The following is a 55,162-nucleotide window of genomic DNA, read 5'->3' as shown; positions in this document are numbered from 1 at the left end:
CGCGTACACGCGCCACGTCGGCGGCGGTCACGGTGGTTTGCGGATTGCCGTAGTGGGTCAGCACGTAGTTGCTGACATCGGCGATTTCCTGGTCGGTGAGGCGGTCGGTATAGAACGCGTCGGGACCGAAGCCCGGCATGTCGATGGCGACGCCGTCGACCTTGCGGTGCACGCCATGGACGATGGTCGCGATCAGGTTGTCGGCACGGCTGGTGGCGGTGTTGTGGAACAGTGACGGGTACTCGCGGTTGCCCTGGCCGTTGGCCTGGTGGCAGTTGGCGCAGGTGCCGCTGAAGATGTGCCAGCCCGGGTTGTCCTGCGGCTTGCCGCCGCGCAGGGTCAGCTCGTCGCTGGAGGCCTGGCCGAAGGTGTGGCGTGCCTGGCGTTCGCCGCTGGCGACCGGAGTGGTCTGCAGCAGGTAGGCGGCGATGGCCTTGAGGTCGTCATCACCCAGGTACTGCAGGCTGTGCTCGACCGCCTCCGCCATCGGTCCGGCGGCCTGGGCCTTGCCCTCGACGTGGCCAGTGCGCAGGTAGGCGACGATTTCGTCGCTCGACCAGGCGCCGATGCCGCTGGTCTTGTCCGAGGTGATGTTCGGTGCGTACCAGGCGCCCAGCGAGCCGCCGGACAGCGCCTTGTCGTTGTTGGCGGCCATCAGCACGTTGCGCGGGGTGTGGCAGGTGTCGCAGTGGGCCAGCGCATTGACCAGGTAGTCGCCGCGGTTGACCTGGGCCGACTTGGCCGGGTCCGGGGTGAAGCGCTTGTCGCTGTGGAACAGCGCGTTCCAGCCGATCATCGAGGCGCGGATGTTGAACGGGAAGTCCAGCTGGGTCTTGGGGCTCGGGGCGTCCACCGGTTTCACTTCATGCATGAAGTACTGGTAGAGCTCGGCGATGTCGCTGTCGGTCATCTTCGCGTAGGAGGTGTACGGCATGGCCGGGTACAGGTGGGTACCGTTCGGCGTCACGCCGTCGCGCACGGCACGGGCGAAGTCCGCCTCGCTGTAGTTGCCGATCCCGGCAGTTTTGGACGGGGTGATGTTGGTCGAGTAGATGACGCCCATCGGCGAGTTCAGCGGGTAGCCGCCGGCGAACGGCTTGCCCCCGGCACTGGTGTGGCAGGCCACGCAGTCGCTGGCCACCGCCAGGCGCTTGCCGGCCGATGCGTTGGCGTCGAGCGCCTCGGCATGGGCCCCCAGGCTGATGGTCATCAGGGCCAGCCACCCGGCCAGGGTATTCCTCATGGGTCTTGCCTTCTGCACGCCAGGCAACAGCCGACCCATCCTTTGCGGATGCATGTGTAACTCCTCACGGTTTGACTTGCGCGCGTGACGCCCGATCCGTGTCATTTTCATAACCGGATAAGAGTCGTCGTACGACATCGTATGTTTGCGGTTAATATTTCACATGCTGTAACATTTAACAACGATTATGGCAAAAAGCCATTACGTGTTTGTTGCAGCTAAAGGCTCTGGAACGTATGTTTCAGAAAGTAGGTGGCCCGTCGACATCGTGCGCGCGATGAGGGGGCGAGAAGGAAGTGATCCCATCAAGCTTGAGGGAAAAAGAGGTATTCGGCTTGTGCGTTTGTGCTGTGGTACGACGTCATTGGTTGAAGAACCTTGCCATGCGCCAGCTCAGGCCGTGTTGTCGTCAGGCGGGCTCGAGCAGCGATGGAATCCCCACACGGGCCCGTCACCTGGCAGTACGCCGGGGCAGGGAAATGCACACATGAAAAGGGCTGCTCGACCAGCGCCCACAAGGATTCACCGATGAACTGGCTCAACGATGCAAAACTCTCGACCAAACTGATCAGCTCCTTCTTCCTTTGCGCGCTGATCACGCTCGCCGTGGGCATGCTCGGCATCAGTGGCGTGTCCGCGCTGTCGGCGCGGCTGCAGGCGGTGTTCAGCAACAACCTCGTCTCGGTCGCCAACACTTCGCAGACCAAGACCAAGGCGGTCGGCCAGACGCGCGACATGTACCGGTTGTATGTCGCGACCGCCGGCAATGCGCCGCAGAGCGTCAAGGATGAGTTCCTGGCGTCGATGAAAGCCAACCAGCTGGCCAGCGAGCAGGCGTTCGCCGCGTACCGCAAGGGCCCGCTCGCCGAGGACGAGCGCATCGCCGGCGACCAGATGGCGCGCGACTGGCCGGTGTACCAGGCCCTGGTGCAGCGCTATGTGGCGATGATGGCGGCGGGTGACCTGGAGAACGGCCGCGTCCTGCTGCTGGGTGACCTGCAGAAGGCCTACCGCAAGGTGATGGACCAGTTGACCATCATGATCGACTCCAACGATCGCCAAATCAGCGAGGATGCCAAGGCGGCTACGGCGCAGGAGGCCTCGGCCAGGACGCTGTTGTACAGCGGCATCGCCATCGCCTTCATCGCGGCCGTGCTGCTGGGCTTCTTCATCAGCCGCCTGATCAGCCGGCCAATTTCCACCGCGGTTGACTGTGCACAACGTATCGCCGAGGGCGACCTGACCCAGCGCATCACCAGCCATGGTCGTGACGAGGCCGGCCAGTTGCTCAAGGCCCTGGGCGACATGCAGGACAGTCTGAAGAACACCATCCAGCAGATCGCCAGCGCCGCCGACCAGCTGGCCTCCGCGGCCGAGGAACTGACGGCGGTGACCGATGACGGCAGCCGGGCGCTGACTCGCCAGAACGACGAGATCCAGCAGGCGGCCACCGCCGTGACGCAAATGACATCGGCGGTCGAGGAAGTGGCGCGCAATGCCGTTTCGACGTCGCAGGCCTCGCAGTCGACCAGCGTGCAGGCCAGCAGCGGTCGCGACCAGGCGCGCAGCGCCGTGCAGGCGATCAACAATGCGACCCTGGAAATCAATTCGTCCACCGGCCTGGTCAAGGATCTTGCCGTGCAGGTTCGCGATATCGGCCAGGTGCTGGATGTGATCCGCGGCATCGCCGAGCAGACCAACCTGCTGGCGCTCAACGCGGCCATCGAGGCGGCCCGCGCCGGCGAGCAGGGGCGCGGCTTTGCCGTGGTCGCCGATGAGGTACGGGCCCTGGCGGCACGGACCCAGGCGTCGACCGGCGAGATCGAGACGATGATTCATTCGGTGCAGGACCGTGCCGACAACGCGGTCGACGCGATGGGCAAGAGCCAGGCGCTGGTGACCGAAACCCAGGACCTGGCCCGGGCTGCCGGCGAGGCGCTGGAGCAGATCGCCGAAGGTATCTCGCAGATCAACGACCGCAACCTGGTGATCGCCACCGCGTCCGAGGAGCAGGCCCATGTGGCCCGCGAGGTGGATCGCAACCTGGTGAACATCCAGGATCTGTCCACCCAGACCGCTGCCGGGGCCAACCAGACCAACGCGTCGAGCCAGGAACTGTCGAACCTGGCGCTGTCCTTCAACTCGCTGGTCAGCCGCTTCCGGCTCTGATTCGGCCGGGCCGTTCGGCCCGGCTCATGACCTGGCGCCCTGGCGGCGCCGGGTGTGTCACTCCTGGGCGGGGGCCAGTCGCGCCTCCAGCTCGGCGACCTTCGCCTCCAGGCTCTCCAGGCGCGCACGGGTGCGGGCCAGGACCACCATCTGGCTGTCGAATTCTTCCCGGCTGACCAGGTCCAGCTTGCTGAATCCGCTCTGCAGCAGGGCCTTGAACTGGCTTTCGATTTCGTTGCGCGGCAATGGGCTTTCGCCATTGAACAGGCGGGAGGCTTGGCCGCTCAGGGCGTCGAGGAAGTCTTTGGGCGCGAGCATGGTGTGGATTTCCGGATACAGGGTCGGTCCAGTGTACCACGCGGTGTCTATAGTGATTTTAAGGGTCGGCGGTGCACGCTTTTTGCGCAACCCGCCGGGCGCTCGCGCACCGTTGTTGTGCGTGCTGGTGGGGCGCCGCGCCGCTTTTCCCTTGTGAAGCTAGCCAAGAGCTTGAAATTCATGGGTTTTGCAGAGCTGGCAAGGTTTCTGCTTAGTCGCTCATGACCCATGCACTGATGCAGTCGCTGTGACCAGGCAGTGCGGCGGGCTCGGCCGATCGGCAACGGTTGGCTGGCGTCGACAGGCAGATCAGGGCTGACGACGCGTTACAAAGCCAGGCACTGCGCTTAGACTTGAGTCGGGTTTGTTTTCCTGGGGCAAGTCCACCAATTCGGGAGAGAGTTTCATGAAGCTAGTCACTGCCATCATCAAGCCGTTCAAGTTGGACGATGTGCGCGAGTCGTTGTCCGAGATCGGCGTGCAGGGCATTACCGTCACTGAGGTCAAGGGCTTCGGTCGGCAGAAGGGTCACACCGAGCTGTATCGCGGCGCGGAATACGTGGTCGACTTCCTGCCCAAGGTGAAGATCGACGTCGCCATCGACGACAAGGATCTGGACCGGGTTATCGAGGCGATAACCAAGGCCGCCAACACCGGCAAGATCGGTGACGGCAAGATCTTCGTGGTCAATCTGGAACAGGCTATTCGCATCCGTACCGGCGAAACCGATACCGACGCCATCTAAGCCGCCCAAACCCCAACGCCCCAGGAGAAAACAATATGACTCTGCGTAAATTCGCAGGGCTAGGAGCCCTGTTGTCCCTAATAATGCCAGCCCTGGCCATGGCGGCAGACCCTGCCCCCGCGCCGGTGCTCAATTCCGGTGACACCAGCTGGATGCTGACCTCCACGGCCCTCGTGCTGTTCATGACCATTCCGGGCCTGGCGCTGTTCTACGGCGGCATGGTGCGTTCGAAGAACATTCTTTCGGTGATGATGCAGTGCTTCGCCATCACTGGCCTGATCACCATCCTGTGGTTCATCTACGGCTACAGTATGGCGTTCGATACCACCGGGATGGAAGCCGGTGTCGTCAACCTCAACTCCTTCGTCGGCGGCCTGGGCAAGGCCTTCCTGGCCGGTATCACTCCGGCGAGCATCACCGGCCCTGCGGCGCTGTTCCCCGAGGCGGTGTTCGTCACCTTCCAGATGACCTTCGCGATCATCACCCCGGCGCTGATCGTCGGTGCCTTCGCCGAGCGCATGAAATTCTCCGCGATGCTGATCTTCATGGGTGTCTGGTTCACTCTGGTCTATGCGCCGATCGCGCACATGGTCTGGGGCGGTGCGGGTTCGCTGCTGGGCGACTGGGGCGTGCTGGACTTCGCAGGTGGCACCGTGGTGCACATCAACGCCGGTATCGCCGGTCTCGTGGCCTGCCTGGTGCTGGGCAAGCGCAAGGGCTACCCAACCACGCCAATGGCGCCGCATAACCTGGGCTACACCCTGATCGGTGCTGCCATGCTGTGGATCGGCTGGTTCGGCTTCAACGCCGGTTCCGCCGCTGCCGCCAACGGCACCGCCGGCATGGCGATGCTGGTGACCCAGATTGCCACCGCCGCCGCCGCACTGGGCTGGATGTTTGCCGAGTGGCTGACCCACGGCAAGCCAAGCGCACTGGGTATCGCCTCGGGCGTGGTGGCCGGCCTGGTCGCCATTACCCCGGCGGCCGGTACCGTCGGCCCGATGGGGGCACTGGTGATCGGCCTGGCCGCTGGCGTGGTGTGCTTCTTCTGCGCCACCTCGCTCAAGCGCAAGCTGGGCTACGACGACTCCCTGGACGCCTTCGGCGTGCACGGTATCGGCGGTATCCTCGGCGCGATCCTGACCGGCGTGTTCGCCGCACCGTCGATGGGCGGCTTCAACGCCGCGACCACCGATGTGGCTGCCCAGGTCTGGGTACAGTGCAAGGGTGTCGGCTTCACCATCATCTACACCGCGATCGTCACCTACGTCATCCTGAAGGTCCTGGATGTGGTGATGGGCCTGCGGGTCACCGACGAGGAAGAATCGGTCGGCCTCGACCTGGCACAACACAACGAGCGTGGCTATAACCTCTAAGTGCCTTGAAAAAAATTGCCCGGCTTGCCGGGCATTTTTTTGTCCGGATTTTGTCAGGGGAAAGAGGGCTGAAAGGATTTATCCAGAGGCATTACAGACAAAATGTTGGAGCCTGTTCCCATGGGGCGATGGCTTACAGCATGGCAGGCGTATTAGGCGCTTTGCTTTTTTCCTGAGCGCGCTAGAATGCGCGCCGATGGGCGGAGAACTGTATGTGGCAACAGACACTGATTACCTTGCGGGCCAGGCCCCGGGGTTTTCATTTGGTGACCCAGGAGTTGCTCGACGGCTTGCCTGAACTGAAGGCATGTCGAGTCGGTCTGTTGCATTTGTGGCTGCAGCATACCTCGGCCTCGTTGACCATCAACGAGAATGCCGATCCGGCGGTACGTCGTGACTTCGAGCGTTTTTTCAATCGACTGGTCCCGCAAGGCGACCTCGACTATGAACACAACGACGAAGGCGCGGACGACTTGCCGGCGCACTTCAAGGCCAGTTTGCTAGGCTGTCAGCTGACTTTGCCGGTAACGGCGGGGCGGCTGGCGCTGGGTAGCTGGCAGGGCGTCTATCTTGGCGAGCACCGCGATCATGGCGGTGCCCGTAAAGTCCTTGCCACCCTCCAGGGTGATGGGGCATAAGCCGCTGGTCTCCAGCGGATGTTGATTTTTTTCCGGCAGCCTTCGACAGTCGGCATAGCTGGGCTATAACTAATCTGCTTTTCGCAAGTCATGAGGTAGAACATGAGCGACGACGATCTGGAAAATGATGACCTCGAAGTAGGCGACGAAGACGAGAACGAAGAAGGCCTGGAAGCGTCTGCAGAAGACGTGGACGTAGCCGACGACGATGGCGGCGATGCACCCGCTCCGACCTCCAAGGGCAAGGCCAAGGCGGCGGTATCGGTCGATGAGCTGCCAAGCGTCGAGACCAAGAACAAGGAGCGCGATGCTCTGGCGCGTGCCATGGAAGAATTCCTGGCTCGCGGCGGCAAGGTGCAGGAAGTGGAGGCCAACGTGGTCGCCGATCCGCCCAAGAAGCCGGATAACAAGTACGGCAGCCGCCCTATCTGAGTGGCGCTACCCGCTTGTCGAAAAAGCCCGCCGTCGCTGCGGGCTTTTTCATGCCTGCAGAATGGCTGGATCTGCAGCAGAAGTAGAGGCTAGAGCAGAAGCTGAGGCTAGGGTAGAAGCTGAATCTAGGGTAGAAGCTGAGGCTAGAGCAGAGGCTGAAGCTAGAGCAGAGGCTGAAGCCAGGGTAGAAGCTGAGGCTAGAGCAGAGGCTGAAGCTAGATCAGAAGCTGAAGCTAGATCAGAAGCTGAAGCTAGATCAGAAGCTGAAGCTAGATCAGAAGCTGAAGCTAGATCAGAAGCAGAAGCTAGGGCAGAAACTGTGGCGAGGGGGCTTGCCCCCGCTCGGCTGCAGAGCAGCCGCAGAACCTGAGTAGGCGATGTACCTGAAAGCTCAAGTCAGCCGGGCTTGGGGCCGCTCTGCGACCCAGCGGGGGCAAGCCCCCTCGCCACAAGAGGTGTGGTGCTGTCTGGCTAGGCGTTCCAGGCGGCGAGCAGGCTCGGCAGCTCGGTGAGGCTGCGAATTTCGGCATCCGGGCGGCGTTCGGCTTCCCAGGTCTTGCCTGCCGGGTTGTACCAGACCGCCCGCAGGCCGGCCTGCTGCGCACCGGCGATGTCGTCGCCAGGATGATCGCCAATATGCACCGCGGCGCTGGCCGCAATGTTGCCGCCACGTGCCAGGGCTTCGTGGAACAGGCGCGAGTCCGGCTTGGCGATGCCGATGTCCTCGGCGCAGAGGGCAAAGCGGAAGTAATCGGCCAGGCCCAGGCGACGCACGTCGGCGTTGCCGTTGGTGACCACGCCGAGGGCGAAGCTGCGGCCCAGGGCTTCCAGGGTCGGCTCGACCTCAGGGAACACGTCGATCTGGTGGCGGGCGTGAATGAACACCTCGAACGCCTCGTCGGCCAGCACGCTGGCCTGGGCCTGCGGATAACCGGCTTCCACCAGGGCATGGAACAGCACCCGCCGGCGCAGGGCGCTGATGCGGTGCTTGAGCGTCGGCTCGCTGAGCAGCACGCGCTCGCGGATCGCCCACAGGTGTTCGATCGGAATGCCGCCCAGGTCCGGCGCATGGCTGGCCAGCCACTCGCGCAGCACGTTTTCCGCACTGTGGATCACGGGAGCGGTGTCCCACAGGGTGTCGTCGAGGTCGAAGGTGACCAGCTCAATCGTCATTGCGAGGAATCCTTGCTGCGTTTGGCCCGCGGGTGGGCGCTGTCATAGACGGTGGCCAGGTGCTGGAAGTCCAGGTGGGTGTAGATCTGCGTGGTCTTGATGTCCGAGTGGCCGAGCAGTTCCTGCACGCCGCGCAGGTCCTGGGAGGACTCCAGCAAGTGGCTGGCAAACGAGTGGCGGAGCATGTGCGGGTGCAGGTTCTGCCCAAGCTCGCGCTCGCCGGCAGCCTTGACCCGCAGCTGGATGGCCCGAGGGCCGAGGCGCCGGCCCTGCTGGCTGACGAACACCGCATCGTCCGCCGGGTTGCTCAGGGCCCGTAGCGGCAGCCAGGCCTGCAGGGCTTCCCGGGCCTTGCGGCCGACCGGCAGGACGCGGGTCTTGCTGCCCTTGCCGTGGACCTGCACCAGGCCGTCGGCCAGGTCCAGCTGGTCGAGGTTGAGCCCGGTCAGCTCCGAAAGGCGCAGCCCCGAGGAATAGAACAGTTCGAGAATGGCCTGGTCGCGGTGGGCGAGGAAGTCGTCCTCCACGGCGCCGTCGAGCAACTGCTGGGCACGGTCGGTATCGAGGGTCTTGGGGAGTCGGCGCTCGCTCTTGGGTGGCGCCAGGCCGGTGGCCGGGTCGTGATCGCAGAGGCCTTCGCGATTGAGATACTGGTACAGCCCGCGCACGGCCGACAGCAGGCGTGCCAGGCTGCGCGAGGATTGCCCTTGCTGGTGCAGGCGGGCGACGAGTCGGCGCAGCCGCTGGATATCCAGCCTGGCCCAACTGCCGACCTGTTCCTTCTCGCAGAAGGCCAGGACCTTGTTCAGGTCGCGGCGATAGGCTTCGAGGGTGTGCGGCGACACCTGACGCTCACTGCGCAGGTGCTCGCAGTAGGCGTCCAGCTGTCGTTCCATGGCTAGCGTACCGAGCGCAGGGAGTGGGTGAAGCGCGGGACGACGCGACCCAGAACTTCGGCGATATAGCCGAGGAACAGGGTGCCGACCGAACTCTTGTAGTGCTGCGGGTCGCGGCTGGCGATGGCGAGCACGCCATGCAGACCCAGGTGACTGATGGCGACGACGGCGGTGGAGCCGATCTGCTTGCGCTGCTCTTCGCCGAACAGGAAGTCCAGCTCATGCTCGCGCAGGCTGCCGCTGACGCTCTTGCCTTCCGAAAGCAGTCCGCCGATCGCCTGCTGGGCCTCGGCGCCGCTGACCCAGCGGCCGACCGGCATGGCGTTGTCGCCGAACAGGATCAGGCTGACGAAGGGCACCTGGAAGTCCTGGCGCAGGCTGTCCTCGACCGCCATCACCAGGTCGTCGAGGCTGGCCGCATCCATCAGCGCGAGGATCAGCCGGCGGGTCTTGTCGAACAGCCGGTCGTTGTCGCGGGCGACGTCCATCAGCTGCGACAGCCGATGGCGCATCTCGATGTTGCGTTCGCGCAGGATCTTCATCTGCCGCTCGACCAGCGACACCGTGTCGCCACGCTGATGCGGGATGCGCAGCGCCGGCAGCAGTTCCTCATGGTCGACGAAGAAGTCCGGATGAGCCTCCAGGTAGGCGGCGACGGCGGCCGCCTCAAGGCTCTGCTCTGGCAGTTCGTGGGGCTGTTCGGCTGGAACCTTGGGCTGGTCGGTCATGACGTTCGCTCGCTTATAGACGCACTTGTCCTTCATACACCCGCACGGCGGGCCCAGTCATCATCACCGGCTGGCCGACGCCGGCCCACTCGATGGACAGGCGCCCACCGGGCAGGTCGATGGTCACCGGCGAATCCATCCAGCCCTGGCTGATGGCCGCTACCGCCGCGGCGCAGGCGCCGGTCCCGCAGGCCTGGGTTTCCCCGGCGCCACGTTCCCAGACGCGCAGTTGCGCACGGTGACGGTCGATCACCTGGAGGAAGCCGACGTTGACCCGTGCCGGGAAGCGCGGATGGTGTTCGATCTTCGGGCCCAGTTCGTGGACAGGCGCCGCATTGATATCGTTGACGCGCAGCACCGCATGGGGGTTGCCCATCGACACGGCGGCCAGTTCGACCTGTTGGCCGTCGACTTCCAGCGGGTAGCTCAGGGCCTGGGCCGGGGCCTGGAACGGAATGTCCGCCGGCACCAGGCGCGGGGCGCCCATGTCGACGCTGATCTGGCCATCCTGGCGGACGTCCAGCTCGATGATGCCGCTCTTGGTCTCGACGCGGATCCTGCGCTTGGCGGTCAGGCGCTTGTCCAGCACGAAACGGGCGAAGCAGCGCGCGCCGTTGCCGCACTGTTCCACTTCCGAACCGTCGGAGTTGAAGATCCGGTAGCGGAAGTCCACTTCGGGATTGCTCGGCGCCTCGACGATCAGCAACTGGTCGAAACCGATGCCGGTGTGGCGGTCGCCCCACTGTTTGGCGTGCTTGGGCTGAATGTGCGCGTGCTGGCTGACCAGGTCGAGGACCATGAAGTCGTTGCCCAGGCCGTGCATCTTGGTAAAACGCAGCAGCATGGGTTTACTCCGGCAGCAGGCTTTCGCCGGCGTACAGTTCGGCCAGCGTTTCGCGGCGACGGATCTCGATCACCTGCTCACCGTCCACCAGCACCTCGGCGGCGCGGCCGCGCGTGTTGTAGTTGGAGCTCATGACGAAACCATAGGCGCCAGCCGAGTGCACGGCCAGCAGGTCGCCTTCTTCCAGCGCCAACGGACGGTCCTTGGCCAGGAAGTCGCCGGTCTCGCAGATCGGGCCGACCACGTCGTAGGTGCGTGGCTGTGCATCCCGCGGACGCACGGCGGTGACGTTCATCCAGGCCTGGTACAGCGATGGCCGGATCAGGTCGTTCATCGCCGCGTCGACGATGGCGAAATCCTTGTGCTCGGTGTGCTTGAGGTACTCGACCCGGGTCAGCAGCACGCCGGCGTTGGCGACGATGAAGCGGCCCGGCTCGAACATCAGCGCCAGGTCGCGGCCGGCGGTACGTTCACGCACGGCCTTGATGTAGTCGGCCACCCGTGGCGGCTCTTCGTCGCGATAACGCACGCCCACGCCACCGCCGAGGTCGATGTGCTGCAGGTAGATGCCGCATTCGCCAAGGCGGTCGATCAGCGCCAGCAGGCGGTCGAGGGCGTCGAGGAACGGATCCAGGCTGGTCAGCTGCGAGCCGATGTGGCAGTCGACGCCGAGCACTTCCAGATTCGGCGACTGCGCGGCGCGCACGTAGGCTTCTTCGGCGTCGGCAATGGCGATGCCGAACTTGTTTTCCTTGAGGCCGGTGGAGATGTACGGGTGGGTGCCGGCATCCACGTCCGGGTTGACCCGCAGCGAGACCGGCGCGCGTACGCCCATCTCGGCAGCGACCTGCTGCAGGCGCTCGAGCTCTTCGGACGATTCGACGTTGAAGCAGTGCACGCCGACTTCCAGGGCGCGGCGCATGTCATCACGGGTCTTGCCGACGCCGGAGAACACGATACGGTCGGCCCGGCCGCCAGCGGCCAGCACGCGTTCCAGCTCACCACGCGAAACGATGTCGAAACCGGCGCCCAGGCGGGCCAGTAGGTTCAGCACGCCGAGGTTGGAGTTGGCCTTGACCGCGAAGCAGACCAGGTGCGGCACGCCTTCGAGGGCATCGGCATAGGCGCGGTACTGCGCCTCGATGTGCGCGCGGGAGTAGACGTAGGTGGGCGTGCCAAAGCGCTCGGCAATGGCGGACAAAGCCGCACCTTCCGCGAACAGCTCGCCGTCGCGGTAGTTGAAAGCGTCCATGATGAGCCCTTACTCGTAGGTGTCGTGCTTATGCGCCTTGCTTTGCGAAGACTTGGCCTGGTCGTTGGGGTTCTGGTTGTCATCGGGGAGGTACAACGGACCTTTTTGACCACAGGCAGAGACCAGGCAAGCGATCGCGAGGAGCGCAGCAAGGGAAGAGATCAGGCGCTTCATGGCGAAATCCTTTGTAAAAGCATTGATTGCGCCCGAGTATACCGGCCACCCGGCGGCTTGCCTATGCAAGCCGCCAGCCGGGCGGTGGCGGACCGATGATTGATGTCTCGTCGCCCCGCACTGGTTATGCTTTGCAAACATCCGGCGACGCGCTTATCTTCGCCCGCCTGGAGTGACACGCATTTTTCGAGGTTCGCGCAATGAGTTTGACTGAAGCCCGCTTTCACGACCTGGTCGATAGTCTCCAGCAAAATCTGGAGGATGTGTTCGACGAGAGTGACCTGGACCTGGACCTGGAAAACTCCGCCGGAGTGTTGACCGTCAAGTTCGAAGGCGGCAGCCAGCTGATCTTCAGCCGCCAGGAACCCCTGCGCCAGCTGTGGGTAGCGGCACGTTCGGGTGGCTACCACTTCGACTATGACGAAGAGAGCAGCCAGTGGGTCTGCGACAAGAGCGAGGAACTGCTCAGCGAGATCGTCGCCCGGGCCACCTGGGAACAGGCCGGCGTCAAGCTGGACTTCGACGAGATCTGATGGTGACGCAGCCAGCCGCTCCTGCACGGCCGCCCAAGCCGCTTTACAGCAACATCAGCCCGGCGGTGCCTTCGCCCTGCGTGAGCCTTTGCCGGCTCGATGAGCAGAAAATTTGTATCGGATGTTTTCGGCATGTCGAGGACATCCGCGAATGGCGCTCGGCGGACGATGAGCGCCGGCGGGTGATCTGCGCGCAGGCCCGCACGCGCAAGGCCCAGGCCTGAAGGGCACTTGATTGCCCTGTGGCATGGGGTGGGAGCCGGCTTGCGGGCGATTGCGATCTGACCTTCAGCCTCTTCGTAGTCTGATACACCGCCATCGCCAGCCAGCCGGCTCCTGCGCAGGCATCGCTCGGTGGCTTGTGTATTTACGCTGCTGTGGTAGTGTCCGGATACGCCCTGCACCGAAGTAGGGCATGAGAACCCCGCCTTTCGTGGCGGGGTTTTGCTTTTATCGCGCAGAAAAAAGGAGTCTGCCTGGATCATGAGCACCGCACCTTCCATCATTCTTACCCGCCTGGACGTGCAGCGCCTGGAACGCCTGATCGACAGCCTGGACGACTCGCTGCCGGGCGTCATCGCGTTGCAGGCCGAACTGGATCGCGCTGAAAACGTCGTGGGCCACGAAGAGGTGCCGGCCGGTGTCGTGACCATGAATTCCCGGGTGCATTGCCGCGAGGAAGGCAGCGGCAAGGACTACCGCCTGACCCTGGTCTATCCGCAGGACGCCAATGCCGACGAGGGGCGGATCTCGATTCTCGCGCCGGTCGGCAGTGCCTTGCTCGGCCTGCAGGTCGGCCAGCACATCAACTGGCCGGCACCGGGTGGCAAGACCCTGAAGCTGGCGCTGCTCGAGGTCGAGTACCAGCCGGAAGCCGCTGGCGACTACCACCTCTGAGCGGCTTCAGACCAGGTCCAGCGCGAGGTTCAGCGAGTTCTCCAGCTCGGCCTTGTAGCGCAGGTGCAGGTTGGTCGAGCCGACGCCCTCGCCGACCAGGCCGCTGAGGTCGAGGTCGGTGATATAGCAGCGGTAGCGCTCCACTTCGCGCCGCTGGCCGACGATTTCCTGGGCAACCGCGAGGTACAGCTGGTTGCCATGCTCCAGCTCGGAAAACTCCCGCTGATTGCAGTACAGGGTGACCTGGACCTCGTCCTGGCCGGTCTTGCCGACGATTGCCTGGACGTCGTAGAACGGCTTGTTGACCGGCGTCTGCGGTGCCGGGCGGACTTCGACCCGTCGGGCCCGGCCCGGTGCCGAGGGCAGCAGCTGGTAGTACAGGACTTCCAGTGCCCGGGTTGGCGCCGCCGAGTCCATCGGCATCAGGGCCTCGCGGCGGTAGAGGATCGACTGCAGGAAACGCTGCAGCGGCACCAGCAGGCTCTGCTCGTCGTGGAACGGCAGGCGCTGCAGCCACAGGGCGTTGAATTCATCCAGCACGTACAGCTCGGCCTGGTCCTCGTTGATCCGGTAGAACACCTGCACGCAGTCGGGCTGGCCCATCGGCAGCACCAGTGCCAGGTCGTGTTCCTCCATCGCGCGCAGGTCCAGGTGCAGCGGGCTGTACGCCGACAGGTCGGTGCCCAGGTAGTCGAGCAGCATCGAAATGCTGTCCAGGGCGATGTGCCGGACCTGGCCGGGTACCAGTTCCAGCACGTGGTAGTGCTGCTGGACCTGGACCAGGTAACGATGGTTGAGGTTGCCGAGCAGCAGCTCCTGGGCGGTGTTGAGCACTTCCTCGACGCGCTGGGCGATGAACTGTGCACGGTTGTGGCAGAAGCAGCGTACCTGCAGCCGGGGCATGTCGCGGCCCAGCGGCAGGTTGTTGAGGTAGTCGCGCAGGCAGTCGAGCAGCGCATGCGGCCCGTCGTAGCGGTTGAGCAGTACCTCGTTCCAGCTGTTGAGGGTGACCTGGTCGAGGGTCAGCACCAGGTTTTCCCGGACTCCGGCATAACTCAGCGAGTCGGTGCGTTCGGTGGTCATCAGGATGTTCAGGTCGCGGTGGTGCTTGAGCGGGTCGACCCCGACGTTGACCAGCAGCAGTACCTCGCTCGGGATACTGGGGCGCAGCAACTGTTCTTCGTCGACGCTGCTCAGGGGCAGGGCGATCACCTGCTGCAGGCTGCCGAGCAGGTTGAACAGCTCGAACTCGGTCAGGTCGCTGCTGCCCGGGTGCAGGGCCAGGCGGGTGCTGCTGTCGATCACGCCGTTGCGATGGCACCAGGTGAGCAGTTCGAGCAGTTCGCGGCTGCGCTTGATCGGCGCGAAGTGCTCCCACTCCTGGGCGCCCAGGCTGCCGTTGTAGAGGCCCCAGTGGGTGTGTCCCGGTTCCTTGCGGTTGGGTGACTGGACCAGGGTGAGGGTGTCCTCGGCCATGTCCGGCGCGATCCCGGGGTTGATGAACTCGATCTTGCCGGCCTTGCGCTCGAAGGCTGCGTAGAGCCGGCGGCCGAGCACGTTGAGATCACGCTTGTTGATCAGGCTGACGGCCTGCTCGGTGCGGGCGAACTGGGTCAGGAAGCGGTAGCTGTAGTTCAGTTCGTTGACCAGTGCGCGGCGTTCGGCGCTGACCTGGCGAACCTTCCACTGGCTGCGGCTGTCGAGTAGCGTCAATTGCCGGCGGTCCCAGCCCCATTCGCCGGCCAGGCGGACCAGCAGCAGGCGCTGCCAGCTGCTGTTGCGGGTGTTGCCACCGGTGAGCTTGCGGTTGACCTTGAGGTACAGGCTGCGCCGCACCAGTTCCAGGCGCTCCGGCTCGTTGCGGGCCTTGAGGTATTCCTCGATCCGCCGGTAGACCACGACATAGGGGTCCAGCTCGTCCAGGTCCAGTCGGTTGGCGAACACCGCCTGCTTGAAGCGCAGGCTCAGGCATTCGACCTGTGGGTGCTCGCTGGCGTAGACCTCGGTCAGCAGCAGCTTGAGCACCGATTTGTAGGGTGACTCGATGCCCTTGAACAACTGCCAGAGCCCGGCCCCGATGAATTCTCCTGGCGGGATGTGCGCCAGGTGGCCGAGGTCCAGGCATTCGTCCGAGCGGATGAACCGCTTGGACAGCAGGGTATGGGTGTACTGGTCGTAGCGCGCTTCCTCGTACACCGGCACCAGCCACCACAGCGGCGTACGGCCGGCGAGCCAGATGGCGGTGCGGTAGAACTCGTCCAGCAGCAGGTAGTGCTGGGTGGTACCGCAGTCTTCCGAACTCAGTTGCGCGTCGCGTTCGCCGCGCACGAAACGGGCCGGATCAATCAGGAAGAAATGCGCCTCGGCGCCCTGGCTGGCCGCCCAGGCTTCGAGCAGCTGGCATTTCTTGCGCAGTTCGGCCAGTTCACCCTGGCTCAGGTCGCTGGCGTGGCAGACCCAGAAGTCCATGTCGCTCTGGTCGGCCTGGGCCAGGGTGCCCAGGCTGCCCATCAGGAACAGGCCGTGGATCGGGCGTGGCAGGCTGGCCGGGCGAGTCTTGTAGGAGAAGGAGCGGGTCAGGCGCTGGGCTTCGGCCAGGGCCGAGTCGTTCGGCTCGTAGCCCGACAGTCCAGCCGGCGTGCTGCCCGAGACGTAGCCGGGCAACAGCGGGTGATTGACGTGGAAGAACAGCGGCAGCACGTTCAGCACGACCTGCTGGCGTGGCGACAAGCCTTCCATCGCGCGCTCCAGTCGACCCTGATTGAGTTTCAGGAAGCGCAAGCGCAGCTGGTTGAGCACCTGGCGGTCAATGCCCTCGTCCAGGTTAGGGCGTATTTCGTGGGTGCGCGTCATCAGCTTGCGGCGCTCGACAGTAGGAAATATCTGAATGATGTGCAGTTTACAGGCTAAGCGGGCGCTGCTTTAAGCTGAATTTGTCGATGGATGCCAGATTGTCTAAACCCTGGCGACAAAGGCCCGCGCAGTCCGTGCGACAGTGGGACCGCGTGGGCGCTGTATGGGGTCAGGCGGCTTCCTTGACGCTCAGGATCGTCAGCAGGCCCTGGGCGTGCTCGGCGGCATCGCGACCCAGGCTGGTCAGGTAACCACCATCGACTTGAGTGATCAGTTCCTTCTCGAACAGGCGTTTGGCGGCGGCAATGGCCGAAGGGGCGGCAGTCTGATGGATTTTCAGGCCCTCCTGGGAACTCCCCAGGTTGAACAGTGCAAGGATTTCCAGTTCGGCAACCAACTCAGGGGTATACGACATAAGGACTCCAGACTTTCAGGAATTATTATCGGGCGACGCACCACTAAGGTGATCCCACTTGCCCGGGCTGTCCAGTGCCGAGGCGTTTTCAGTGTAGACGCGGTGGGGGTGGGTTGCCTTGCCGGGCCTGTTCGCGGGCAAGCCACGCTCCTACAGGCCCGTGTCGAGCGCAGGATTTGTGCTCGGTCCCACCCTGCAGGAGCGAGGCTTGCCCGCCAATGGCCGTCGAAAATCCCTGGGGCTCAGTCCTTCTCGGGTGGCAATTCTGGCAAGGCGCGCAGGGCCGTTTCGTACCACTCGCTGTTGAAGGGGCGGTCGTCGTCGAGCATCGCGTCGATTTCCACGGCCAGCACGTGCGCCATCAGGTTGAGGATCTCGTCACGCTCGTAGCCGACCAGAGTCAGCTTGTTGAAGGTCGCCTTCGCCGCTGGCGGGTTGCCGCTTTCGATCTGGTTCTCGATGGCCTGGGTCAGGGTGGTTTCGGCGAACGCTTCGTCGTCGTTGTCGATATCGCTTGGCTCGCTCATGGCAGGCTCCTGTGGGAAAGATCGTCAGTTTACCCGGATTGGGTCGCAGGGTGCTGCTGGTCAATTTTTGTCCAGTGCACTATAACTGCCTGCGCCAACCCCGCACGGCCTGGAGGCTCTGTGATGCTCAAGCTTTATGGATTTTCGGTCAGCAACTACTACAACATGGTCAAGCTGGCCCTGCTCGAAAAAGGACTGCCTTTCGAGGAGGTCGCCTTCTACCCCGGACAGACCCCGGAAACACTGGTGATCAGCCCGCGTGGGAAGGTGCCGGTACTGGGCGTTGAACAGGGCTACATCAACGAAACCACGGTGATTCTCGAGTACCTCGAGGACACCCAGGGCGGCAAGCCGCTGCTGCCGCGCGAGCCGTTCCAGCGGGCCCAGGTACTGGCGCTGGCCAAGGAGATCGAGCTGTACATCGAACTGCCGGCCCGGGCCTGTTTTGCCGAGGTGTTCTTCGGCACGCCGGTGCCGGAGGCGATCAAGGAAAAGACCCGTGGTGAACTGTTGCTCGGATTTGCCGCACTCAAGCGCCATGGCAAGTTCGCGCCCTATGTGGCGGGTAGCGAGTTCAGCGTGGCGGACCTGTATTTCCTCTACAGCGTCGACCTGGCCTGTGCGGTGGGCGGCAAGCTGTTCGGCATCGATCTGCTGGCCGACATGCCGCAGGCGAAGGCGTTGCTGGAGCGGTTGCAGCAGGGCGAGCACGCCAGGCGGATCGCGGCGGACAAGGATGCGGCGATGCCGGCGTTCCTGGCGATGATTGCGGCGAAGAAGTAGCCGTGCAGTTTACCGGCTGAAGAGCCTCGCCCGGCTACTTGTGGTGAGCGGGCTTGCCCGCGCTGGGGCGCAAGGCGGCCCCAACCCCGGCGAACGCATTTTTCCTGAAAGTCCACGATTGCAGGAATTGGGGCTGCCGCGCAGCCCAGCGCGGGCAAGCCCGCTCGCCACGAATTGGCTCGGCATTAAAAGGCCTGTGTCGCCACAGGCCCTGAGGCGTTTCAGCGGCCGGCGAGCAGGGCCTGGCCGCGGGCGACCGCGGCCTTGACCTGGGCCGGGGCAGTGCCGCCGATGTGGTCGCGGGCGTTGACCGAGCCTTCCAGGGTCAGTACGGCGAACACATCCTGTTCGATCTGGTCGCTGAACTGGCGCAGTTCTTCCAGGCTCATTTCCGCCAGGTCCTTGCCGGTTTCCACGCCGTACTTCACCGCATGGCCGACGATCTCGTGGCAGTCACGGAACGGCAGGCCACGGCGCACCAGGTAGTCCGCCAGGTCGGTCGCGGTGGAGAAGCCGCGCAGGGCTGCCTCGCGCATCACCGCGTGCCGGGGCTTGATCGCCGGGATCATGTCGGCGAACGCGCGCAGCGAGTCGCGCAGGGTGTCGGCGGCGTCGAACAGCGGTTCCTTGTCTTCCTGGTTGTCCTTGTTGTAGGCCAGTGGCTGACCCTTCATCAGGGTCAGCAGGCCGGTCAGCGAGCCGAACACCCGGCCGGTCTTGCCGCGAACCAGCTCCGGCACGTCGGGGTTCTTCTTCTGGGGCATGATCGAGCTGCCGGTGCAGAAGCGGTCTGGCAGGTCGATGAACTGGAACTGCGCGCTGGTCCACAGGACCAGTTCCTCGGAGAAGCGCGACAGGTGCATCATCGCGATGCTGGCCGCCGAGCAGAACTCGATGGCGAAGTCCCGGTCCGAAACGTTGTCCAGGGAGTTGCCACCGACGGCCTCGAAGCCCAGCAACTGTGCGGTGTACTCGCGGTCGATCGGGTAGGTGGTACCGGCCAGCGCGGCGCTGCCCAGGGGCATGCGGTTGGTGCGCTTGCGGCAGTCGACCAGGCGCTCGTAGTCACGGCTGAGCATTTCGAACCAGGCCAGCAGGTGGTGGCCGAAGGTCACCGGCTGGGCGGTCTGCAGGTGGGTGAAACCGGGCATGATGCTGCCGGCTTCGCGCTCGGCCTGTTCCAGCAGGCCTTTCTGCAGGCGGGTGATTTCCGCCAGGATCAGGTCGATCTCGTCACGCAGCCACAGGCGGATGTCGGTGGCGACCTGGTCGTTGCGGCTACGGCCGGTGTGCAGCTTCTTGCCGGTGATGCCGATGCGGTCGGTCAGGCGCGCCTCGATGTTCATGTGCACGTCTTCCAGGTCCACGCGCCAGTCGAAGTTGCCGGCCTCGATTTCGCCCTGGATGGTGGTCAGCCCGTCGATGATGCTGTCACGCTCGGCATCGGTCAGCACACCGACCTTGGCCAGCATCGTCGCATGGGCGATCGAACCCATGATGTCGTGGCGGTAGAGGCGCTGGTCGAACGTGACGGAGGCGGTGAAGCGGGCGACGAAGGCGTCGACCGGCTCGCTGAAACGGCCGCCCCAGGACTGATTGGTCTTGTCGGTGCTCATGGATTCGCTCGTGATCTGCTGAAGATGGATTGCCGGAAAAATTGTTGCCGATCATAGCAGGGTTGCCCCGGCTGGGGCTGACGCCGGTCGTGCGACTTTTATTTCGACCGAATCGGTCGCATGGCTTGTCGTGGACAGCACAGACGTCGACACTGGGGGCATGCCAATCTCACGAACGAACACCGGGCGTGATGCGCCCGCGATACCGGAATTCTTCCTGCCGGAGCTCTGTCTGCCAGAAGCGCTGCTGGTGCTGGTGGTATTGGCCGAGCTGCTGGTGATGGTGCTGGTGCTCAGCGAGCCGATGCCTGCCGGCTTCGACTGGGTGCGCCTGGCCCTGACTTCGTTGTACGTGCAGTGGATCGTCCTGTTGTCGGCGGCGGTGCTGTGCGGTGCCCGGGCCTGGTTGGCGCGCTTGCGTCCCGGGGTGGCCGGGGTCCTGTGCTGCGCCCTGGTGGTTGGCCTGACGCTGGCCTGCACCGCGCTGACCGAATACTTCTCCCTCGCCGCCAGCCAGGTCGAGGGTGGCAGCCCTGGCCGCTATCTGCGCCATGCGTTGATCAGTCTCATCATGTCGGCGCTGATGCTGCGCTACTTTTATCTGCAGAGTCAGTGGCGACGCCAGCAGCAGGCGGAGTTGCAGGCGCGGTTGGAGGCGCTGCAGGCGCGGATCCGCCCGCACTTCCTGTTCAACAGCCTGAACAGCATTGCCAGCCTGGTGGCGAGCGACCCGCGCCAGGCCGAACAGGCGGTGATGGATCTGTCCGACCTGTTCCGGGCCAGTCTCGCCAAGCCGGGAAACCTGGTGAGCTGGCGCGAGGAATTGGAATTAGCGCAACGATATTTGTCGATCGAACGCTATCGTCTCGGCAACCGTCTACAGTTGGACTGGAGGGTCGGCACAATTCCGGATGATTTGCCGATCCCGCAACTGACCTTGCAGCCTTTACTGGAAAACGCCCTGATCCATGGCATCGCGCCGCGTGTCGAAGGTGGGGTGGTCAGGGTCGAAGCCGACTATAAAGAGGGAGAGTTCGTATTGTGTATCAGCAATCCCTATGACGAAGCTGCCGTGCAGCAGGTGTCTGGCGGTACTCACCTGGCACTGGTGAACATTGGTGCCCGACTTGCGGCACTTTTTGGGCCCCGCGCTAGTCTTAGCGTGGACCGCCGTGACGGCCGTCACTTCACCTGTCTACGCTATCCTTGTGCGAGACTCACTCAGGAATCCAGCGCAATATGAATGTCCTGATCGTTGATGACGAACCCCTGGCCCGCGAACGCCTGACCCGCCTGGTCAGTGAACTCGAGGGTTACAGTGTACTGGAGCCCAGCGCCACCAATGGCGAAGAGGCATTGGCCCTGATCGACAGCCTCAAGCCGGATGTCGTCCTGCTCGATATCCGCATGCCCGGCCTGGACGGCCTGCAGGTGGCCGCGCGCCTGTGCGAGCGCGAGACGCCGCCTGCGGTGGTGTTCTGCACCGCCCATGACGAGTTTGCCCTGGAGGCCTTCCAGGTCAGCGCCGTGGGTTACCTGGTCAAGCCGGTGCGCCCCGAGCACCTGCTAGAGGCCCTGAAGAAGGCCGAGCGGCCCAACCGCGTGCAGCTGGCGGCGCTGACCCGGCCGGCGGCGGAAAGCGGTACCGGGCCACGCAGCCACATCAGCGCGCGGACCCGCAAGGGCATCGAGCTGATCCCCATCGGCCAGGTGATCTATTTCATCGCCGACCACAAGTACGTGACCCTGCGCCATGAAGGCGGCGAGGTGCTGCTCGACGAGCCGCTGAAGGCGCTGGAGGACGAGTTCGGCGAACGCTTCGTGCGTATCCACCGCAATGCGCTGGTGGCCCGCGACCGTATCGAGCGCCTGCAGCGTACGCCACTGGGGCATTTCCAACTGTTCCTCAAGGGCCTCAACGGCGATGCATTGATCGTCAGCCGACGGCATGTCGCTGGCGTGCGCAAGATGATGCAGCAGCTGTAACCCGGGGCTTGCAACACGCCCCGGGGTTCACCCGTCCGCTGTTCCAGGCCAGGGAGGCTGCGGACTTCCTGATACAAGTCAAAGCTGGCCGGGCCGAACTGTTATTATCTGCCGTATCTATTCAGTACGGACCGATCCATGTCTTCTCGCGAAATCCGCATCGCTACCCGCAAGAGCGCGCTCGCCCTGTGGCAGGCCGAATACGTCAAGGCTCGCCTGGAACAGGCTCATCCGGGGCTGCAGGTGACCCTGGTACCGATGGTCAGCCGCGGCGACAAGCTGCTCGACTCGCCCCTGTCGAAAATCGGCGGCAAGGGGCTGTTCGTCAAGGAGCTGGAAACCGCCCTGCTCGAGAACGAGGCGGATATCGCCGTGCACTCGATGAAAGACGTGCCGATGGATTTCCCCGAGGGCCTGGGCCTGTTCTGCATCTGCGAGCGTGAGGACCCGCGCGACGCCTTCGTTTCCAACACCTACGCCAGCCTGGATGCCCTGCCGGCAGGCGCGGTCGTGGGAACGTCGAGCCTGCGCCGCCAGGCACAACTTTTGACCCGCCGGCCCGACCTGCAGATCCGTTTCCTGCGAGGCAACGTCAACACCCGCCTGGCCAAGCTCGACGCCGGCGAGTACGACGCGATCATCCTGGCGGCGGCGGGGCTGATCCGCCTCGGCTTCGAAGAACGGATCACCTCGGTCATCAGCGTCGAGGACAGCCTGCCGGCTGGCGGTCAGGGCGCCGTGGGCATCGAATGCCGCAGCGCCGACAGTGAAATCCATGCCCTGCTCGCGCCCCTGCATCACGCCGATACGTCTGTGCGTGTCACGGCCGAGCGGGCCCTGAACAAGCACCTCAATGGTGGTTGCCAGGTGCCGATCGCCTGTTACGCCGTGCTGGAGGGCGAACAGGTCTGGTTGCGTGGCCTGGTTGGCCAGCCGGCCGGTGGCCTGTTGCTCACCGCCGAGGCGCGCGCGCCACGGGCGGACGCCGAAGCCCTTGGGGTGCAGGTGGCCGAGGCCTTGCTGGGGCAGGGCGCCGACGCCATTCTCAAGGCGGTCTATGGCGAGGCCGACGGCGAATGAGTGGCTGGCGGCTGCTGCTGACGCGGCCGACGGACGAGTCGGCCGCGCTCTCGGCGACACTGGCCGATGCCGGTATCTTCAGCAGTGCCCTGCCATTGCTGGAGATCCAGCCGCTGCCCATCGAAGGCGCCGAGCTGGGCAAGATTCTCGAACTGCCTTTCTATGCGGCGGCAATCGTCGTCAGCAAGCCGGCTGCGCGCCTGGGGCTCGACCTGGTCGACCGCTACTGGCCGCAGCCGCCGATGCTGCAGTGGTTTACCGTCGGCGCCGCGACGGCAGGCCTGCTGGACGACTACGGCCTGCGGGTGGACTACCCGGCCGAGGGCGATGACAGCGAAGCCCTGCTGCAACTGCCGGCGTTGCAGGCCGCGTTGGCCCAGCCCGAACCGCGGGTGTTGATCCTGCGCGGAGAAGGGGGGCGTGAACTGCTGGCCGAGCGTTTACGCGCCCAAGGTGCTAGTGTCGACTATCTGGAATTGTACCGCCGCCTCCTGCCCGAGTATGCCGACGGTACCCTGATCCGGCAGATTCGGGCGGAACGCCTGAACGGGCTGGTGGTCAGCAGTGGGCAGGGTTTTGAACACCTGCGGCAGGTGGCGGGGGAGAATTGGCCCGAAGTGGCCCGGTTGCCGTTGTTCGTTCCCAGCCCCCGGGTAGCGCAGATGGCCCGGGATGCCGGGGCCGAACATGTTGTGGATTGTCGTGGCGCCAGTGCCACGGCCTTGCTGGCGGCGTTGCAGGAGCACCCTGTACCCGCTTTCTGAATGCAAAGGATGGACACGTGAGCGAAACAGCCTTGCCAAAAGAACAAGCTCAACCGGCGCCCGAGACGCCGGCCAAACCGCCAGCGGCGCCAGTCGAGCGTCGCGGCAACGGCCTGGCGGTCCTCGCCTTGCTGCTGGGCGCCGCTGGAGCGGCAGCCGGTGGCTGGGGGATCTGGCAGGTGCGCAACCTGCAGGCCAATCATCAGCAACAAAGCGGGCAACTGCAGGACCTGGGCAGCCAGGCGCAGTCGCTCAAGCTCAGCGAGCAGCAACTGGCGGCGCGCCTGGACCAGTTGCCGGCCGCCTCCGAACTCGAGGATCGGCGCCGCCTGGTGGCGCAATTGCAGGGCGATCAGCAACGGCTCAGCCAGCGTCTGGAAAGCGTGCTGGGTGCCAGCCGCAAGGACTGGCGCCTGGCCGAGGCCGAGCATCTGCTGCGCCTGGCCACGCTGCGCTTGTCCGCGTTGCAGGACGTGACCAGTGCCCTGGCCCTGGTGCAGGGTGCCGATGACATCCTGCGCGAGCAGAACGATCCGGGCTCCTTTGCCGCCCGCGAACAGCTGGCCAAGAGCCTGGCGGCGCTGCGCAGCACCGAGCAGCCCGATCGCACCGGGCTGTTCCTGCAGTTGGGTGCCCTGCGTGACCAGGTCACCCAGCTCAACGAACTGGCCCCGGAATACAAGGACCGTGGCGACTCGCTGCTGGGCCTGACTTCCGATGGCGATGGCGCCAGCCGCTGGTCCCAGTGGTGGGACGAGATCTCGCGCTACATCCGCATCGACTTCAACGCCAACAAGAACATCCGGCCGTTGCTGGCCGGGCAGAGCCTGACCCAGGTCCGCCTGGCCCTGAGCCTGGCGCTGGAGCAGGCTCAGTGGGCGGCGCTGAACGGGCAGGCCGAGGTGTATACCCAGGCCCTGACCGAGGCGCGTGACGTGTTGACCGGCAGCTTCAACCCGGACAACCCGCAGAGTAAGGTCATGGTCGAGCAGCTCGCCGAACTGGGCAAGAAACCGGTGACGGTGCTGACGCCTGACCTGGCCGCGACCCTGGGTGCCGTCCAGGCCTACCTCGAGCGCCGGCACGTGGAAACCGAGACGCCAGTAAGCGGTGATGCCAAGCCGGCGCAGGAGAACCGCCCATGAAGCGGTTCATCGCCATTGCACTGCTGGTCATCGCCGTGGCAGGCCTGGTGGGTTATGCGATCTACCGGCACGCCGGCTATGTGCTGATCGCCTACGACAGCTTCCGCTACGAGTCCAGCCTCTGGGCATTCCTGGCCGTGCTGCTGGTGCTGTGGCTGGTCTATCGGGTGCTGAAATTCCTGGTCGGCCTGGTGACGGCCTCCAGCTCGGCAGCCAACCCGTGGTCCCGGCGCAATCGCAGCCGGCGTGTCCAGCTGGCTATCGAGCAGGGGCAGATGGACCTCGCCGAAGGCCGCTGGGCCAGTGCCCAGAAGCATCTGAGCCGGGCAGCCGAGGCTGAGCGCCAGCCGTTGCTGTACTACCTCGGTGCGGCACGCGCGGCCAACGAGCAGGGTAAATACGAAGAGAGCGACAGCCTGCTGGAACGTGCCCTGACGCGCCAGCCGCAGGCCGAGCTGGCGATTGCCCTGAGCCACGCGCAGTTGCAGGTGGACCGGGGGGATACCGATGGCGCCCTGGGCACCCTGCAGGCGATGCACGAACTGCATCCGCACAGTGTCCAGGTGCTGCGGCAGTTGCAGCGCCTGCATCAGCAGCGCGGTGATTGGTCGGCGGTGGTCCGGTTGCTGCCTGAACTGCGCAAGGACAAGGTGCTGCCGCCAGCCGAGCTGGCGGAGCTGGAACGTCGTGCCTGGGGTGAAAACCTGGGCCTGGCGGCGCGCCGTGAGCAGGATGGCGAAGCCGGCCTGCAGTCGTTGGAGCGGGCCTGGCAGCAGTTGTCCGCGGCCCAGCGCCAGGAGCCGCAACTGGTCCTGGCCTATGCCGAACAATTGCGGCAACTGGGGGCTGACGGCGAAGCGGAAGAGGCGCTGCGCACCGCGCTCAAGCGCCAGTACGAGAGCCACCTGGCTCGGCTCTATGGCCTGTTGCGTGGGCGTGATCCGGTGCGTCAGTTGCAGACCGCCGAGGGTTGGCTCAAGGATCATCCGGCCGATGCCAGCCTGCTGCTGACCCTGGGCCGCCTGTGCCTGCAGAACAGCCTGTGGGGCAAGGCGCGTGACTATCTGGAAGGCAGCCTGCGGGTGCAGCGCAACCCCGAGGCCTGCGCCGAGCTCGCCCGGTTGCTGGCCCAGTTGGGGGATACCGAGCGCAGCAACCAGCTGTTCCAGGAAGGTCTCGGCCTGCTGGACGAGCGCCTGCTCGCGCGTCCGTTGCCGGTTCCGGCCAACGCCTGATGGCCGAAAGGGACGGGCGCCTGCGCAGGGCGCCTCGTCCCGGACTGGAGGCCCATTTCCCTGTAATGCCTTGATACCGAAATCCTACTTGCCACGTAATGGTTTCATAGGATGTCTATCGGTAATTCCTTACATGCTTGAGGAATTATCTGCTCTGGCTCGCCTTGAAAGGGCCGCGACCTTTCCTCTACCGTAACTGCCTGTCTCTCCTGCTACGGAAAAGCCATGTTCCTGGCCCGCTCACGCTCTCTGTTCTCCCTGGCCTTCCTGGCAGCGGCCCTGGTCATGGGGGCCTCGCTGTACCTGGAGCATGGGGTCGGGTTGGAGCCTTGCTCGTTGTGCCTGGTGCAGCGGCTGTTCCTGGGTGGCTTCTGCCTGGTCAGCCTGCTGGCGGCGTTGCATGGGCCGGCACGTACCGGCTGCCGGGTGTACGGTGCGCTGAGCCTGCTGCTTGCCCTGGCGGGAGCGGCGACGGCGGCCCGCCAGGTGCTGTTGCAGCAACTGCCGCCGGAGGAGCTGATGATCTGCCAGCCCGACCTGCATTGCCTGATGCAGCAGGTCTCTCCGCTGCAGGCATTGCAGTTGATGTTCCGGGCCACCGCCGAGTGTGCCCAGATCCACTGGACGCTGTTCGACCTGAGCATTCCCGAGTGGAGCCTGCTGGCCTTCGTCGGCCTGTGCATCCTCGCGATCTACCAGGTGATCGGCCCGGTTCTCGGCGCCCGTCGTGGTGCCGGACGCTACCGGTAGTCGCCCCTGCGGATTAAACGCTTGTATGAACTTTCTCGGCTGCGTACCTTGAAGCAGGTGTCGCGCGGGCATAATCTGGCCCGCACGCATCAACGCAAACCAGGTTGCCCTGTTTGGCCAAGTCAGGAGCCTCGGCGGGAACGAGGTGTCGGGCGGCATGACCCTGAAGGGAAGAGATCACCATGCTCGAAAGTTGTCAGAATGCCCAGGAACGCTGGGGCGGAGTTCATCTGCTGATCGATCGCTGGTTGCAGGATCGTCATGAACTCGTGCAGGCCTACGATGCTCTTGGCGCCGAGCCTGGAGCCCTGGCGGAGAGCCGCGAGACATTGCAGGAGTTCTGTGGTGTCCTGGTGGACTACGTGTCGGCGGGGCATTTCGAAATCTACGAACAGCTGACCAGCGAGGCCAAGGCCTTTGGTGACCAGCGCGGACTGAAGCTGGCCGATACCCTCTACCCGCGTATCGATGTGATCACTGAAAAGCTGCTCGCCTTCAACGATCTGTGTGACGCCGGCAAGTGCGTGGCGGAGAAGTTCAAGGAGCTGGGCGGCCTGCTGCACGAGCGCTTCGAGCTCGAGGATTGCCTGATCGAAGTGCTGCACAATGCGCACAAGGAAGAGGCCGTCGCCCAGGCTTGAACAGTCGTGGGCAATCCCTGAAAACGGTGCGCATGGCGCACCGTTTTTCGTTTCAGGCCAGGTTCAACTGGCGACCCCGAGCAGCTCGATATCGAAGACCAGCGGCGTGTAGGGGGCGATCAGGTCACCGGCACCGTCTGCGCCATAGGCCTGGGCTGATGGCAGCACCAGTCGCCACTTGGCGCCGACCGGCATCTGCGGCAACGCGTTGCGCCAGCCATTGATCACGCTGTCCAGGCGGAACCACTGCGGCTGATTGTTCTGGTCGAAGATCGTGCCATTGGGCAGGTGTCCGACGTAGCGCACCTGCACTCGACCGTTGGCGGCAACCTTCTCGCCGGTACCCGGTGTCAGCTCGGTCATCAGGATGCCGTCGGCCAATTCGCGAACACCCGGCTTGGCCTTCTCTTCGGCCAGGAATTTTTTCTCGGCTTCGAGGGCGACTTCGCTCTGCGGCTTGTCCGACTCTTGCGCACCCTGCGCTTCATGTGCGGCGAGGACCTGTTCGATCCGCTCGTTCGTCAGCGCCAGTGGCTTGCCCTGGTAGGCCTGCTGCAAGCCTTCGACCAGAGCCTTGAGCTGCAGGTCCGGAACCTCCTGGCGCAGGCGTTCGCCAAGGCTGGCGCCGAGGCTGTAGGCGAGGTCATGGGCGTCGTCGACTTTTTCCTCCGGTGCGCCGTGGGCCAGTGGCAGGACAAGACACAGCGACAACATTAGGTAACGCGACATGGGAACTCTCCGACCTGAGATCCGACGGATTATGCCAGTGCTGCTCGACGGTTGTTCGTCCTGGCGAATGATCGCCGACAACATTTTTTTCCGCATGCAACGTCGGCCCTTCAATACTGTCAACATGCCCTAGCGGCGGTAGTCACAGAAGGTCTAGTATGAGCCGCACTCACGTCAGCCAGGAGGTAAACCATGTCGGCCACCAAGAAGCCTGTAAATACTCCGTTGCACCTACTCCAACAACTCTCGGGCAGCCTGCTCGAACATTTGGAAAACGCTTGCTCCCAAGCCTTGGCTGATGCTGAAAAACTGCTCGCCAAACTGGAAAAACAACGCGGCAAGGCCCAGGAAAAACTGCACAAGTCGCGCACCAAACTGCAGGACGCCGCCACTGCCGGCAAAGCCAAGGCTCAAGCCAAGGCCAAGGCCGCTGTCGGTGAACTGGAAGAGTTGCTCGACAAGCTGAAAACCAGCCAGTCGGAAACCCGCGCCTACATCCTGCAACTCAAGCGCGATGCACAGGAAAGCCTGAAGTTGGCGCAAGGCGTTGGTCGTGTGAAAGAGGCCGTGACCAAGGCGCTGTCGACTCGTGACGCCAAGCCTGCCGCACCGACCAAAGCTGCTGCCAAGCCAGCCGCGAAACCAGCTGCTGCCAAACCCGCTGCCGCCAAGCCAGCTGCGAAACCAGCCGCTGCTAAAACTGCTGCCGCCAAGCCAGCTGCGAAACCAGCTGCTGCCAAACCTGCTGCCGCCAAGCCAGCTGCGAAACCAGCTGCTGCTAAAACTGCTGCTGCCAAGCCAGCTGCGAAACCGGCCGCTGCTAAAACTGCTGCCGCCAAGCCAGCCGCGAAACCAGCTGCTGCCAAACCCGCTGCCGCCAAGCCAGCTGCGAAACCAGCCGCTGCTAAAACTGCTGCCGCCAAGCCAGCCGCGAAACCGGCCGCTGCCAAACCCGCTGCCGCCAAACCAGCTGCGAAACCGGCCGCTGCCAAACCTGCTGCCGCCAAGCCAGCTGCGAAACCAGCCGCTGCCAAACCTGCTGCCGCCAAGCCGGCTGCGAAACCAGCCGCTGCCAAACCCGCTGCCGCCAAGCCAGCCGCGAAACCGGCCGCTGCCAAACCCGCTGCCGCCAAGCCAGCTGCGAAACCAGCCGCTGCCAAACCTGCTGCCGCCAAGCCGGCTGCGAAACCAGCCGCTGCCAAACCCGCTGCTGCCAAGCCAGCAACCCCGACAACTGCTCCAGCAGCATCGGCGCCGACTCCAGCTCCAGCTGCTGCCGCTACGCCTGCACCGACCCCTGCCGCTCCAGCAACCACCCCGGCTGCCAGCAGCACGCCTACCAGCGCTTCCTAAGCCTGGCTCACCACGACGCGCAGCCGATGCAGCGCGTCGTGGCTCAGGTGGGCCGCCTCGCCGGCCGCACCGTCCAGCCACATCGCCAGATCCTCGGCAGCCTCCCGCGGCCAATCCCTGGCAAGTACCTCCAGGCGCAACAGCAGGTGCTGCTCGGCTTCCAGCTCGAGTGACTTGACCCGATCGCGCAATCCCTTCAGCTCGCTGTCCTGCAAGGCCATGGCCCGCCATTGCCCGCGCAGTTGTCGCAATGGTTGCACCACCTGTTCCCGCCAGGGCTGAGCAACCCCTTGCAAGCTTGCCAGTCGCCCGGGTTCATACCTGACACCGTACGCCCCGAGCCAGGCCGCACAGAGCAGCAGGCAGACATCCGCCCCTTGCTCCTGTAGCGCCAGGCAGGCCTTTTCCACGTCGGGTTTGGCGTAAATTTCCAGGGAAAACGTCCACAGGTCAGCATGCATGGTGAGATCCGCGCCAGTTGCGAGGGAAGCTGGTAGACTCCGCCGCCATTATGATTCGACTTCAGAACCTGACTTTACAGCGTGGCCCGCAACGTCTGCTAGAAGACGCCGAGCTGACCCTGCACGCCGGCCAGAAAGCCGGCCTGATCGGTGCCAACGGCGCCGGCAAATCGAGCCTGTTCGCCCTGTTGCGGGGTGAGCTGCACCCGGACTCGGGTGACTGCTTCCTGCCGGCCGATTGGCGTATCGCCCACATGCGCCAGGAGGTCGATACCCTCGAACGCCTGGCGGTCGACTATGTGCTCGACGGCGACGTGCGCCTGCGCCAGGTGCAGCGTGACCTGGCTGCCGCCGAAGCGGCCCAGGACGGCGCGGCCCTGGCTCGCCTGCACTCGGAGCTCGACAGCGCCGACGGCTATACCGCCGATGCCCGTGCCCGCAAGTTGCTGGCCGGCCTCGGGTTCACGAACGAGCAGATGGATCGTCAGGTCGGCGACTTCTCCGGTGGCTGGCGGATGCGCCTGAACCTGGCGCAGGCACTGATGTGCCCGTCGGATCTGCTGCTGCTCGACGAACCGACCAACCACCTCGATCTCGATGCGATCATCTGGCTGGAAGACTGGCTCAAGAGCTACCCCGGCACCTTGCTGCTGATCTCCCACGACCGCGACTTCCTCGATGAAGTGGTCGACCACGTGGCCCATGTCGACCAGCGCAAGCTGGTGCTCTATCGCGGTGGCTACACCGCGTTCGAACGCGCCCGTGCCGAGCGTCTGGCCCAGCAGCAACAGGCCTACGAGAAGCAGCAGGCGCAGCGTGCGCACATGGAAAGCTACATCGCCCGCTTCAAGGCCCAGGCCACCAAGGCCCGCCAGGCGCAGAGCCGGATCAAGGCCCTGGAGCGGATGGAGGAGCTGTCGGCGGCCCATGTCGATTCGCCGTTCGACTTCACCTTCCGCGAGTCGCATAAGATCTCCAGCCCGCTGCTGGACCTTTCCGACGCGCGCCTGGGCTATGGCGACAAGACCATCCTGGAGAAGGTCAAGCTGCAACTGACTCCGGGTGCCCGGATCGGCCTGCTTGGCCCCAACGGTGCGGGCAAGTCGACGCTGATCAAGAACCTGGCCGGCGACCTGTCGCCTCTGGCAGGGCGCCTGACCCGTGGCGAAAACACCGTGGTCGGTTACTTCGCCCAGCACCAGCTCGACTCGCTGGACTCCAAGGCCAGTCCGTTGCTGCATCTGCAGCGCCTGGCACCGACCGAGCGTGAGCAGACCTTGCGTGACTTCCTCGGCGGCTTCGATTTCCGGGGTGCACGCATCGACGAGCCGGTCCTGAATTTCTCCGGCGGCGAGAAGGCCCGGTTGGCCCTGGCGCTGATCGCCTGGGAGCGGCCGAACCTGCTGCTGCTCGATGAACCGACCAACCACCTGGACCTGGAAATGCGCCTGGCATTGACCATGGCCCTGCAGGAGTTCAGTGGCGCGGTGCTGGTGGTTTCCCACGACCGTCATCTGCTCAAGAGCACCACCGACAACTTCTTCCTGGTCGCTGACGGCAAGGTCGAGGAATTCGATGGCGACCTGGATGACTACGCCCGTTGGCTGGTGGAGTATCGCCAGCGCAATGCGCCGGTCAGCAGCACGCCGGTCAATCCCGACAAGACCGACAAGAAGGCCCAGCGCCAGGCCGCGGCCGCCCTGCGCCAGCAACTGGCACCGCACAAGCGCCAGGCGGACAAGCTCGAAGCCGAGCTGGGCAAGCTGCATGAGCGCCTGGCAGTGGTCGAGGAGAGCCTCGGCGACAGCGCACTCTACGAGGCTGCCCGCAAGGACGAGCTACGTGACCTGTTGGCCGAGCAGGCCAAGTTGAAGGCCCGTGAGTCCGAGCTGGAAGAGGCCTGGATGGCAGCCCTGGAACTGCTGGAGAGCATGCAGGCGGAACTGGAGGCGTTGTCCTGACGGACACGCCGCTGCCGCGGTTGTCGGCCGCTCAAGAAAACGGTGGTCAAGTTCACGCCTTCGGATTAGCTTAGAGGTTTGTTACAGCGTTTATCCGAGGTGCGTGATGCTGCTTGAGACATGGTTGGCCTTTTTTGCGGCATGCTGGGTGATCAGCCTGTCTCCGGGCGCGGGTGCCATCGCCTCGATGTCCAGTGGCTTGCAGTACGGCTTCCTGCGCGGCTATTGGAACGCCCTCGGCCTGCAACTGGGCCTGGCGGCGCAGATTGCGGTGATCGCGGCTGGCGTTGGTGCGATCCTGGCGGCGTCTTCCACCGCTTTCTATGCCATCAAGTGGTTCGGTGTGATCTACCTGGTCTATCTCGCGGTCAAGCAATGGCGCGCGCTGCCCAGCGACATGGCTGAAGAGGCGACGATCCGCCCGGTCGGCAAGCCGCTGACCCTGATGTTCCGCGGCTTCCTGGTCAACGTCAGCAACCCCAAGGCCCTGGTGTTCATGCTCGCGGTACTGCCGCAATTCATCGACCCGCATGCGCCGCTGGTGCATCAGTACCTGATCCTGGGTGTCACCATGATCGGTGTCGACATGATCGTCATGGCCGGCTACACGGGCCTGGCGGCCAAGGTCCTGCGCCTGCTGCGCACGCCTCGGCAACAGCGCCGGATGAACCGTACCTTTGCCGGCTTGTTCGTCGGTGCGGCGGGCTTCCTGGCAACCCTGCACAAGGCCACGACCTGAGGCAGGACACGAGCAGAAAAAAAGGCGACCACTGGGGTCGCCTTTTTTGTGCCGCCTGGAATTACTGCAGAACCCTGGCCGGCTCATCCGGTGGCAGGTTGTTGCGCTGCAGGGGCGGGCGCTGGTCCGGGTACATGTCCGGACCACCGAGCTGCATGCTCAGTTGCCGTGCGACATCCTCGCCCAGGGACTTCGAGACATCACGTACCACCCGCGGACGGTTCAGCGACACGCGGATATCCCGGCTGTTGACCAGCTTGGTGTCCTGCCCTTCACCCATGGCGGTGAACGCCGAGGTGATCTGGTAGGTCCGGGTGTTGATCAGGCTGAAGTCACCCACCAGGGTCAGGCCCAGCACCGCCGAGTAGCTGTTGGTGTTGGCCAGTTCGTTGATGTCCTGGGTGAAGTCGATGTCCGAGACGGTACCGAACAGCACGTAGTCGGCACCCTTGAAGTTGCCGGCCTTGATCCGCTTGATGACGTCGTAGACGTCGCCCTTGGAGTTGGACGTGTAGGGTGTGCCCTGGACCAGCTGGAACATGCCGCTGCGCAGGATCTCGCCCTTGATGTCGCCGGTGAACTTGCGCAGTTCGCCCTGCTCGATATAGCTGCTGCGGCTTTCATACTCGTCGTAGCTCGCGGCACCAGAGGCGCCGTAGTAGCCCTGCTGGTAGTTGGCGCGGGCCGAAACGCTACGAATGTACTGCTCCACCTGTGCCTGATAGGCCAGGTCGGCCACTGCGACCTTCGGCGCAGCCTGTACGCCAAAGGCCCAGGCCAGGCCGATAATGCCAATCCATGCTCGCATTGCTTAACGCTCCGTGGTTTTGCGGATCTCTTTCTCGTCCATCCATTCGGCCAGGCCGCTTTCGACGTCGATCAGTTGCAGGCTGAACTTGTAGAACACGTCCTTGTAGTCGCTGCTGCGCTTGACGATCGAGCTGATCGAGCCTTCCAGGCGGTACTTGGCGGCGATCATGTTGCCGGTCTTGCTGATGGTGCTCTTCTTGTACAGGCCGCTCTGGTTCTGCAGCTTGAGCTGGTCGACCTGGCTCTGCATCTCGGTGTTGTCGCTGGCGAAACGGGCGGTGCCGGACTTCATCAGCTGGGTCTTGATCGAGGTGGTGATCTCGCGGGTGTCGATGTACTCGCTGGTCTTGTTCTTCACATCGTAGACCTGGACCACCGGGCGGCCCTGCAGCACGCCGGACTGGGCCAGGGAGCGGGTCATGGACTCGGCGATCATCTGCAGGTCGGTGGAGCCGAACTCGTTGGTGACCAGCTCGACAGCCTTGGTATCACCGTAGCTGATGTTCTTGCCGCCGAGGACCGGCGAGGTGTTCTGGGCGCAGCCGCTGGCCAGCAGGGCGACGACGGCGAGGAGCGAAAAACGTGCAAACATGGAGAGGTTCTCTTCAAAGGGGCGCAAGGGGTGGCTTCACATCAAGGCGTCTTGACTTCCAGGCGGAAGTCGACGGCCTTCGGCGTCGGGGCAATGGCCGGCAGGAAGGTGCTCTGGGCACCATACAGGCTCAGGGTCTTCCAGGTTTCCTCATCGGCGACCGGGAAGCCGTCGTTGCCCAGCCAGGCAAAGCGGTAATACATCATCTTGTTCTTGGTGCGCGTGTTGCTCAGCTGCACCTTGACGGTCAGGAAGCCGTTTTCCCGGGCGACGCGGATGGCACCCACCTGGATGTCCTCCATTTCGCCCATGGCGACGATCTTGCTCGCGGCGCTACCCGGTGCCGGTGGTGGCGGAGGGGTTGCACAACCGGCCAGCAGGGCCAGGGCAACGACAGCGGTCAGTTTGAAACGCATGGAAGAAGACTCCGTTCTCAAGGTTGTTTGATGCTGGCGACGGCGGTCGGGTTGCCGCTCGGGATCCGTTGGGCCGCCAGGCCGCTGGTGAACACCTGGTTGCCGATGGCCCGCAGGCTGATGACCTGGTAGTGCCGATCGACGTTGATCTTGACCAGCGAGCCACCGACCGCGCTAGGCAGCGACACCTGGTGCTCGCCCTTTTTCAGACGCAGGCGGACCACCTGGGTGGTGTCCGGCAGGGTGCGCCAGGTGCGGGTGTCGGCACCTTCGAGCACGGCGGAGGTGAGGCCCACGGCCAGGCCCGCCATCGGGTTGACCTTGTTCAGGTTCTTCTGGGCGATGCCGCGGCTGATGGCTCGTACGCTGGTGCGCAGGATGATGCCCGGCATGTCGTCGCGCAGGGCGCGGCTGGACATGGCGGTGGTGCTGTTGAGGGCGGTCAGGTTGACCGCCTGGCCATCGACGCCGATCTGGCTGAAGCCCGGCGTGGAGGTGTCGGCCTTGATGATCGGGAACGACAGTGGGGTGATGACCACGTTGTCGGAGATCAGCAGCGGCAGCGGGATGCGGATCGAGTCGCGGGCGGGTGCCAGGCCGCTTTGCACGACGATCAGGATGTCGCTGTCATCGTCCTTGCCGGCCGGCTTGTCGAGGTTGACCAGGGCCTGCTCGAGCAGTGGGGTGTTGGGGCGCAGCTCGGCTGCCTGGCGATAGCCCGGCGCGGCCAGGTCCTTCTCGCCCAGTGCTTCATAGACATAACCGGCAAGGTAGTGGCTGAAGGCGCTCTGGTAGCTGTTCTTCAGGCTGACCACTTCAGGGGCGTCGAGGCTGGCCACCGGGTAGCCCTTGAGGTCCTTGTACTGGGTCTTGATGCCTTGCTTGTCGGCTTCCTCTTCGCGCTTGAGGTACTCCTTGTCGCGCAGCTCGGCGATCACGGCTTCACGCTCGTGGGTCTTCTTGATCGCGGTGCGGGCGCTCTCGAAGTCGTTGGTGGCGAGGAAGTTCAGGGCCATCTGGGTGGTCAGCATGACCTTTTCGTAGTCGTAGCCTTCGTAGCGGCGGACCTTGTCGTTGACCAGGAAACTGCCGAACTGGGCGGCGTACTTGGCGTAGTCGAGCTTGACCGCATCCTCCCACTGGCCAACCACCTGGTCGGCGCTGCCCCAGGCCAGCTGGCTGCCGGCGATGTCGCCCTTGGCGCGCAGCAGCTCACCCTTCTCGAAGTAGTACAGCAGGTCGCGGTCTTCGCCGGTGTTGTTCTTCTCCAGCAGCGACAGCGCCGCGTCGACATTGCCGGAGGCCAGTTGCTGGTTGGTCTGCGCCAGTTCACTGTCGTAGTTGCGGAACACCGAGCAGCCGGACAGCAGTGCCACGGCCCCAAGGGCGATAAAAAGACGGGTGCTGGGTGTCATGAGCGACATCTTCCCTGATGATGAAAAAGCAGCCGGAGGGCGGGCCTGGCTGGAAGAACCCATTGGCAGGGGAAGGTCACCCTGACAATTCCTCATTAAAAGAGGAGCTTTTATTGCGTTTGCCCATAACACCGGCGCGGCATTATAGGCAGCGACTGCTGGCGATGTAATAGCTTTTTGCTCCCATTTAGTGGCTCATCGCAGCGTCGAGAGATGCAGTACCCAATTACGGTAAATGCGCGTGAGTTTCGGCGTCGACGTGTCGGGAGAGGAAGATCGCGTAGGAGTCCGCATCTGTCTTGGCCGGACCGATCCGGGGAATTGTCAGGTACGGCGCAACTGCCACACACGGCGGGTGGGTTTCCCACCCCTGGATCCGACGCTTCAGGGCTTCGCCTGTTCTGATCGGGTGGCGTAGCCGCTGGTGAAGGCTTGCTGGCCGATCAGGCGCAGGCCGATCACCTGGAACGGCTGGTCGATCTTGAACGCGATCGTTCTGGCCTTGGACAGCTGCAGTTGGTGCAGCCCTGGCTTCAGTCGCAGGCGAGCGACCAGCGTGTTGTCCGGCAGGGTGCGCCAGGTCCGGGTGTCGGCCTGTTCGAAGGGCGCGTCGGCGATCTGCTTGGCTTCCTTCGGATGTTTCTGGTTGTACTGGGCCTGTACCAGCGCATGGGCGTTGGCACGCAGGCGCGTTCGTTGAATGATGCCTGGCATGTCATCGCGCAGGGTACGCAGGGACATGTCGTTGATGCTGTTGAGCAGGGTCAGCGGTTGTTTGCGTCCGTCGATGCTGACGGAACCGGGCCGGGCTGTGGAGTTGTCCGGCAGCAGGATGGGGAAGGACACGAAGGACGTGATGGTCTGGCCGTCGTTCATCGGCACGGAGATGGGCAGGCGTACCGAGCTGCGCGCGGGTGCCAGGCCGGTCTGGATGATGATCAGCACATCGCTGCCGTCCGCCACCTGCGGTGGTTTGCCAAGGTTGGCCAGGGCCTGTTCGAGAAATGCCGTGTTCGGCCGCAGCTCGATGGCCTGGCGATAACCGGGCGCCGCCAGGTCGCGCTCGCCCAAGGCCTCGTAGACGAAGCCGGAAAGGTAATGGCTGAATGCACTCTGGTAGCCATTCTTCAGTGCCAGCACCTGTGGCGCGTCGAGGATCTGCACCGGATAACCCTGCAGGTTCTTGTAGCGCAGGTCGATGCCCTGCTTGCGCGCCTCGGTCTCCAGGCGCAGGTACTCCTGGTCCCGCAATTCGGCGATCTGCGTTTCACGTTCGTGGGTCTTCCTGATATCGACGCGCGCCCCGTCGAAGTCATTCAGCGCCAGGTGGTTGAGAGCCATCTGGGTGGTCAGCATGACCTTTTCGTAGTCGTAGCCGTCGTAGCGGCGGACCTTGTCGTTGATCGCCAGGGTGCCCAGGGTGGCGAGGATCTTCAGGTAGTCGATGTCCGTCGAGTCCTCGCGCACCAACACGGCGCGGTCCGCCGTCCGCCAGGCCGCCTGGCTGGCGTCCAGGTCGCCCTTGGCCCGCAGCAGCTCGCCTTTTTCCAGGTAGTACAGCAGATCCTTCTCGTCCCAGGGATTGTGGCGTTCGAGCAGGTACAGGGCCAGGTCGACGTTGCCGGCGCTCAACTGTTCGTTGGTCAGCTGCATCTCGGTGTTGTAGTCGCGGTAGATTGCGCAACTGCCGAGCAGGCAGCAGAACAGCAGGGGAGTGAGCAGGCGCCAGACCATGGTTTTTACTGTCTTCCTTGCAGGCTTTCGAAGCGGCTATTTGTCCCTTTGCACGCACAACCCTTGAGTGAGGCGCGATGAGAGGGAACAATATGTTACTTCGCATTTCCATTTAGGTCGTTTCAATGATTGTTCCCACGCGTTTCCTGGCCTGGCTGATGCTGCCGATGTTCGCCCTATGCAGCACCCACCTGCTGGCGAACACGGTGGAAGGCGCCCCACAGGCCCTGCACCTGATCGATTACATCGGCGCGGACTACCCGGCGACGGTGGCGGATGGCAAGGTTATCGACGAAACCGAGTACCACGAGCAACTGGAATTCCTCACCGCGCTGCAGAAACTGATCGTCGCGCTGCCGGCCCGTGCCGAGCGGGCGGAACTGGAACAGGGTGTGGTCGACCTGCGCCAGTCCATCACTGATCGCCAGGATGGCCCGGTCGTTGCCCGCCAGGCGCGTCAGCTGGGCGCCAGGCTGGCGGTGGCCTACGAGGTCAGCCAGGCGCCGGCCATTACCCCGGATCCGGCCCGCGGTGCACCGCTGTACGCCCAGCAATGCTCGGTCTGCCATGGCGAGAACGGGGCGGGCGACGGCCCGGCGGGCAGTGGCATGACACCGCCACCGGCCAACCTGCGTGACGCTTCGCGACTGGACCGCCTGAGCCTCTACGGGATCTACAATACCCTGACCCTTGGTGTGGAAGGGACGGACATGCCGTCGTTCGCCGACCAGCTCGATGAGCGCCAGCGCTGGGACCTGGCCACCTATATCGCCAGCTTCAGCGCCGCGCCGGTGGCCAAGAGCGACAAGGCCTACAACCTCGCCGACCTGGCTCGCCAGACCCCGAGCGAAATCCAGGCTGCCGAGGGCGACGAGGCCGCCGCGCTGTTCCGTGCCCAGCGTGCCCAGCCGCCGCAGGTCAAGCGTGGTCCGTCGCAACTGCTCGACTACACCGCGACGACCCTGGACAAGAGCCTGGCCGCCTATCGCGCCGGCGACCGCGAGCAGGCCTACGACCTGTCCGTGGCGGCCTACCTGGAAGGCTTCGAGCTGGTCGAGAGCTCGCTGGATAACGTTGACGCCAATGTGCGCAAGGACACCGAGAAGTCGCTGATGGCCTACCGGCAGTCCCTGCAGGACGGCCTGCCGGTGGACCAGGTGGAACAACGCCTGGGCATTGCCAAGGACAAGCTCAAGGCGTCCGCCGGGCTGCTCGGCAACGATGGCCTGAGCCAGTCGCTGAGCTTCATTTCCGGCCTGTTGATCCTGTTGCGCGAGGGCCTGGAAGCGATCCTGGTGCTGGCGGCGATCCTCGCGTTCCTGCGCAACACCGGCCAGCAGTCGGCGGTGCGCAGCGTCAACATCGGTTGGGGCCTGGCCTTGCTGGCCGGCCTGGGTACCTGGGCGCTGGCGGCGTATGTGATCGACGTCAGCGGCTCGCAGCGTGAACTGCTCGAGGGCTGCACGGCGCTGTTCGCCAGTGTGATGGTGCTCTGGCTTGGCGTGTGGATGCACGACCGTCGGCATGCCGCGGCCTGGCAGGACTACATCAAGAGCAGCCTGGTCAGCGGTGGCGGCCGTTTCGGTTTTGCCGTGCTGGCGTTCTTCTCGGTGTATCGCGAACTGTTCGAAGTGATCCTGTTCTATGAAACCCTCTGGCTGCAGGCCGGCCCTGCCGGGCACAACGCGGTCCTGGCGGGTGGTGCGACGGCGCTGGTGCTGCTGTTCGGCCTGGCCTGGGTGATTCTGCGCGGTTCGGCGAAACTGCCGCTGGCGCTGTTCTTCGGTATCAACGCCGGGTTGCTCTGTGCCCTGTCGGTGGTGTTCGCCGGGCATGGCGTCAAGGCGCTGCAGGAAGCCGGGATCTTCGGTACGCGGCCGGTGGCGTTCTTCGACTTCGAGTGGCTGGGGATTCACGCCGACGCCTACTCGCTGGGTGCTCAAGCCGTCGCGTTGCTGGCGATCATCGTGCTCTACGGCCGTAGCCGGCTGGCGGAGAAACGCCGGTTGCAGGCGTCCTGAGCATGCGCGTGTGGATCGATGCCGACGCCTGTCCGCGGATCGCCCGGGACCTGGTGGTGAAGTTCGCCCTCAAGCGGCAGTTCGAGGTGGTGCTGGTGGCGGGGCAACCGCAGCCCCGCCCACCGTTCGCCATCGTCAAGCTGATCGTGGTACCCAGCGGGCCGGATGCCGCCGACGACTATCTGGTCGAGCATGCGGTGCCGGGTGAGCTGGTGATCTGCAGTGACGTGCCGCTGGCCGACCGCCTGGTGAAAAAGGGCGTGGCGGCCCTCGATCCACGGGGCAAGCCGTTCGACGAGCAGAACATGGGCGAGCGGCTGGCGGTGCGCAACCTGTTCACCGACCTGCGTGAGCAGGGGCAGGTCGGGGGTGGCCAGGCGCCCTATGGCGAACGCGAGAAACAGGCGTTCGCCAATTCGCTCGATCGGATCCTGACGCGGCTCGCCCGCGCGTCCTAGCCCTCCTGGGCCAGTTCCAGTACCCGGTCCACCAGCTTGTTGATGCCCGCCGCCGCTTCGCCAATCGACTGGGCGAGCATGTAGGCGGGGGTCGTCACCAGCTTGCGCGCCGGGTCCTCGACGATGTCATCCACCGCGCATTCCTGGTGGTTGGCGCCCATCCTGCCCAATGCCTTGGCCGTATCGGCATCGTTGCCGATGGTGCAGGTCACGCCCGGGCCGTAGATCTTCGCCGCCAGCGCCGGTGCGATGCAGATCAACCCCACCGGCTTGCCGGCTTCGGCGAAGGCCTCGGCCAACGCCAGGACTTCGGCCTGTACGCTGCAGCCAGTGCCTTCGACGGCAAAGTTGGAAAGGTTCTTCGCCGCCCCGAAACCGCCGGGCACGATCAGTCCGTCGAACTCCCGTACATCGGCCTCGCGCAGGTCGCGGACCTGGCCGCGGGCGATGCGTGCCGACTCCACCAGCACATTGCGCGACTCGGGCATCTGCTCGCCGGTCAGGTGGTTGATCACGTGCAACTGGGCGATGTTCGGCGCGAAGCACTGCACCCGGGCACCGCGCTGATCCAGACGCAACAGCGTCAGCACGCTCTCCTGGACCTCGGCGCCGTCGTACACGCCGCAGCCGGAAAGGATTACCGCGATTTTCCTGGTCATGTTGGACCTCCCGAATTCTGGCGTTAAATGTCTACCAATCTGGCATTCATTGTCAGCGGAATTTATGCCGACTACACCTAATCTTGGGCCAATCGTTCCTCTTGGGTAGCGCCATGGACCTCATTCCCTATGCGATTCCGTTTTTCGTCGTACTGATCATCGTCGAGCTGCTGACCGACTATCGGCGTGGCACCCGCCACTATCGGGTGGCCGACGCGATCAACAGCCTCAGCACCGGCGTGCTGTCGACCACCACCGGCATTCTGACCAAGGGCGTGGGCCTGGTGACCTACGCCATCGCCCTCGAGCACCTGGCGTTGTTCGACCTGCCGGCCGACAGCCCGTGGGTCTGGGTCATGGCCTTCGTGGTCTACGACTTCTGCTACTACTGGCTGCATCGCATGGGGCATGAGCGCAATATCCTCTGGGCCGCGCACTCGGTGCATCACCAGAGCGAGGAGTACAACCTGTCCACGGCCCTGCGCCAGACCAGCACCGGCTTCCTGCTGAGCTGGATCTTCTACCTGCCGCTGGCGGTGATCGGCGTGCCGTTGCCGGTGTTCATCACCGTCGCGGCGCTCAACCTGCTCTACCAGTTCTGGGTGCACACCCGGCACATTCCCAAGCTCGGCTGGTACGAGTGGTTTTTCGTCACGCCGTCCAACCACCGTGCGCATCACGCGCAGAACCCTCTCTATATGGATCGCAACTATGGCGGCGTGTTCATTCTCTGGGACCGGCTGTTCGGTACCTTCCAGGAAGAAGATGACGCCGAGCCGGTGGTGTTCGGGGTGACCACGCCGCTGGCCAGTTGGAACCCGCTGTGGGCCAACCTGCAGTTCTATGCGCAACTGGCCAGTGACGCGCGGCGGGCCGAGAGCTATTGGGACAAGCTGCGCATCTGGTTCATGCACACCGGCTGGCGCCCGGCGGACGTGGCGGCGAAGTACCCGATGGCGAAGCATGACCTGGCGCACTTTCGCAAGTTCGATGTGCCGCTGGAGCTACGCCAGCAGGTCTATATCGCCTTGCAGTTCGCGGTGTACGTGGCGCTGGGCAGCTACTTGATGAACTTCGCCGAGAAGCTGCCCCAGGCGGCGCTGGTGCTCGGTTGGGGAGTGATGCTGTTGGGGCTGTTCGTGCTTGGGGCGGGCCTGGAGAATCGGCCGTGGGCGCTGAAGTTGGAGCTGACGAGGCTGCTGCTGAATGTACCGCTGGTCTGGCTGGCGCCACTGGTCGGACTGTGGCCGGCCAGCCCGCTGGGCTGGATCGGCCTGCTCAGCTACAGCCTGCTGAGCGTGATCGGACTCTACTGCTGCCGCAGCCGGGTCATTCGCTTGGCGGGTTCGTAGGACCGGCCAGGGACTGTTCGGCCTCGACCTTGCGCGCCAGGCGGGCGCTCTTGAAGCGCCGCCAGCTCCAGAGGACCAGGCCGACCAGCAGCAGGCCGCCGAGTACCCACAGCTCGTACTTCTTCACGCTGCCGAGCATGCCTTCGAGAATCGCCCCGAAGTGATAGGCGGCCGCGGCCAGGGCTGCGGCCCAGATCGCCGCGCCGATACCGTTGAGCAGCAGGTAGCGCCCCGGTGGATAACCCGACAGGCCGATCGCCACCGGCATCACTGTCCGCAGGCCGTAGACGAAGCGGAAGCTCAGCACCCAGATGTCCGGATGGCGGCGGATATGTTCCAGGGCGCGGTCACCCATCGACTGCCAGCGCGGCTTGCGCGCCAGCAACTTGCGGCCATGCTTGCGCCCCAGGAAGTACCACAGCTGGTCGCCGGCATAGCTGCCGAAGAATGCCACGATAACCACCAGGTTGATGTCCATGTATCCGCGAAACGCCAGGAAGCCTGCGAGTACCAGAATGGTCTCGCCTTCGAAGAACGTTCCGAGAAACAGGGCGAAGTAGCCGAAATCCTGCAGAAATTGTTGGAGCATTGTCTGGATGCTGGCGAAATGAACGCGCAGCCTAACCCTTCGACGACAGAGAGGAAAGTGTCCAAATGTGTCTCGACGTTAACATTTCCTACAAAAGTGGCGACTGCGGCGCCCGGTCGCAGGAGTAAGCACAACTGTCATTCCTTCGTCATAATGGCCGCTTATAACTGCCATGCTCGCCCGTCCGTGCGGGCTCAGGAGTCTGCCGTGAGCTTTACCCCCGCCAATCGCTTGTTTCCCGCCACCCGCCTGCGCCGCAATCGTCGTGATGACTTTTCCCGACGCCTGGTACGCGAGAATGTGCTGACCGTCGACGACCTGATCCTGCCGGTCTTCGTGCTCGATGGCGAAAACCGTCGCGAGGCGGTGGCGTCGATGCCGGGGGTCGAGCGCCTGACCATCGACCTGCTGCTCGAAGAAGCGGCGAACTGGGTCGAGCTGGGGATTCCGGCGCTGGCGCTGTTCCCGGTCACCCCGGCCGAGCTCAAGTCGCTGGACGCCAGCGAGGCCTGGAACCCGCAGGGTATTGCCCAGCGGGCCACCCGAGCCTTGCGCGAGCGCTTTCCGGAGCTGGGCGTGATCACCGACGTGGCCCTGGACCCGTTCACCACCCATGGCCAGGACGGTATCCTCGACGAAGACGGCTACGTCCAGAACGACATCACGGTCGATGCCCTGGTGCGCCAGGCGCTGTCCCACGCCGAGGCGGGTGCCCAGGTGGTGGCGCCGTCCGACATGATGGACGGCCGCGTGCAGGCGATTCGCGAGGCGCTGGAGCTGGCCGGTCACGTCAACGTGCGGATCATGGCCTACTCGGCGAAGTACGCCAGTGCCTACTATGGCCCGTTCCGCGATGCGGTCGGTTCGGCCTCGAACCTGGGCAAGGCGAACAAGGCCTCGTACCAGATGGACCCGGCCAACGGCGACGAAGCCCTGCATGAGGTGGCCGCGGACCTGGCCGAAGGGGCCGACATGGTCATGGTCAAGCCGGGCATGCCGTACCTGGACATCCTTTACCGGGTCAAGAATGAATTCAAGGTGCCGACCTTTGTCTATCAGGTCAGCGGTGAATACGCCATGCACATGGCGGCGATCCAGAATGGTTGGTTGAGTGAAGGGGTCATTCTTGAATCCCTGACCGCTTTTAAACGTGCCGGTGCTGATGGCATCCTGACTTACTTTGCCGTTCGTGCCGCTCAATTGCTACGAGAGCAAAAATAGCCCTCACAGGAACACTCGATGAATACCGAAGGACTCAGCGAAGTTGAAGTAAAAGAAGCTCAACCGGTGGTCGAGCAGATCGTCGAAACCCCGCCGGAGCTGGAACCGACGCCGGTGGTTGCCGAGGCGCCGCACGTGGCGGTGCCGTCGGTAGTGGCGATTCCGAACCTGGATGACAGCAGCCTCTACATCCATCGCGAGCTGTCGCAGCTGCAATTCAACATTCGGGTGCTGGAACAGGCGCTGGACGAGTCCTATCCGCTGCTGGAGCGGCTCAAGTTCCTGCTGATCTTTTCCAGCAACCTCGACGAGTTCTTCGAGATCCGTGTCGCCGGGCTGAAGAAGCAGATCACCTTTGCCCGCGAACAGGCCGGCGCCGACGGCCTGCAGCCGCACCAGGCGCTGGCGCGTATCAGCGAGCTGGTACACGGCCAGGTCGATCGCCAGTACGCGATCCTCAACGACATCCTGTTGCCGGAGCTGGAGAAACACCAGGTCCGCTTCATCCGTCGCCGCTACTGGACCGCCAAGCTCAAGACCTGGGTGCGCCGCTACTTCCGCGACGAGATCGCGCCGATCATCACCCCGATCGGCCTCGATCCGACGCACCCGTTCCCGTTGCTGGTGAACAAGAGCCTGAACTTCATCGTCGAGCTCGAGGGTATCGATGCCTTCGGTCGCGACTCGGGCCTGGCGATCATTCCGGCGCCGCGCCTGCTGCCGCGGATCATCAAGGTACCCGAAGACGTCGGTGGCCCGGGTGACAACTATGTATTCCTGTCATCGATGATCCATGCACACGCCGACGACCTGTTCCAGGGCATGAAGGTCAAGGGCTGCTACCAGTTCCGCCTGACCCGTAACGCCGACCTGGCGCTGGATTCCGAGGACGTCGAGGACCTGGCCCGCGCCCTGCGCGGCGAACTGTTCTCCCGTCGCTACGGCGATGCCGTGCGCCTGGAAGTGGCCGACACCTGCCCGAAACACCTGTCGGACTACCTGCTCAAGCAGTTCAACCTGTCCGAGACCGAGTTGTACCAGGTCAACGGTCCGGTGAACCTGACGCGCCTGTTCAGCATCACCAGCCTGGACAGCCATCCGGAGCTGCAATACACGCCGTTCACCCCGCAGATCCCGAAACTGCTGCAGAACAGCGAGAACATTTTCAGCGTGATCAGCAAGCAGGACATCCTGCTGTTGCACCCGTTCGAATCCTTCACCCCGGTGGTCGACCTGCTGCGCCAGGCCGCCAAGGACCCGCATGTCCTGGCCGTGCGCCAGACCCTGTACCGCAGCGGTGCCAACTCGGAAATCGTCGACGCCCTGGTGGACGCGGCGCGCAACGGCAAGGAGGTCACCGCAGTGATCGAATTGCGCGCGCGCTTCGATGAAGAGTCGAACCTGCAACTGGCCAGCCGCCTGCAGGCGGCCGGTGCGGTGGTGATCTATGGCGTGGTCGGCTTCAAGACCCACGCCAAGATGATGCTGATCCTGCGTCGCGAGGCTGGCGAGATCGTGCGTTACGCGCACCTCGGCACCGGCAACTACCACGCCGGCAACGCTCGCCTGTACACCGACTACAGCCTGCTGACCTCCGACGATGCGCTGTGCGAAGACGTCGGCAAGCTGTTCAGCCAACTGATCGGCATGGGTAAGACCCTGCGCATGAAAAAGCTGCTGCATGCGCCGTTCACCCTGAAGAAGGGCATGCTCGACATGATTGCCCGGGAGACCCAGTTCGCCATCGACGGCAAGCCGGCGCACATCATCGCCAAGTTCAACTCGCTGACCGATCCGAAGATCATCCGCGCGCTGTACAAGGCCAGCCAGTGCGGCGTGCGTATCGACCTGGTGGTGCGCGGCATGTGCTGCCTGCGTCCGGGCATTGCCGGCGTCTCGCACAACATCCACGTGCGTTCGATCATCGGCCGCTTCCTGGAGCACACCCGGGTGTTCTACTTCCTCAACGGTGGCGAGGAGCAGATGTTCCTGTCCAGCGCCGACTGGATGGAGCGCAACCTCGACAAGCGGGTCGAGACCTGTTTCCCGGTCGAGGGCAAGAAGCTGATCCTGCGGGTCAAGAAAGAGCTGGAAAGCTATCTGACCGATAACACCCACAGCTGGAGCCTGCAGTCGGACGGTCGCTACATCCGCAACACGCCGACTGGCAACCAGAACCCGCGCAGTGCCCAGGCGACCCTGCTCGATCGCCTGAGCAACCCGGTCCTCAGCGTACGTTGAGGGTGATGTTGACTCGGGTCAGCCACTCCGCCTCCAGGGCGAAGTCGGCCTGAGTCAGCTGGTTCTGGTCCAGCCAGTCCTTGGGGAACACCACATCCAGGGTATCGCCGTCGGCGCGCAACGCGACCTGCGGCATTTCCTGGGTGCCACGGATGTGATGGAACAGGATCGCGAAGCGTAGCAGTACGCACAGGCGAATCAGCTTGATGCCGTCATCACCGAACTCGGCGAACTTGTCCTTGGGAATGTTGCGGCGGTGCCCGCGTACCAGCAGCGCGAGCATCTGCTGGTCTTCGCGGGAGAAGCCGGCCAGGTCCGAGTGCTCGATCAGGTAGGCGCCGTGCTTGTGGTACTGGTAGTGGGCGATGTCCAGGCCGACTTCGTGGACCTTGGCGGCCCAGCCGAGCAACTCGCGCCAGATACCGTCTTCCAGCTCCCAGTCCTTGGCCACCTGGTCGAAGGCGTGCAGTGCCTTGCGCTCGACACGCACCACCTGTTCCGGATCGACGTGGTAGCGCTCCATCAGCGAGGTGAGGGTGCGTTCGCGGACGTCCTCGTGGTGGTGGCGCCCGAGCAGGTCGTAGAGCACGCCTTCGCGCAGGGCGCCGTCGCAGTGGTCCATGCGTTGCAGGTCGAGGGAGTCGAAGATCGCCTCGAGAATCGCCAGGCCGGCCGGGAAGATGGCGCGGCGGTCCGGCTTGATGCCTTCGAAGTCGATCTTCTCGACTTCACCGAGCTTGAACAGTTTGCGCTTGAGCCAGGCTAGGCCCTCGGCATTCACCTCGCCGTTGCCATGGCCGCCGGCCTTGAGGGCCAGGCCGATCGCGCGGATGGTCCCGGACGAGCCGATGGCCTCGTCCCAGGTCAGGCGGTGCAGGGCATGCTCGATGCTCATGATTTCCAGGCGCGCCGCGGTGTAGGCCTGGGCGTAGCGGGCCGGGGTGACCTTGCCGTCGCGGAAGTAGCGCTGGGTATAGCTGACGCAACCCATTTGCAGGCTTTCGCGCAACAGTGGCTCGAAGCGCTGGCCGATGATGAATTCGGTACTGCCGCCGCCGATGTCGGCGACCAGGCGCTTGCCCGGGGTGTCGGCGAGGGTATGGGAGACGCCGAGGTAGATCAGGCGGGCCTCTTCGCGGCCGGAAATGACTTCCACCGGGTGGCCGAGGATTTCTTCGGCGCGGTGGATGAACTCGGCACGGTTGCGTGCTTCGCGCAGGGCGTTGGTGCCGACGATCCGCACGGCGCCCAATGGCATGCCATTGATCAACTGGGCGAAACGCTTCAGGCAGTCGAGCCCGCGCTGCATCGATTCTTCGCTGAGTTTGCGCTCTTCATCGATGCCGGCGGCCAGCTGAACCTTTTCGCCGAGCCGCTCCATGATCCGGATTTCACCGTTCTGGGCCTTGGCCACGACCATGTGGAAGCTGTTCGAGCCCAGGTCGATAGCGGCGATCAGGGAAAGATTCTTGGCTTGGGAATGGGGCATGGTTGAAGGATCTCGGTCGATAACCCCTCCATCGTGCCACGATCAGGCCCGGACGCCAACGTAGGGCACCTGGGAGCAGTGATCGCCGGTGGTTTTGGGGTGGTGGAAAATCATTGCGTCAATTTTCCTGCACGAATATGTCACATTCATGACTTCCCGGGTGTAGTGACAATGGCGCCCGTGTTTGGCGCGCCCGCTTTCACCTGTCCCTTGTTCCTTCAAGTGACCAGGTGTCGCGGGTACAGCCTGATGCCATACTGGATGGGGTCCCGGGCGCGTTTCAGGCGGGCGCTTCCACGCTGCCGATGAAGTTCGCCAGCTCCGCGGTCTGCGGGTGGGCGAACAGCATCTTGGGGTCGCCCACTTCATGGACCTTGCCCTGGTGCATGAACACCAGCTTGTCGCCGACCTCGCGGGCGAAACGCATTTCGTGGGTGACCATGATCAGGGTCATGCCATCCCGGGCCAGTTGCCGCACCACGGTGAGCACCTCATTGACCAGCTCCGGGTCGAGCGCCGAGGTGATTTCGTCGCAGAGCAGCACTTTCGGCGACATCGCCAGGGCCCGGGCGATGGCCACCCGTTGCTGCTGGCCGCCGGAGAGGCGATCCGGGAACGCGTCGAACCGGTCACCGAGGCCGACCCGCTCGAGCATCTGCCGGGCGAGCTCGGCCGCCTTGGCCCTGGACACCTTCTGCACCACCTGCGGGGCGAGCATGACGTTCTCGCCGACGCTCAGGTGCGGGAACAGGTTGAACTGCTGGAACACCATGCCGACTTTCTGTCGCAGGCTGCGCAGGTCGGCGCGGGCGGCGTCGAGGTATTCGCCGTCGACCTCGATCACGCCGTCGTTGATCGATTCCAGGCCGTTGAGGGTCCGCAGCAGGGTGCTCTTGCCCGAACCGCTGCGGCCGATGATCGCCACCACCTGGCCTTGCTCGACGCTCAGGTCGATGCCCTTGAGCACGTGATGGTCGCCGTAGTACTTGTGCAGGGCGGAAATTCTAAGAAGCGACATGCAGTCTCCTTTCCAGGTAGCGCGCACTGAGGGACAGGGGGTAGCAGAGAAGGAAATAGCCGGCGGCCACCAGGCCGTAGACCATGAAGGGTTCGAAGGTGGCATTGGCGAGCATGCCGCCGGTCTTGGTCAGTTCGGTAAAGCCGATGATCGAGGTCACCGCGGTACCCTTGATCACCTGCACCGAGAAACCCACGGTGGGTGCCACGGCAATGCGCAGGGCCTGCGGCAGGATCACATGGCGCAGTTGTTCGTAGCGGTTGAGCGCCAGGCTGGCCGAGGCTTCCCATTGGCCGTGGGCGATGGACTCGACGCAGCCGCGCCAGATCTCCGCCAGGTAGGCGCTGGTGAACAGGGTCAGGGCGATGGCGGCGGCCAGCCAGGGCGAGATGTCCACCCCGAGCAGGGCGATGCCGAAAAACACCATGAACAGTTGCATCAGCAGCGGCGTGCCCTGGAACAATTCGATGTAGGCGCGAGCCAGGCCACGGGCCACGGGCTTTTCGGCGATTCGCAGGACCATCACCAGCAAACCGAGCAGGCCCCCGCCGGCGAAGGCCACCAGCGACAGCAGCAGGGTCCATTGCAGGCCGGCCAGCAGGTTGTTCAAGATGTCCCAGAAGGTGAAATCCATCAGCGGTTCCTCGCCAGGTAGCGCCGCCCGAGCCAGTTGAGCAACTGGCGGATCAGCAGGGCCATGCCCAGGTAGATCAGGGTGGTCAGGGCGTAGGTTTCAAAGGCGCGGAAGTTTCGCGACTGGATGAAGTTGGCGGCGAAGCTCAGCTCCTCGGTGGCGATCTGCGAACATACCGCCGAGCCGAGCATGACGATGATGATCTGGCTGCTCAGGGCCGGCCAGACCTTGCCCAGCGCGGGGCGCAGGACCACATGGCGAAAGGCCTCGAAGCGGCTCATCGCCAGGGCGGCGGCGGCCTCCAGTTGCCCACGGGGAATCGCTTCGATACCGGCGCGGATGATCTCGGTGCTGTAGGCGCCGAGGTTGATCACCATCGCCAGCACGGCCGCCTGCCACTCGGAAATCTGCAGCCCCAGGGACGGCAGGCCGAAGAAGATGAAGAACAGCTGCACCAGGAAGGGCGTGTTGCGGATCAGTTCTACGTACACCCCGAAGAGCGCCGAAAAGGGCTGGATCCGCCAGGCCCGTGCCAGCGCACCGAACACGCCGAGACCGACCCCCAGCACGGTGCCGATGGCGGTCAGCTCCAGGGTAAAGAGGGCGCCGCGCAGCAGCAGGTCGGCGTTGTGCAGCACCGGCAGGAAGTCGAACTGATAAGCCATGGAACGGACCTCGGGAAAACCGGATCATAGATCGGCGGGCAGGGGTTGCTTGAGCCACTGCTGGGCGTTCTTCTCCAGGCTGCCGTCGGCCTTGGCGGCGGCGAGGATCTGGTTCACCTTCTCCAGCAGGGCCGGCTCGTTCTTGTTCACGCCGACATAGACCGGGGAGTCCTTGAGCTTCACTTTCATCGCCGGGATCCGTTTCGGATTGCGTTCGGCAATCGCCACCATCACCACGTTGCCGCTGGCGATCAGGTCGACCTGGCCGGCGAGGTAGGCGGCGATGGTCGAGTTGTTGTCCTCGAAGCGCTTGATCGTCACGCCCTGGGGCGCCACGGCGGTCAGCTCGATGTCCTCGATGGCGCCACGGGTGACGCTGATGGTCTTGCCCTTGAGGTCATCCAGGCCGTTGATCGCGGCTTCGGGTGGGCCGAACACCGCAAGGTAGAACGGGGCGTAGGCGCGGGAGAAGTCGATGACCTTTTCCCGTTCGGCGTTCTTGCCGAGGCTGGAAATCACCAGGTCGACCTTGCCGGTGGTCAGGAACGGGATGCGGTTGGTGCTGTTGACCGGTGTCAGCTCCAGCTTGACCTTGAGCTGGTCGGCCAGCAGTTTCGCGGTGTCGATATCCAGGCCGCGGGGCTTCATGTCCGGGCCGATCGAGCCGAAGGGTGGGAAGTCCTGGGGGACGGCGACCTTGAGCGTGCCACGGGCGACTACATCGTCCAGGCCACTGGCATGGGCGGCCGCCTGGCCCAGCATCAGGCTGGTGAACAGGGCGGCGAGGAGGGCGCTGAAGCCTTTGGTCATGGCGGATCTCCGAGAGCGAAAAGGGGATGAATGCTGCCCGCTGGCATTGCACGGCCCATGCCATGGCAGGCGAAAGTCCCGTCCTAGAGGGCTTTTAGGGAGATTTATGGTCTTACTGGTCTGAACAGTTGGCGACTATTTCGCACTGTTATCGAGCATCAGCCTCCTAGGCCGAACCAGTGCTGGGCGCGACTTGCCGCCCGCCTGCAATAGCTTTACAACTAGCGCTCTATCGGACTGTCAGCCTGAGCACAATGAACTCGATTTCCCGCGCCGTACCCGAGGTGGCGCTGCAAGCCATCCGTAAACTGATCAGCGAGGCGGGCTATGGCCCGGGTGATGCGCTGCCTTCGCAACGCGACCTGGCACAGCGCCTGGGTGTCAGCCGGGCGTCGCTGCGCGAAGCGCTGTCGTCCCTGAGTGCGCTGGGGGAAGTCAGTGTACAGCCGGGCAAGGGGGTGTTCGTCCAGGCGCCCGGGCAACTGCCGGCCGGTGGTGGCCTGGCCTGGCCGTTCGCGGCCCAGGCCTCGGCCGAGGATATCTTCCAGCTGCGCTATGCCCTGGAGGGCTTTGCCGCTGGACTGGCGGCGGTCACCTTGACTGCCGATGAACTGGATGTCCTGCAGGACAACGTCGATGCCATGCGCGCCGAGCTGCTCGCCGGGGACTTCGAGGCCGCCGCCCGGCTGGATTTCGACTTTCACCGGCGGATCCTGCTGGCCAGCGGCAACCAGGCCATGGCCGGCATTCTCAGTGCCACTGCCGAACTGTTCCTGGAAAGCCAGAAACTACCGTTCATCCGCGCCGAGCGAGCCATGGAGACCTGGCAGGAACACCGCAAGATCCTCCGGGCCCTGGCCCGGCATGCCTCGGGACCGGCGCAGAAGGCGATGCAGGAGCATGTGCGCAATGCGGCCTTGCGGACCGGGATCGCGTTCGTGACGCCCGCCTGATTGCCACCGGGCCTGTTCAGATGAATCCGTTTACCGCAGGTTGGGCCATACTCAAACTCATGCGGCACCATAGTTAGACTCAATCATCTGTGGCTTCCTGTACGTAGGAAGGACGGCTATGATGGGCAACGTTTTTTTGGCTTACCACTGCGGAGATATCCATGAGCAGCGATCTTATCAAGCACGTCACCGACGCGTCCTTCGAAGCAGAAGTCCTGAAGGCCGAAGGCCCTGTGCTGGTTGACTACTGGGCTGAGTGGTGCGGTCCTTGCAAAATGATCGCCCCGGTTCTGGACGACATCGCCAGCAGCTACGAAGGCAAGCTGACCGTCGCCAAGCTGAACATCGACGAAAACCAGGAAACCCCGGCCAAGCACGGCGTGCGCGGCATCCCGACCCTGATGCTGTTCAAGGGTGGCCAGGTCGAGGCGACCAAGGTCGGCGCCCTGTCGAAGTCCCAGCTGCAAGCTTTCCTCGACGCCAACATCTAAGCGTCGTCAAAAAGGCCCCGCAAATAGCGGGGCTTTTTCGCTGTTTGGGGCTAGACTCTGCCAAATGCAGGTGTTACATTCGGCCCCGCACTGGTTTCGCCATTGCCCCCTGCTAGCCGTCGCCGACGCTCTCCTTTTCGAACAAGTACGCGATCCTGTCGCCTTCTCTGCGGCGCGGCCTCATTAAGCCAAAAGCTTAATTTCCCCCCTCCATAAATGATTACGTCATTCCTATATGAATCTGACTGAACTCAAGCAAAAGCCGATTACCGAACTGCTCGAATTGGCCGAACAGATGGGCATAGAGAACATGGCCCGTTCGCGCAAGCAGGATGTGATTTTCTCCCTGCTGAAAAAGCACGCGAAAAGCGGTGAGGAAATCTCCGGTGATGGCGTGCTGGAGATCCTCCAGGACGGCTTCGGCTTCCTTCGTTCTTCCGACGCGTCCTACCTGGCCGGTCCCGATGACATCTACGTCTCGCCGAGCCAGATCCGTCGTTTCAACTTGCGCACCGGTGACACCATCGTTGGCAAGATCCGCCCTCCAAAGGAAGGCGAGCGTTATTTCGCCCTGCTCAAGGTCGACACGATCAACTACGATCGTCCGGAAAACGCCAAGAACAAGATCCTGTTCGAAAACCTGACGCCGCTGTTCCCGAACGAGCGCCTGAAGATGGAAGCCGGCAACGGTTCCACCGAAGACCTCACCGGCCGCGTCATCGACCTCTGCGCCCCGATCGGCAAGGGCCAGCGTGGCCTGATCGTCGCCCCGCCGAAAGCGGGCAAGACCATCATGCTGCAGAACATCGCGGCCAACATCACCCGTAACAATCCCGAGTGCCACCTGATCGTCCTGTTGATCGACGAGCGTCCGGAAGAAGTGACCGAGATGCAGCGCACCGTTCGCGGTGAAGTGGTTGCCTCGACCTTCGACGAACCGCCGACCCGTCACGTGCAGGTCGCCGAGATGGTCATCGAGAAGGCCAAGCGCCTGGTCGAGCACAAGAAGGACGTGGTGATCCTGCTGGACTCGATCACCCGTCTGGCCCGCGCCTACAACACCGTGATCCCGAGCTCCGGCAAGGTCCTGACCGGTGGTGTCGATGCCCACGCCCTGGAGAAACCGAAGCGTTTCTTCGGTGCCGCGCGTAACATCGAGGAAGGCGGTTCGCTGACCATCATCGCCACCGCGCTGGTTGAAACCGGCTCGAAGATGGACGAAGTGATCTACGAGGAGTTCAAGGGTACCGGCAACATGGAGCTGCCCCTGGACCGTCGTATCGCCGAGAAGCGTGTATTCCCGGCCATCAACATCAACAAGTCCGGTACCCGCCGCGAAGAGCTGCTGACTGCCGACGACGAGCTGCAGCGCATGTGGATCCTGCGCAAGCTGCTGCATCCGATGGATGAAGTGGCGGCCATCGAGTTCCTGGTCGACAAGCTGAAAACGACCAAGACCAACGATGAGTTCTTCCTGTCGATGAAGCGCAAGTAAGTCGAACAGGGCACAAAAGCCGGGGAAACCCGGCTTTTTGCTGTCTGGATGGCGGCCAGGGCGCGTGTTCGCTTGCACGATATCGGGGCGAACCGGGTACACTGCCCACCCCGAACGCCACGGACCCTACGAGGCTCACGCATGCAGTATCGCGACTTGCGCGACTTTATCAGCGGCCTGGAACAGCGCGGCGAACTCAAGCGCATCCAGGTTCCGGTGTCCCCCATCCTGGAAATGACCGAGGTCTGCGACCGCACCCTGCGGGCCAAGGGCCCGGCGCTGCTGTTCGAAAAGCCCACCGGTTTCGATATCCCGGTGCTCGGCAACCTGTTCGGCACCCCGGAGCGGGTCGCTCTGGGCATGGGTGCCGATGACGTCGGCGAGTTGCGCGAGATCGGCAAGCTGCTGGCCTTCCTCAAGGAGCCGGAGCCGCCCAAGGGGCTCAAGGATGCCTGGTCCAAGCTGCCTATCTTCCGCAAGATCATTGCCATGGCGCCCAAGGTGGTCAAGGACGCGCCGTGCCAGGAAATCGTCATCGAGGGTGACGACGTCGACCTCGGCAAGCTGCCGGTGCAGCACTGCTGGCCGGGCGACGTGGCGCCGCTGATCACCTGGGGCCTGACGGTCACCAAGGGGCCGAACAAGGATCGCCAGAACCTCGGTATCTACCGCCAGCAGGTGATCGCCCGCAACAAGGTGATCATGCGTTGGCTCAGCCACCGTGGCGGCGCGCTGGACTATCGCGAGTGGTGCGAGAAGCACCCGGGCCAGCCTTTCCCGGTGTCCGTGGCCCTGGGGGCGGACCCGGCGACCATTCTCGGCGCGGTCACGCCGGTGCCGGACAGCCTGTCCGAGTACGCCTTCGCCGGCCTGCTGCGGGGCAATCGCACCGAGCTGGTGAAGTGTCGCGGTAACGACCTGCAGGTGCCGGCCACTGCGGAAATCGTCCTGGAGGGTGTCATCCATCCGGGCGAGATGGCCCCGGAAGGCCCGTATGGCGACCACACCGGCTACTACAACGAGGTCGACGACTTCCCGGTGCTCACCGTCGAGCGCATCACCCACCGGATCAAGCCGATCTACCACAGTACCTACACCGGACGGCCGCCGGATGAGCCGGCGATTCTCGGTGTGGCACTGAACGAAGTGTTCGTGCCGATCCTGCAGAAGCAGTTCCCGGAAATCACCGACTTCTACCTGCCGCCCGAAGGCTGCTCGTACCGCATGGCGGTGGTGACCATGAAGAAGTCCTATCCGGGCCATGCCAAGCGCGTGATGCTGGGGGTCTGGTCGTTTTTGCGACAGTTCATGTACACCAAGTTCGTTATCGTCACCGACGACGATATCAACGCCCGGGACTGGAATGACGTGATCTGGGCCATCACTACGCGCATGGACCCCAAGCGCGACACGGTGATGATCGACAACACTCCGATCGACTACCTCGACTTCGCCTCGCCGATCTCCGGCCTGGGCTCGAAGATGGGGCTGGACGCCACCCACAAGTGGCCCGGCGAGACCACGCGCGAGTGGGGGCGGGTGATCGTCAAGGATGAAGCCGTGACCCGGCGGATCGATGCCATCTGGAATCAGTTAGGAATAGATTGATGCGTGTGACCTTGCAGCCCTCTGGAGCCGTACTG

The 55,162-nt window shown here is 64.0% G+C and carries 56 protein-coding genes (2 of these 56 running past the window's edge); 30 read left to right on the top strand and 26 right to left on the bottom strand.

Annotated elements, in window-relative coordinates:
- Positions 1–1,243, bottom strand: partial view of a cytochrome c gene (locus HU752_RS31585; protein WP_186688658.1) — the 5' portion only. Its footprint begins 128 nt before the window's first position; 1,243 of the gene's 1,371 nt are visible here — the first part of the coding sequence; its start codon is at positions 1,241–1,243; its stop codon lies beyond the left edge, outside the window.
- Between the two features lie 528 nt (positions 1,244–1,771).
- On the opposite strand from HU752_RS31585, the gene HU752_RS31580 reads away from it, so the two are divergent.
- Positions 1,772–3,412 (top strand): methyl-accepting chemotaxis protein, encoded by a 1,641-nt coding sequence (locus HU752_RS31580; protein WP_186688656.1) that lies wholly within the window; start codon positions 1,772–1,774, stop codon positions 3,410–3,412.
- A 57-nt stretch (positions 3,413–3,469) separates the two neighbouring features.
- Here HU752_RS31580 and HU752_RS31575 read toward each other — a convergent pair whose 3' ends face one another.
- On the bottom strand, positions 3,470–3,730 hold the full coding sequence (locus HU752_RS31575) for an accessory factor UbiK family protein (RefSeq protein ID WP_186688653.1): 261 nt from the start codon (positions 3,728–3,730) through the stop codon (positions 3,470–3,472).
- Positions 3,731–4,136: 406 nt separating this feature from the next.
- Between HU752_RS31575 and glnK the strand changes: the two genes are divergently transcribed.
- The 4 genes from glnK (at position 4,137) to sutA (ending at position 6,921) form a co-directional block, all read left to right on the top strand.
- Positions 4,137–4,475 carry a P-II family nitrogen regulator gene (gene glnK / locus HU752_RS31570; protein ID WP_002555808.1) on the top strand — a complete coding sequence of 113 codons (339 nt, stop codon included), beginning with the start codon at positions 4,137–4,139 and terminating at the stop codon, positions 4,473–4,475.
- A 35-nt stretch (positions 4,476–4,510) separates the two neighbouring features.
- A complete protein-coding gene (locus HU752_RS31565) occupies positions 4,511–5,851 on the top strand; it encodes an ammonium transporter (protein WP_186688650.1) in 1,341 nt (446 codons plus the stop codon).
- 212 nt (positions 5,852–6,063) lie between these two features.
- Positions 6,064–6,489 (top strand): secondary thiamine-phosphate synthase enzyme YjbQ, encoded by a 426-nt coding sequence (locus HU752_RS31560; RefSeq protein ID WP_186688648.1) that lies wholly within the window; start codon positions 6,064–6,066, stop codon positions 6,487–6,489.
- Between the two features lie 102 nt (positions 6,490–6,591).
- Positions 6,592–6,921: a dormancy-specific transcriptional regulator SutA gene (gene sutA / locus HU752_RS31555; RefSeq protein WP_186688647.1), complete on the top strand. Its 330-nt coding sequence runs from the start codon at positions 6,592–6,594 to the stop codon at positions 6,919–6,921.
- 471 nt (positions 6,922–7,392) lie between these two features.
- Here sutA and HU752_RS31550 read toward each other — a convergent pair whose 3' ends face one another.
- The 6 genes from HU752_RS31550 to lptM are packed head-to-tail and all read right to left on the bottom strand — an operon-like array spanning position 7,393 to position 11,988.
- The gene (locus tag HU752_RS31550; protein WP_186688645.1) at positions 7,393–8,094 is read right to left on the bottom strand and encodes an HAD family hydrolase; all 702 of its coding nucleotides are present in this window, start codon (positions 8,092–8,094) and stop codon (positions 7,393–7,395) included.
- Complete coding sequence (xerC, locus tag HU752_RS31545) at positions 8,091–8,990, bottom strand: tyrosine recombinase XerC (RefSeq protein WP_186688642.1); 900 nt, start codon at positions 8,988–8,990, stop codon at positions 8,091–8,093. Before xerC ends, HU752_RS31550 begins: the two co-directional genes overlap by 4 nt.
- Positions 8,991–8,992: 2 nt before the next feature.
- Positions 8,993–9,718 (bottom strand): DUF484 family protein, encoded by a 726-nt coding sequence (locus tag HU752_RS31540; protein ID WP_186688639.1) that lies wholly within the window; start codon positions 9,716–9,718, stop codon positions 8,993–8,995.
- Between the two features lie 13 nt (positions 9,719–9,731).
- The gene (dapF, locus tag HU752_RS31535; RefSeq protein ID WP_186688636.1) at positions 9,732–10,562 is read right to left on the bottom strand and encodes a diaminopimelate epimerase; all 831 of its coding nucleotides are present in this window, start codon (positions 10,560–10,562) and stop codon (positions 9,732–9,734) included.
- Between the two features lie 4 nt (positions 10,563–10,566).
- Positions 10,567–11,814, bottom strand: a complete 1,248-nt coding sequence (lysA, locus tag HU752_RS31530; RefSeq protein WP_186688633.1) for a diaminopimelate decarboxylase — start codon at positions 11,812–11,814, stop codon at positions 10,567–10,569.
- Between the two features lie 9 nt (positions 11,815–11,823).
- Entirely contained in the window at positions 11,824–11,988 is a 165-nt protein-coding gene (lptM, locus tag HU752_RS31525) for an LPS translocon maturation chaperone LptM (protein ID WP_017901995.1), read from the bottom strand.
- Positions 11,989–12,188: 200 nt separating this feature from the next.
- Between lptM and cyaY the strand changes: the two genes are divergently transcribed.
- The 3 genes from cyaY to rnk all read left to right on the top strand — a co-directional run bounded on the left by cyaY (position 12,189) and on the right by rnk (position 13,418).
- Positions 12,189–12,521, top strand: coding sequence for an iron donor protein CyaY (gene cyaY / locus HU752_RS31520; RefSeq protein WP_186688631.1), 333 nt, complete (start codon positions 12,189–12,191; stop codon positions 12,519–12,521).
- 2 nt (positions 12,522–12,523) lie between these two features.
- Positions 12,524–12,745 (top strand): DUF1289 domain-containing protein, encoded by a 222-nt coding sequence (locus tag HU752_RS31515; protein ID WP_186688677.1) that lies wholly within the window; start codon positions 12,524–12,526, stop codon positions 12,743–12,745.
- 259 nt (positions 12,746–13,004) lie between these two features.
- Positions 13,005–13,418, top strand: a complete 414-nt coding sequence (gene rnk / locus HU752_RS31510) for a nucleoside diphosphate kinase regulator (protein WP_186688629.1) — start codon at positions 13,005–13,007, stop codon at positions 13,416–13,418.
- 6 nt (positions 13,419–13,424) lie between these two features.
- Here the strand turns inward: rnk and HU752_RS31505 are convergent, their stop codons facing one another.
- The 3 genes from HU752_RS31505 to HU752_RS31495 all read right to left on the bottom strand — a co-directional run bounded on the left by HU752_RS31505 (position 13,425) and on the right by HU752_RS31495 (position 17,213).
- Positions 13,425–16,271, bottom strand: coding sequence for a class I adenylate cyclase (locus HU752_RS31505; RefSeq protein WP_186688627.1), 2,847 nt, complete (start codon positions 16,269–16,271; stop codon positions 13,425–13,427).
- A gap of 169 nt (positions 16,272–16,440) precedes the next feature.
- Positions 16,441–16,686 carry a TIGR02647 family protein gene (locus HU752_RS31500; RefSeq protein ID WP_186688626.1) on the bottom strand — a complete coding sequence of 82 codons (246 nt, stop codon included), beginning with the start codon at positions 16,684–16,686 and terminating at the stop codon, positions 16,441–16,443.
- A 242-nt stretch (positions 16,687–16,928) separates the two neighbouring features.
- The gene (locus HU752_RS31495; protein WP_186688624.1) at positions 16,929–17,213 is read right to left on the bottom strand and encodes a hypothetical protein; all 285 of its coding nucleotides are present in this window, start codon (positions 17,211–17,213) and stop codon (positions 16,929–16,931) included.
- Between the two features lie 123 nt (positions 17,214–17,336).
- Between HU752_RS31495 and HU752_RS31490 the strand changes: the two genes are divergently transcribed.
- Complete coding sequence (locus HU752_RS31490; RefSeq protein WP_186688622.1) at positions 17,337–17,996, top strand: glutathione S-transferase family protein; 660 nt, start codon at positions 17,337–17,339, stop codon at positions 17,994–17,996.
- Positions 17,997–18,217: 221 nt separating this feature from the next.
- On the opposite strand, the gene argH is transcribed toward HU752_RS31490, so the two are convergent.
- Positions 18,218–19,612 carry an argininosuccinate lyase gene (gene argH / locus HU752_RS31485; RefSeq protein WP_186688620.1) on the bottom strand — a complete coding sequence of 465 codons (1,395 nt, stop codon included), beginning with the start codon at positions 19,610–19,612 and terminating at the stop codon, positions 18,218–18,220.
- Positions 19,613–19,772: 160 nt separating this feature from the next.
- Here argH and HU752_RS31480 point away from each other — a divergent pair, with 160 nt between their 5' ends.
- The 8 genes from HU752_RS31480 (at position 19,773) to rsd (ending at position 27,213) form a co-directional block, all read left to right on the top strand.
- Positions 19,773–20,855, top strand: coding sequence for a sensor histidine kinase (locus HU752_RS31480; protein WP_186688617.1), 1,083 nt, complete (start codon positions 19,773–19,775; stop codon positions 20,853–20,855).
- The gene (locus HU752_RS31475) at positions 20,852–21,598 is read left to right on the top strand and encodes a LytR/AlgR family response regulator transcription factor (RefSeq protein WP_186688614.1); all 747 of its coding nucleotides are present in this window, start codon (positions 20,852–20,854) and stop codon (positions 21,596–21,598) included. The genes HU752_RS31480 and HU752_RS31475 overlap by 4 nt, the downstream gene beginning before the upstream one ends.
- A 138-nt stretch (positions 21,599–21,736) precedes the next feature.
- A complete protein-coding gene (gene hemC / locus HU752_RS31470; RefSeq protein WP_186688611.1) occupies positions 21,737–22,678 on the top strand; it encodes a hydroxymethylbilane synthase in 942 nt (313 codons plus the stop codon).
- Entirely contained in the window at positions 22,675–23,442 is a 768-nt protein-coding gene (locus HU752_RS31465; protein ID WP_186688608.1) for a uroporphyrinogen-III synthase, read from the top strand. Before hemC ends, HU752_RS31465 begins: the two co-directional genes overlap by 4 nt.
- A 17-nt stretch (positions 23,443–23,459) precedes the next feature.
- A complete protein-coding gene (locus tag HU752_RS31460; RefSeq protein ID WP_186688606.1) occupies positions 23,460–24,587 on the top strand; it encodes a uroporphyrinogen-III C-methyltransferase in 1,128 nt (375 codons plus the stop codon).
- Positions 24,584–25,822: a heme biosynthesis protein HemY gene (locus tag HU752_RS31455; protein WP_186688604.1), complete on the top strand. Its 1,239-nt coding sequence runs from the start codon at positions 24,584–24,586 to the stop codon at positions 25,820–25,822. Before HU752_RS31460 ends, HU752_RS31455 begins: the two co-directional genes overlap by 4 nt.
- A gap of 225 nt (positions 25,823–26,047) precedes the next feature.
- Positions 26,048–26,572, top strand: coding sequence for a disulfide bond formation protein B (locus HU752_RS31450; RefSeq protein ID WP_186688602.1), 525 nt, complete (start codon positions 26,048–26,050; stop codon positions 26,570–26,572).
- Between the two features lie 182 nt (positions 26,573–26,754).
- The gene (rsd, locus tag HU752_RS31445) at positions 26,755–27,213 is read left to right on the top strand and encodes a sigma D regulator (protein ID WP_186688600.1); all 459 of its coding nucleotides are present in this window, start codon (positions 26,755–26,757) and stop codon (positions 27,211–27,213) included.
- Between the two features lie 63 nt (positions 27,214–27,276).
- Here the strand turns inward: rsd and HU752_RS31440 are convergent, their stop codons facing one another.
- Positions 27,277–27,942: an FKBP-type peptidyl-prolyl cis-trans isomerase gene (locus HU752_RS31440; RefSeq protein WP_186688598.1), complete on the bottom strand. Its 666-nt coding sequence runs from the start codon at positions 27,940–27,942 to the stop codon at positions 27,277–27,279.
- 192 nt (positions 27,943–28,134) lie between these two features.
- On the opposite strand from HU752_RS31440, the gene HU752_RS31435 reads away from it, so the two are divergent.
- Positions 28,135–29,295 (top strand): AlgP family protein, encoded by a 1,161-nt coding sequence (locus HU752_RS31435; RefSeq protein WP_217838498.1) that lies wholly within the window; start codon positions 28,135–28,137, stop codon positions 29,293–29,295.
- Here the strand turns inward: HU752_RS31435 and HU752_RS31430 are convergent.
- On the bottom strand, positions 29,292–29,756 hold the full coding sequence (locus HU752_RS31430) for a TIGR02444 family protein (RefSeq protein WP_186683542.1): 465 nt from the start codon (positions 29,754–29,756) through the stop codon (positions 29,292–29,294). The genes HU752_RS31435 and HU752_RS31430 overlap by 4 nt on opposite strands.
- 50 nt (positions 29,757–29,806) lie before the next feature.
- On the opposite strand from HU752_RS31430, the gene HU752_RS31425 reads away from it, so the two are divergent.
- Entirely contained in the window at positions 29,807–31,717 is a 1,911-nt protein-coding gene (locus HU752_RS31425) for an ATP-binding cassette domain-containing protein (RefSeq protein WP_186683543.1), read from the top strand.
- Between the two features lie 106 nt (positions 31,718–31,823).
- Positions 31,824–32,456, top strand: a complete 633-nt coding sequence (locus HU752_RS31420) for a LysE family transporter (protein WP_186683544.1) — start codon at positions 31,824–31,826, stop codon at positions 32,454–32,456.
- Between the two features lie 61 nt (positions 32,457–32,517).
- On the opposite strand, the gene HU752_RS31415 is transcribed toward HU752_RS31420, so the two are convergent.
- From HU752_RS31415 to HU752_RS31395, 5 genes are all read right to left on the bottom strand, one after another.
- Positions 32,518–33,264: a penicillin-binding protein activator LpoB gene (locus HU752_RS31415; RefSeq protein WP_186683545.1), complete on the bottom strand. Its 747-nt coding sequence runs from the start codon at positions 33,262–33,264 to the stop codon at positions 32,518–32,520.
- 3 nt (positions 33,265–33,267) lie between these two features.
- Positions 33,268–33,858 carry a penicillin-binding protein activator LpoB gene (gene lpoB / locus HU752_RS31410; protein ID WP_054063611.1) on the bottom strand — a complete coding sequence of 197 codons (591 nt, stop codon included), beginning with the start codon at positions 33,856–33,858 and terminating at the stop codon, positions 33,268–33,270.
- A 41-nt stretch (positions 33,859–33,899) separates the two neighbouring features.
- Positions 33,900–34,274: a YcfL family putative periplasmic lipoprotein gene (locus tag HU752_RS31405; protein WP_017902616.1), complete on the bottom strand. Its 375-nt coding sequence runs from the start codon at positions 34,272–34,274 to the stop codon at positions 33,900–33,902.
- A 17-nt stretch (positions 34,275–34,291) separates the two neighbouring features.
- Positions 34,292–35,689 (bottom strand): COG3014 family protein, encoded by a 1,398-nt coding sequence (locus tag HU752_RS31400; protein WP_186683546.1) that lies wholly within the window; start codon positions 35,687–35,689, stop codon positions 34,292–34,294.
- Positions 35,690–36,073: 384 nt separating this feature from the next.
- Positions 36,074–37,423, bottom strand: coding sequence for a COG3014 family protein (locus HU752_RS31395; RefSeq protein WP_186683547.1), 1,350 nt, complete (start codon positions 37,421–37,423; stop codon positions 36,074–36,076).
- 125 nt (positions 37,424–37,548) lie between these two features.
- Between HU752_RS31395 and HU752_RS31390 the strand changes: the two genes are divergently transcribed.
- Entirely contained in the window at positions 37,549–39,444 is a 1,896-nt protein-coding gene (locus HU752_RS31390; RefSeq protein ID WP_186683548.1) for a cytochrome c/FTR1 family iron permease, read from the top strand.
- 2 nt (positions 39,445–39,446) lie between these two features.
- Positions 39,447–39,902, top strand: a complete 456-nt coding sequence (locus HU752_RS31385; protein WP_186683549.1) for a YaiI/YqxD family protein — start codon at positions 39,447–39,449, stop codon at positions 39,900–39,902.
- Here HU752_RS31385 and elbB read toward each other — a convergent pair.
- Positions 39,899–40,561 carry an isoprenoid biosynthesis glyoxalase ElbB gene (gene elbB, locus HU752_RS31380; protein WP_186683550.1) on the bottom strand — a complete coding sequence of 221 codons (663 nt, stop codon included), beginning with the start codon at positions 40,559–40,561 and terminating at the stop codon, positions 39,899–39,901. The two genes, HU752_RS31385 and elbB, sit on opposite strands and share 4 nt — an antisense overlap.
- Positions 40,562–40,674: 113 nt before the next feature.
- On the opposite strand from elbB, the gene HU752_RS31375 reads away from it, so the two are divergent.
- On the top strand, positions 40,675–41,913 hold the full coding sequence (locus HU752_RS31375; RefSeq protein ID WP_186683551.1) for a sterol desaturase family protein: 1,239 nt from the start codon (positions 40,675–40,677) through the stop codon (positions 41,911–41,913).
- On the opposite strand, the gene HU752_RS31370 is transcribed toward HU752_RS31375, so the two are convergent.
- A complete protein-coding gene (locus HU752_RS31370; RefSeq protein ID WP_186683552.1) occupies positions 41,891–42,502 on the bottom strand; it encodes a DedA family protein in 612 nt (203 codons plus the stop codon). The two genes, HU752_RS31375 and HU752_RS31370, sit on opposite strands and share 23 nt — an antisense overlap.
- 207 nt (positions 42,503–42,709) lie before the next feature.
- On the opposite strand from HU752_RS31370, the gene hemB reads away from it, so the two are divergent.
- Both hemB and ppk1 read left to right on the top strand, forming a co-directional pair.
- Positions 42,710–43,723, top strand: coding sequence for a porphobilinogen synthase (gene hemB / locus HU752_RS31365; RefSeq protein ID WP_186683553.1), 1,014 nt, complete (start codon positions 42,710–42,712; stop codon positions 43,721–43,723).
- An 18-nt stretch (positions 43,724–43,741) separates the two neighbouring features.
- Complete coding sequence (gene ppk1 / locus HU752_RS31360; protein WP_186683554.1) at positions 43,742–45,964, top strand: polyphosphate kinase 1; 2,223 nt, start codon at positions 43,742–43,744, stop codon at positions 45,962–45,964.
- On the opposite strand, the gene ppx is transcribed toward ppk1, so the two are convergent.
- The 5 genes from ppx to HU752_RS31335 form a co-directional block, all read right to left on the bottom strand.
- Entirely contained in the window at positions 45,951–47,453 is a 1,503-nt protein-coding gene (gene ppx, locus HU752_RS31355) for an exopolyphosphatase (protein WP_186683555.1), read from the bottom strand. The genes ppk1 and ppx overlap by 14 nt on opposite strands.
- A 280-nt stretch (positions 47,454–47,733) precedes the next feature.
- Positions 47,734–48,471 carry an amino acid ABC transporter ATP-binding protein gene (locus HU752_RS31350; protein ID WP_186683556.1) on the bottom strand — a complete coding sequence of 246 codons (738 nt, stop codon included), beginning with the start codon at positions 48,469–48,471 and terminating at the stop codon, positions 47,734–47,736.
- Complete coding sequence (locus HU752_RS31345; RefSeq protein ID WP_186683656.1) at positions 48,458–49,108, bottom strand: amino acid ABC transporter permease; 651 nt, start codon at positions 49,106–49,108, stop codon at positions 48,458–48,460. The genes HU752_RS31350 and HU752_RS31345 overlap by 14 nt, the downstream gene beginning before the upstream one ends.
- Positions 49,105–49,770 (bottom strand): amino acid ABC transporter permease, encoded by a 666-nt coding sequence (locus HU752_RS31340; RefSeq protein WP_186683557.1) that lies wholly within the window; start codon positions 49,768–49,770, stop codon positions 49,105–49,107. The genes HU752_RS31345 and HU752_RS31340 overlap by 4 nt, the downstream gene beginning before the upstream one ends.
- 24 nt (positions 49,771–49,794) lie before the next feature.
- Positions 49,795–50,580, bottom strand: coding sequence for a transporter substrate-binding domain-containing protein (locus tag HU752_RS31335; RefSeq protein WP_186683558.1), 786 nt, complete (start codon positions 50,578–50,580; stop codon positions 49,795–49,797).
- A gap of 254 nt (positions 50,581–50,834) precedes the next feature.
- Here HU752_RS31335 and HU752_RS31330 point away from each other — a divergent pair, with 254 nt between their 5' ends.
- The 5 genes from HU752_RS31330 to HU752_RS31310 all read left to right on the top strand — a co-directional run.
- Positions 50,835–51,533, top strand: coding sequence for a FadR/GntR family transcriptional regulator (locus HU752_RS31330; protein ID WP_186683559.1), 699 nt, complete (start codon positions 50,835–50,837; stop codon positions 51,531–51,533).
- A gap of 161 nt (positions 51,534–51,694) precedes the next feature.
- The gene (gene trxA / locus HU752_RS31325) at positions 51,695–52,024 is read left to right on the top strand and encodes a thioredoxin TrxA (RefSeq protein WP_186683560.1); all 330 of its coding nucleotides are present in this window, start codon (positions 51,695–51,697) and stop codon (positions 52,022–52,024) included.
- A 235-nt stretch (positions 52,025–52,259) separates the two neighbouring features.
- Complete coding sequence (gene rho, locus HU752_RS31320) at positions 52,260–53,519, top strand: transcription termination factor Rho (protein ID WP_017902637.1); 1,260 nt, start codon at positions 52,260–52,262, stop codon at positions 53,517–53,519.
- Between the two features lie 141 nt (positions 53,520–53,660).
- On the top strand, positions 53,661–55,127 hold the full coding sequence (ubiD, locus tag HU752_RS31315) for a 4-hydroxy-3-polyprenylbenzoate decarboxylase (protein WP_186683561.1): 1,467 nt from the start codon (positions 53,661–53,663) through the stop codon (positions 55,125–55,127).
- Positions 55,127–55,162, top strand: partial view of a CDP-6-deoxy-delta-3,4-glucoseen reductase gene (locus HU752_RS31310; protein WP_186683562.1) — the start only. The gene runs 933 nt beyond the window's last position; 36 of the gene's 969 nt are visible here — the first part of the coding sequence; its start codon is at positions 55,127–55,129; the stop codon falls past the right edge of the window. The genes ubiD and HU752_RS31310 overlap by 1 nt, the downstream gene beginning before the upstream one ends.

Source organism: Pseudomonas vanderleydeniana (genome assembly GCF_014268755.2).
GTDB lineage: Bacteria > Pseudomonadota > Gammaproteobacteria > Pseudomonadales > Pseudomonadaceae > Aquipseudomonas > Aquipseudomonas vanderleydeniana.
Note: the sequence above shows the minus strand (reverse complement) of the source record. Positions and strands in the feature narration are given on the sequence as shown.

Excerpts from the sequence above, each read along its gene's own strand:
- HU752_RS31495 (WP_186688624.1), bottom strand. The coding sequence starts at position 17,213 with ATGAGCGAGCCAAGCGATATCGACAACGACGACGAAGCGTTCGCCGAA.
- lptM (WP_017901995.1), bottom strand. The coding sequence starts at position 11,988 with ATGAAGCGCCTGATCTCTTCCCTTGCTGCGCTCCTCGCGATCGCTTGC.
- ubiD (WP_186683561.1), top strand. The coding sequence starts at position 53,661 with ATGCAGTATCGCGACTTGCGCGACTTTATCAGCGGCCTGGAACAGCGC.
- HU752_RS31425 (WP_186683543.1), top strand. The coding sequence starts at position 29,807 with ATGATTCGACTTCAGAACCTGACTTTACAGCGTGGCCCGCAACGTCTG.
- HU752_RS31375 (WP_186683551.1), top strand. The coding sequence starts at position 40,675 with ATGGACCTCATTCCCTATGCGATTCCGTTTTTCGTCGTACTGATCATC.
- trxA (WP_186683560.1), top strand. The coding sequence starts at position 51,695 with ATGAGCAGCGATCTTATCAAGCACGTCACCGACGCGTCCTTCGAAGCA.
- argH (WP_186688620.1), bottom strand. The coding sequence starts at position 19,612 with ATGAGCACCGACAAGACCAATCAGTCCTGGGGCGGCCGTTTCAGCGAG.
- HU752_RS31430 (WP_186683542.1), bottom strand. The coding sequence starts at position 29,756 with ATGCATGCTGACCTGTGGACGTTTTCCCTGGAAATTTACGCCAAACCC.
- rsd (WP_186688600.1), top strand. The coding sequence starts at position 26,755 with ATGCTCGAAAGTTGTCAGAATGCCCAGGAACGCTGGGGCGGAGTTCAT.
- HU752_RS31490 (WP_186688622.1), top strand. The coding sequence starts at position 17,337 with ATGCTCAAGCTTTATGGATTTTCGGTCAGCAACTACTACAACATGGTC.
- hemC (WP_186688611.1), top strand. The coding sequence starts at position 21,737 with ATGTCTTCTCGCGAAATCCGCATCGCTACCCGCAAGAGCGCGCTCGCC.
- HU752_RS31340 (WP_186683557.1), bottom strand. The coding sequence starts at position 49,770 with ATGGCTTATCAGTTCGACTTCCTGCCGGTGCTGCACAACGCCGACCTG.
- lpoB (WP_054063611.1), bottom strand. The coding sequence starts at position 33,858 with ATGTTTGCACGTTTTTCGCTCCTCGCCGTCGTCGCCCTGCTGGCCAGC.
- HU752_RS31420 (WP_186683544.1), top strand. The coding sequence starts at position 31,824 with ATGCTGCTTGAGACATGGTTGGCCTTTTTTGCGGCATGCTGGGTGATC.
- rnk (WP_186688629.1), top strand. The coding sequence starts at position 13,005 with ATGAGCACCGCACCTTCCATCATTCTTACCCGCCTGGACGTGCAGCGC.
- HU752_RS31405 (WP_017902616.1), bottom strand. The coding sequence starts at position 34,274 with ATGCGTTTCAAACTGACCGCTGTCGTTGCCCTGGCCCTGCTGGCCGGT.
- HU752_RS31540 (WP_186688639.1), bottom strand. The coding sequence starts at position 9,718 with ATGACCGACCAGCCCAAGGTTCCAGCCGAACAGCCCCACGAACTGCCA.
- HU752_RS31370 (WP_186683552.1), bottom strand. The coding sequence starts at position 42,502 with ATGCTCCAACAATTTCTGCAGGATTTCGGCTACTTCGCCCTGTTTCTC.
- HU752_RS31395 (WP_186683547.1), bottom strand. The coding sequence starts at position 37,423 with ATGGTCTGGCGCCTGCTCACTCCCCTGCTGTTCTGCTGCCTGCTCGGC.
- elbB (WP_186683550.1), bottom strand. The coding sequence starts at position 40,561 with ATGACCAGGAAAATCGCGGTAATCCTTTCCGGCTGCGGCGTGTACGAC.
- HU752_RS31550 (WP_186688645.1), bottom strand. The coding sequence starts at position 8,094 with ATGACGATTGAGCTGGTCACCTTCGACCTCGACGACACCCTGTGGGAC.
- HU752_RS31575 (WP_186688653.1), bottom strand. The coding sequence starts at position 3,730 with ATGCTCGCGCCCAAAGACTTCCTCGACGCCCTGAGCGGCCAAGCCTCC.
- HU752_RS31390 (WP_186683548.1), top strand. The coding sequence starts at position 37,549 with ATGATTGTTCCCACGCGTTTCCTGGCCTGGCTGATGCTGCCGATGTTC.
- HU752_RS31435 (WP_217838498.1), top strand. The coding sequence starts at position 28,135 with ATGTCGGCCACCAAGAAGCCTGTAAATACTCCGTTGCACCTACTCCAA.
- ppk1 (WP_186683554.1), top strand. The coding sequence starts at position 43,742 with ATGAATACCGAAGGACTCAGCGAAGTTGAAGTAAAAGAAGCTCAACCG.
- HU752_RS31450 (WP_186688602.1), top strand. The coding sequence starts at position 26,048 with ATGTTCCTGGCCCGCTCACGCTCTCTGTTCTCCCTGGCCTTCCTGGCA.
- HU752_RS31560 (WP_186688648.1), top strand. The coding sequence starts at position 6,064 with ATGTGGCAACAGACACTGATTACCTTGCGGGCCAGGCCCCGGGGTTTT.
- sutA (WP_186688647.1), top strand. The coding sequence starts at position 6,592 with ATGAGCGACGACGATCTGGAAAATGATGACCTCGAAGTAGGCGACGAA.
- HU752_RS31475 (WP_186688614.1), top strand. The coding sequence starts at position 20,852 with ATGAATGTCCTGATCGTTGATGACGAACCCCTGGCCCGCGAACGCCTG.
- HU752_RS31400 (WP_186683546.1), bottom strand. The coding sequence starts at position 35,689 with ATGACACCCAGCACCCGTCTTTTTATCGCCCTTGGGGCCGTGGCACTG.
- lysA (WP_186688633.1), bottom strand. The coding sequence starts at position 11,814 with ATGGACGCTTTCAACTACCGCGACGGCGAGCTGTTCGCGGAAGGTGCG.
- HU752_RS31480 (WP_186688617.1), top strand. The coding sequence starts at position 19,773 with ATGCCAATCTCACGAACGAACACCGGGCGTGATGCGCCCGCGATACCG.
- HU752_RS31580 (WP_186688656.1), top strand. The coding sequence starts at position 1,772 with ATGAACTGGCTCAACGATGCAAAACTCTCGACCAAACTGATCAGCTCC.
- HU752_RS31505 (WP_186688627.1), bottom strand. The coding sequence starts at position 16,271 with ATGACGCGCACCCACGAAATACGCCCTAACCTGGACGAGGGCATTGAC.
- HU752_RS31415 (WP_186683545.1), bottom strand. The coding sequence starts at position 33,264 with ATGCGAGCATGGATTGGCATTATCGGCCTGGCCTGGGCCTTTGGCGTA.
- dapF (WP_186688636.1), bottom strand. The coding sequence starts at position 10,562 with ATGCTGCTGCGTTTTACCAAGATGCACGGCCTGGGCAACGACTTCATG.
- glnK (WP_002555808.1), top strand. The coding sequence starts at position 4,137 with ATGAAGCTAGTCACTGCCATCATCAAGCCGTTCAAGTTGGACGATGTG.
- HU752_RS31330 (WP_186683559.1), top strand. The coding sequence starts at position 50,835 with ATGAACTCGATTTCCCGCGCCGTACCCGAGGTGGCGCTGCAAGCCATC.
- xerC (WP_186688642.1), bottom strand. The coding sequence starts at position 8,990 with ATGGAACGACAGCTGGACGCCTACTGCGAGCACCTGCGCAGTGAGCGT.
- HU752_RS31500 (WP_186688626.1), bottom strand. The coding sequence starts at position 16,686 with ATGTCGTATACCCCTGAGTTGGTTGCCGAACTGGAAATCCTTGCACTG.
- HU752_RS31455 (WP_186688604.1), top strand. The coding sequence starts at position 24,584 with ATGAAGCGGTTCATCGCCATTGCACTGCTGGTCATCGCCGTGGCAGGC.
- ppx (WP_186683555.1), bottom strand. The coding sequence starts at position 47,453 with ATGCCCCATTCCCAAGCCAAGAATCTTTCCCTGATCGCCGCTATCGAC.
- HU752_RS31440 (WP_186688598.1), bottom strand. The coding sequence starts at position 27,942 with ATGTCGCGTTACCTAATGTTGTCGCTGTGTCTTGTCCTGCCACTGGCC.
- HU752_RS31350 (WP_186683556.1), bottom strand. The coding sequence starts at position 48,471 with ATGTCGCTTCTTAGAATTTCCGCCCTGCACAAGTACTACGGCGACCAT.
- HU752_RS31335 (WP_186683558.1), bottom strand. The coding sequence starts at position 50,580 with ATGACCAAAGGCTTCAGCGCCCTCCTCGCCGCCCTGTTCACCAGCCTG.
- HU752_RS31465 (WP_186688608.1), top strand. The coding sequence starts at position 22,675 with ATGAGTGGCTGGCGGCTGCTGCTGACGCGGCCGACGGACGAGTCGGCC.
- cyaY (WP_186688631.1), top strand. The coding sequence starts at position 12,189 with ATGAGTTTGACTGAAGCCCGCTTTCACGACCTGGTCGATAGTCTCCAG.
- HU752_RS31385 (WP_186683549.1), top strand. The coding sequence starts at position 39,447 with ATGCGCGTGTGGATCGATGCCGACGCCTGTCCGCGGATCGCCCGGGAC.
- rho (WP_017902637.1), top strand. The coding sequence starts at position 52,260 with ATGAATCTGACTGAACTCAAGCAAAAGCCGATTACCGAACTGCTCGAA.
- HU752_RS31565 (WP_186688650.1), top strand. The coding sequence starts at position 4,511 with ATGACTCTGCGTAAATTCGCAGGGCTAGGAGCCCTGTTGTCCCTAATA.